The following is a 57,671-nucleotide window of genomic DNA, read 5'->3' on the forward strand; positions in this document are numbered from 1 at the left end:
GTCCGGATGCAGAAAAGCAAAAACCCGCCTTTTGGGCGGGTTCTTTAAATAGTGGTGCCCGGACTCGGACTAACGCCGCAGGCGTTGAACAGCGCGCTTGTCGCGCTGGCCCCGAAGGGGTGAGCCGCTGTGCGGCGAATAATCGAACGCAGTTCGATGAAGAGTCCGGATGCAGAAAAGCAAAAACCCGCCTTTTGGGCGGGTTCTTTAAATAGTGGTGCCCGGACTCGGAATCGAACCAAGGACACGGGGATTTTCAATCCCCTGCTCTACCGACTGAGCTATCCGGGCAACGGGGCGCATTAAACCGTAATCCGCCCACCCCGTCAACCAAATTTCTTAAATTACTTATCGATTGCTTATCTTTGCGGCAATTCTGCGTTCAAAGGCGCGTTTTGGCTTAACTTCACTGCATGCCGTTATCACCCTCGCGGGTTTTCCAGCCGCTGGTAATGGCGATTACGTGGCGCAACCCGGAGATAATATAATCGCCAATGACCTCTTCATCCTCGCGCGGGGAGCTCAGCGTAATTTCCGCATCCACGCCGTGGCGATAGGCGCCATGGTGGCTAAAAATAGTGCCGATATAGCACTTCCCGTTCAGCCAGACCGGAATATAGGCCACTGTCTCATAGATATAGTTGATGGCGACGCCGCTGTAGTAGTTATCCGCCTCGTCGGCGGAGGTGCCCGGTGGGATGGGGCAGATCGGCGCATCGTTGTCGCTGACGGGTTTGTCTTTCAGCAGGCTGCCCTGCATGACCTCCAGCGAACGCAGCAGATCCGCTTTATCGCTGTCGCTGAGGGGTGGGGTTAACGGCTGGTCTTTCTCCGGGGAGCGGATGCTGTTCAGCGTATAGCGATAGCGAACCGTCACCGCGGGCGTCTGGCTCGCAGTGCTGAACGGGCGCAGCAGGTAGAGATTATCTTCGCCAAACTGGCCGTTGTACCACAGGGCATACACCTGACCGTTGATTTTGACCCAGTGGTTCCATTGGTTAGCCCCGCGGCCATTGATAGAAAAGAGGGCGCCGGGCACCCCGGCATCGAAATCATCGCCGTTATCACTGTCGCTGCCGTCGACGGCGGCAAAGTCATTATCGCCGCGCCGGAGCACCCCGGTGTAGCTGAAGAGCCCGGTGCCGCCCACGTAGCTGTCGATGATCAGATCGCGTTTGCCGTCACCGTCGAGATCGATCAGGGTAAAGCTGACTTTACCGTTTTCTGAATCTGCGCTGATCGAGGAGCGCAGAAACGCCTGCCACTCGTCATCGCTGATATCCGGGGAAGGTTTGCTGGTCGAAACCAGGGTGTCATCGGCGTAGGTGAGCGTGAAGTCGGTAATATGGCCGGTTAACGGAAACTGCTCGGCGACCTTATTCAGCGACAATTCTGGATCGCTTTTTTGCGCTTTCAGCACTGCGTTATACAGTGTGCGCAGGGCGAGGTTATCCGCCTCTTTCTGCTGCCTGGGGATCACCTGGCTGACAAAGGTCGGCAGCATCCAGGTGCCGCCGGGGGTGATTTCCCGACACATACCGGTGCTGTACTTCAGGCTGGGGGTAAAGGTTTTACCATCCCAGATGCGGGTCTCGCCGGTTAGGCAGTCGGCCATGCCCCGTTCTTTGTGCAAAAAGACGATAGTGCCGTTGGCGTAGCTCGAGGCCTCGGTGGTCAGCAACCGTGGCCTGTTCAGCTGGGCGTTATCGACCAGCCACAGCGCATAGCCGTCGTTATAGGGCGCTCGCCAGCAGAGCGCCTGCACCAGAGAATGGGTTTTATCCAGCGCGGTCAGCGTGATCTGGCGCTCTGCCGCCGGGATGGCCGGGTTCTGCCAGTCGTCACAGCGCTGGTTCAGCAGCGGCGTCAGGGAGGGCAGCAGCTTCTGGCGCTGAAGTATGCTCAGCGCCACCGGCTGCGCGTTATGGATCACCGGGGCGGCGATAATCTCCGGGGCGGCAGTGGCTGGCAAAATGGCATCGTCGCCGGCATCGCCTTTATCCAGCAGCGCGTCGGCGGTGCCAGTGCGTCGCTGAAACGCATCCATTTTACCCAGCACCTCGCGGCTGCCGGCGCTGGAAAGCGGCAGGTGCTGGCCGTTAAGGGTGAATTCGATTTTGCGCTGATTCGTCAACGCCTGTAGCAGGGCGGCAGTCTGATCGCTGTCCAGACGGAAGTGGCTGTCGTCCTGGGCGTCCAGCGCGCCAAGATCCCGGTCGTCGATCAGCAGGCTGGCGGTGGAGTCGGCGGGGATATCGTGCTCGATTTGCGCAAAGGTGGCCGTGGCGGCGAGGCGCTGTTCGCTGCCGGCGTTGCGGGTCAACAGCACGCTGACCTCGCCCATGCGGACGCCGTAACCCGCCGCCCGGCAGGTGCCAGTGTTATCGCAGGCGAGCTCCCAGTCTTTTTGCGTAAAGGAAAAACCTTGCAGGGGAGCCGCCAGCAGAGGTGTGGAGCACAGCCCCAGCCAGGCAGCCCAGAAGAACGCGCGCATATCAATCCCTGTCAGCAATCAGTGAGGGGGAAATTATAGGCGCGACGTGGCGGTTAGGATATCAGAATCAGGTTAAGGCGCCGCCCATACGACACTGGGCGAAGCGCAGAATATCTTCTGCCAGCCGCCGGGCCGTATCCACATCCGTCTGGCTACGCTTGATCAGCAGACGGCTCAGGCAGCCCTCGACGATCAGCTCCATCTGTTTAGCGACCATTTCCGGGTCATCCACCTCCAGCTGAGTCAGCAGCTCATGAGTATAGGCCAGCGAAGCCTGCTTCTGCTGTTCCGCCAGCTGGTGAATGGGGTGCTGGGGATCGGGATAGAAGGTGCAGGCGGCGATAAACAGACAGCCGGGGTAGCGGTGGTTACTAACGCAGGTGGTGAGCGCGGCATAGCGTGCCAGCAGCTTTTGCTCTGCGCTTAAGGTGTCGTCCAGCAGCAACTGTCGGCGCCAGGCATCCACCTGCTGGCTCAGATAGCGAAGCGCGTCGTACAGCAGCGCTTCGCGATCGGGCCAGAAGCGTTTCAGGTCGCTCGTCGGACAGGACACGCGCTCAGCGACCATCTCCAGCGACGTGTTGGCGATACCTTCAATTTCAAGAATTTTAATGGCTTCTGCCAGGACGTCTTCACGTAGCACGGTGTTCTCCTCCATCTTTCCTCCTAAAGTGTCGCTCACGCTTGCCAATCGCGCAAATGGGCGCTGAATGCCGCGGCATCCATAAAGCCGGTGACTCGCCGCTCAGGCTGTTCCTGACCCTCAGCGTTGAAGAACAAGATCGTCGGCAGACCGAGCACCTGCAGGTGTTTCAGCAGCGCGACGTCTTGCGGGCTGTTCTTCGTCACATCAATCTGTAATAACACGGTGCCTTTCAGCGCCTGCTGCACGTCAGGTGAACTAAAGGTGTATTTTTCAAACTCTTTGCACGCCACGCACCAGTCGGCGTAAAGATCGAGCATCACCGGTTGGCCTTTTGCCTGCGCCAGCGCCTGGTTAAGCTCGGCCACCGAGTTGACGCGGGTGAACGTCAGATGCGCCTGCTGCTCGACTGCCGGAGCGCCAAATGCCCAGTCCTGCAGGGGCCGCGCGCTGACCAGCGCGGCAGCAAGCAGGATGATTTGTACCAGCCGCATCCACGGCCGGGTAGCGCCCAGCGAGGTGATAAACGCCCAGCTGAAGAAGGCGACGCCAAGCATTGACCACAGACGTAATCCCCACGGGTCGCCGACAATGCGCTCCAGCAGGAAAACGGGCAGAGCCAGGATCACGAACCCGAAGGCGGTCTTCACATGGCTCATCCACGGGCCGCTCTTCGGCAGCAGACGGTTGCCAAATACGGTGACGAGGATCAATGGCAGGCCCATGCCCAGCGCGTAGAGGTACAGCGTGCCGCCGCCCAGCCAGAGATTACCGCTCTGGGCGATATACAACAGGATGGCGCTCAGCGGCGCGGTGGTGCATGGGGAGCAGATCAGTCCGGCAATGGCGCCCATCGCGAAAACGCCACCGGGCGAGCCGCCCTGGCGCTTATTGCTGAGCAGCGCCAGCCGCGTCTGCAGCGAGGAGGGCAACTGGAGCGTGAACAGGCCGAACATGGAGAGCGCCAGCAGAATAAATACCACCGACAGTCCCGCCAGGACATACGGGTGCTGCAGGGCCGCCTGGAACTGCAGACCGGCGGCGGCCACTACCAGCCCCAGCGCGGTGTAGGTTAAGGCCATCCCCTGGACGTAAATAAAGGCCAGCAGCAGGGCGCGCGCGGTGGAAAGCCGCTGCTTTCCGCCCAGCACAATGCCGGAAATCAGCGGGTACATCGGCAGCACGCAGGGGGTGAAGGCGATACCAATACCTATCAGCAGCGCCCACAGCGCCGTAAAGGGCAGGCGGGCAGGCGTGTCTGCAGGCGGCACTGCGGCAGGCGCAGGTGATGTGGCGAGCTCCGGGGCCGGTCGCGGCTCAACCGGCAGCGGCGGGTTGAACGCCGGACGGCTGCTCGTCGACGGCATGGGCTCGATGGCGGTTGCCTGGCCGTCGGCAGAAGTCGCCAGCACGGCGCTCAGCGGGATCACTTTGGTTTCCGGTGGATAACAGAATCCGGCATCGGCGCAGCCCTGCCAGGTGACGGTGAGGGTGGCGTCTTTCTCCGCCTGCTTCACCGTGACCGGCACGGTCAGGCGCTGGCGGAAAATCTCGCTTTTGCCGTAAAACTCATCTTGATGCCACTCTCCTGCCGGGAGCGCCGGTTCGTCGATCGTCGCCCCGGCGGCGCGAAAGGTAAACTGTTGACGATAAAGATAGTAACCATCCTTGATTTGCCAGCTCAGGTTGACATCGTGCTGTTGCTGCTGAAAGTCAAAGGCGAAGGCCTGGTCAGCAGGCACGAAGTTCGAGCGCCCCGGCGCGTCGAATAACCCGGCGGTGGCTGACGTGCTGCACAGCAGCAGGATCAGCGTAATGATGCGGTAAGCCATGAGAGGTAATCGTTGTCTCCATGAATGACGGGTAGAACCAGCAGTTCAGGGGTTTGATACGGGTGGTGAGACTTCAGGCAATCCAGCAGCGCCTGCTGATGGGCAAGGTCGGTTTTGAGCAGCATCTGAACTTCATACTCCTGCTCGAGTTTCCCTTCCCAGTAATAGAGCGAGGTGGCGCCCGGCAGCAGCGTGGCACAGGCGGCCAGCTTGTCCGCCAGCGCTTTTGCCGCCAGATCCTGGGCGGTCGCTTCATCCGGCGCGGTACAGAGCACAACAACAGCATCAGGCGTAGTCATCATGAACCTCGTATCAGCGAAAAGAGGCACTATAGCACGCAAGATGCGGGGATATTAGCGTCACGATCGGGGGTAGGGGAGGGAAACGGGCAGCGGGCCCGCGCGGGGCCCGCTGCCAGCGGTATTTACAGCATAATCCCGCCAAAGATAAAGCCCAGGATCACGCACAGCGTGATAGCGATAACGCCGGGGATCAGGAAGGCGTGGTTAAAGACGTATTTGCCGATGCGCGTCGAGCCGGTGTCGTCCATCTCCACCGCCGCCAGCAGGGTCGGATAGGTTGGCAGGACGAACAGTGCCGAGACGGCGGCAAACGAGGCGATCGCCGTCAGCGGGCTGACGCCGAGCAGCAGCGCGGCGGGCATCAGCGCCTTGGTGGTGGCTGCCTGTGAGTAGAGCAGCGTGGCGGCGAAGAACAGCACCACCGCCAGCAGCCATGGGTAATTGTGCAGCAGGTCGCCGGCCACGGCCTGGATATCGCTGATGTGCGCTTTAACGAAGGTATCGCCCAGCCAGGCGACGCCGAGGACGCAGACGCAGGCGCTCATCCCGGATTTAAAGGTGCTGGCGTTGAGCACTTCGCCAGTGTCGATTTTGCAGGTGATGCTAATCAGGGTGGCGATGGTCAGCATAAACACCACGATCGCTTCGTTACGCGGCAGCACCGGGTTCTTAATCAGGCCGACGGTATCGCTGATGGCCGTGGCGTAGAACATCACCGCCACGATGCCGATCAAAAACAGGAGGACAGAGCGTTTGGCGTGCGGCTTCAGCTCAAACACCTGGCTGCCGCGCAGTCTAACTTCCCCCTTGGCCAGCCGCTCCTGGTAAATGGGATCGTCTTTCAGTTCGCAGCCGAGGAAGTTGCAAACAATCGCGGTGAGCATTACCGCCAGCAGGGTGACCGGAATACAGATGGCCAGCAGCGTCAGGTAGCTAACGCCCAGCGGCTCAAGGATCCCGGCAAAGAACACCACCGCCGCGGAGATAGGCGAGGCGGTGATCGCTATCTGAGAGGCCACGACCGCAATCGACAGCGGACGAGATGGGCGAATGCCTTGCTCTTTGGCCACTTCGGTGATCACCGGCAGCGTGGAGAAGGCGGTATGGCCGGTGCCGGCGAGTACGGTCATAAACCAGGTCACCAGCGGGGCAAGGAAGGTAATGTACTTCGGGTGGCGGCGCAGCATCCGTTCGGCGAGGCTGACCAGGTAATCCATCCCGCCGGCGACCTGCATGGCGGCGATAGCGGCGATGACCGCCATGATGATTTCAATAACGTCGAAGGGGATCGCACCCGGTTTGATTTGAAAAATAAGCGTCAGGACAAGGACGCCAAGGCCACCGGCAAAGCCGATACCAATGCCGCCGAGCCTGGCGCCGAGATAAATCGCCAGCAGGACAATAACCAGTTCTGCACCAAACATATATGCCTTCCTTGTTTTTTAACAAGTTGATATTGGATTGTTGTATTTTAGTAAAACTAAAAAGCAAAAAAGGCATGTCATCGCTGACATGCCTTTCAATGACTAACCGGAAAGATTACTGTTCGCTTTCATCGGTATAACGCTTCGCTTTATAAGCAGGATGCATCAGGTTTTGCGCGGAGAAAATATCATCCAGCTCCGCCGCCGTCAGCAGCCCACGCTCCAGCACCACTTCCCGCACGCTCTTGCCGGTTTCGGCGCAGATCTTGCCGACGATATCGCCATTGTGGTGGCCGATAAACGGGTTGAGGTAGGTGACGATGCCGATTGAGTTGTAGACGTAGCCTTCACATACCGCTTTATTGGCGGTGATGCCGTTAACGCATTTCTCCAGCAGGTTGTAGCAGGCGTTGGTCAGGATATGTATGGATTCGAACATCGCCTGGCCGATCACCGGCTCCATCACGTTCAGCTGCAGCTGCCCGGCTTCGGAGGCCATGGTCACCGTGGTGTCGTTGCCGATGACTTTAAAGCAGACCTGGTTGACCACCTCCGGCACTACCGGGTTAACCTTCGCCGGCATAATAGAGGAACCCGCCTGCAGCTCCGGCAGGTTGATTTCGTTGAGGCCTGCGCGTGGACCGGAAGAGAGCAGGCGCAGGTCGTTACAGATCTTGGACAGTTTCACCGCCAGGCGTTTTAGCGAGCTGTGAACCATGACGTACGCCCCGCAGTCCGAGGTGGCTTCAATCAGATCTTCCGCCGGAACGACCGGTAAGTTGCTCACTTCCGCCAGCTTCTGCACCGCCAGCTGTTGATAGCCGTCCGGGGTGTTGAGGCGTGTACCGATGGCGGTGGCGCCGAGGTTCACCTCCAGCAGCAGCTCCGCAGTGCGCAGAATACTTTTGGTCTCTTCATTAAGCAGCACATTGAAGGCATGGAACTCCTGGCCGAGGGTCATCGGCACCGCGTCCTGCAGCTGGGTGCGGCCCATTTTGAGAATGTCCTGGAACTCCACGGCTTTCGCCTGGAAGCCTTCGCCCAGCTGTTTAATCGCATCGATTAACTTCAGGATGGAGGCATACACCGCGATGCGGAATCCGGTCGGGTAGGCATCGTTGGTGGACTGGCATTTGTTGACGTGATCGTTTGGGTTCAGGTACTGGTATTCGCCTTTCTGATGGCCCATCAGCTCGAGGCCGATGTTCGCCAGGACTTCGTTGGTGTTCATGTTTACGGAGGTGCCGGCCCCGCCCTGGAAGACATCGACCGGGAACTGGTCCATGCATTTGCCGTTATTGAGGACTTCGTCACAGGCGGCGATAATCGCATTTGCCGCGCTTTTGGGAATGGTCTGCAGCTCCTTGTTCGCCAGCGCGGCGGCTTTCTTCACCATCACCATGCCGCGCACGAATTCTGGTATGTCGCTGATTTTGCTGTTGCTAATGTAGAAGTTTTCAATCGCTCGCAGAGTATGAACGCCGTAGTAAGCGTCCGCGGGAACTTCCCTGGTGCCCAACAGATCTTCTTCGATACGAATGTTGTTTAACATGTGAACCTTCTTTTCAAGCTGCCAATGAATTCACCAAATACACAGAATATCCAGGATTCAGTATATTTTCTGGCCGACGATTATTTCCTTAACCGGCCTGGTGCCCAAGATCATATGCTGATGATAGCGAATATCAGTAAGCTTGATCACTTATTACATCGCGGGTGTGAGAAGATTTATTAATCTGTGAAATGGGTCACCGCTTTCCTATTGCTGGAAAAAATAAGCATTTCCGCTGATTGAAAAGCCGCGCAGCATCCCCATCTTAGTGGGATGCGATCAGCAAATTGATGATTACGGGGGCTGAGCTCAGCGCCCGTTAGATGAAGGAGACGCCGGTGCGTTGGATTCCGTTTATTGCCTTTTTTCTTTACGTTTACATTGAGATATCGATCTTTATCCAGGTCGCGCACGTGCTGGGCGTCTTTATGACCCTAATCCTGGTGATCTTTAGCTCGGTGGTAGGGATGTCGCTGGTGCGTAACCAGGGCTTCAAAAACTTCCTGCTGATGCAGCAGAAGATGGCCGCAGGCGAGAGCCCGGCAGCGGAGATGATCAAGAGCGTTTCACTGATTATTGCCGGTCTGCTGCTGTTGCTCCCGGGGTTCTTTACCGACTTCCTTGGCCTGCTGCTGTTACTGCCGCCGGTGCAGAAGCACCTGACGATGAAGCTGATGCCGCATCTGCGCTTCAGCCGGATGCCGGGCGGCGGCTTTAGCGCCGGAACTGGCGGCGGTGAGACCTTCGAAGGGGAATTCCAGCGTAAGGATGAGCAGCGCGATCGTCTGGACCATAAGGACGATCCCCGCGATTAATACACGCCCGGCCCGGTCAGCAAATGCGACCGGGCCGGTTTCTTTCCTGGCTTACACGCTACCTGTCGCCAGCTTGCGCCTGGGTAAAAACAGCCACAGCCCCGCCAGCATCACCAGCGCGTACAGGCTTTTCCAGCCGACCATAGCCAGCAGCAGCAGACAGAGAATGCTGCCCACCACCGCCAATAGCCGATAGCGCCCGCGCAGCAAACGACAGCCGGCCAGCATGCACAGCAGGTAGATCATGATGAAAATGCCGTTGGCATAGACGATCAGCGCGTCCAGATTGATATCGAGCAAATAGATACACAGGGTGCTGACCACGCAGGAGCCCAGCACGGCGTTGAGGGCATTGCGCGGGATCTGCCGTGGCGACAGCCGTGCGAGGTAGCTTTCGGGCTTATGCTGCGCCTGCGACCAGACCAGGCGGGCGAAGCTTTGAATATAGATGTTGAGGCTGGCGAAACAGGCGAGATAGCCGATGACGCAGGCCACCCACAGCGCTTCGACACCGAACAGACGGACCACGATGTTCGGTAGCGACGCGGCCGCCGCCATCTCCTCGCCAAAGGCGTGGAAGTGCAGCACCAGCACGGTACAGGCCCAGTAGACCGAACCGGCAAGCAGCAGGCCTATCATCAGCGCCCTGGGGAAGTCACGCTCGGGATGTTTAAACTCCGAGGCCAGGTGAGCAAAAGCTTCCAGACCGACAAAGCACCAGAACATGACCGATAGCGCGGAGAAGAGCTGACCATGGTCGATCTCCGTCAGGGCGGGGAAGGGGATCTGCGCCGGGCTTATCCCGCCACGCCACCAGACGGCGACGATCAGCGCCACAATCAGCACGGCAACCAGCGTCTGCAGGTTGGCGCTGGAGCTGGCGCCACGCGAACCGATCCACCAGACGATGGCCAGGGTGCCCAGCTCCGCCAACAGTAGCTGCGCATCATGCCAGCCGAACAGCGCCTGGCCGAAGCCGGTGGCGATGTGCAGCGCGGCGGGGAGTCCGACCGGGATAACGGATAAAAACAGCCAGCCGGTGACGCTGGCCAGACGTGGGCCAAATGCCATATCGACAAAGTGGGCCACGCCGCCCGCGCTGGGAAAATGGCGGCCCAGTAGGGCAAAGACGATGGCAATCGGGAAAACAAGGAGAATGAGCAGCGGCCATGCCCACAGACTGTTATCGCCAGCGACCAGCGCCGCCAGCGCCGGGACGGCGAAGACGCCGGTACCCAGCAATGAGGTGGAAAGTAATCCGACTCCCTGTCCCAGTCCCAACTCCTGTTTTAAACCACTCATGATTCCATCCTGCGCCAGTGAAAAAAAAGAGAGTATCACAATCGCTTTTCCTTATGACGCATTGGCCGATAGCGCTGCTTTTTGCGCGCTAGCGCAAAGGTAAAAATTTTTTTTGATTTTGCCCTTGAAGCGGGAAATGGCCACCCCCATCTCTCTCTGCACTAGCCGGTAAACCGCGTTCGGCCCGGCGTCACCCATAACTGATAATGACTTTCTCGAAGGAGAGCTATCAATGAGTATTCGTCCGTTACATGATCGTGTGATCGTCAAACGTAAAGAAGTTGAAACCAAATCTGCAGGCGGCATCGTTCTGACCGGTTCTGCGGCAGCTAAATCAACTCGTGGCGAAATCATCGCTGTCGGTAAAGGCCGCATTCTGGAAAACGGAACTGTGCAGCCGCTGGACGTTAAAGTTGGTGACATCGTGATTTTCAACGATGGCTACGGCGTGAAGTCTGAGAAGATCGACAACGAAGAAGTGCTGATCATGTCCGAAAGCGACATCCTGGCAATTGTTGAAGCGTAATTCGCACGACCCTGAACGAATTTGAGGAATAAAAGAAATGGCAGCAAAAGACGTAAAATTCGGTAACGACGCTCGTGTAAAAATGCTGCGCGGCGTAAACGTACTGGCAGATGCAGTTAAAGTGACCCTGGGCCCGAAAGGCCGTAACGTGGTTCTGGACAAATCCTTCGGCGCGCCGACCATCACTAAAGATGGCGTTTCCGTTGCTCGTGAAATCGAACTGGAAGACAAGTTCGAAAACATGGGTGCGCAGATGGTGAAAGAAGTTGCCTCTAAAGCGAACGACGCGGCAGGCGACGGTACCACCACCGCAACCGTACTGGCTCAGGCTATCGTGAACGAAGGCCTGAAAGCTGTTGCAGCAGGCATGAACCCGATGGATCTGAAACGTGGTATCGACAAAGCTGTCATTGCCGCCGTTGAAGAACTGAAAGCGCTGTCCGTACCGTGCTCTGACTCTAAAGCTATCGCTCAGGTTGGTACCATCTCCGCTAACTCCGACGAAACCGTCGGTAAACTGATCGCGGAAGCGATGGATAAAGTCGGTAAAGAAGGCGTGATCACCGTCGAAGACGGTACCGGTCTGGAAGACGAACTGGACGTGGTTGAAGGTATGCAGTTCGACCGCGGCTACCTGTCCCCGTACTTCATCAACAAGCCGGACACCGGTGCCGTTGAGCTGGAAAGCCCGTTCATCCTGCTGGCTGACAAAAAAATCTCCAACATCCGCGAAATGCTGCCGGTTCTGGAAGCCGTAGCGAAAGCTGGCAAACCGCTGGTTATCATCGCTGAAGACGTTGAAGGCGAAGCGCTGGCGACCCTGGTGGTTAACACCATGCGCGGCATCGTTAAAGTGGCTGCGGTGAAAGCACCGGGCTTCGGCGACCGTCGTAAAGCCATGCTGCAGGATATCGCTACCCTGACTGGCGGTACCGTTATCTCTGAAGAGATCGGTATGGAGCTGGAAAAAGCGACTCTGGAAGATCTGGGCCAGGCGAAACGCGTGGTTATCAACAAAGACACCACCACCATCATCGATGGCGTTGGCGAAGAGTCTGCAATCCAGGGCCGTGTAGCTCAGATCCGTAAGCAGATCGAAGAAGCGACCTCCGATTACGACCGCGAAAAACTGCAGGAACGTGTCGCTAAACTGGCTGGCGGCGTGGCAGTAATCAAAGTCGGTGCGGCTACCGAAGTTGAAATGAAAGAGAAAAAAGCACGCGTCGACGACGCCCTGCACGCAACCCGTGCTGCGGTTGAAGAAGGCGTGGTGGCTGGCGGCGGCGTAGCGCTGGTTCGCGTTGCGGCGAAACTCGCTGGCCTGACCGGTCAGAACGAAGATCAGAACGTCGGTATCAAAGTTGCGCTGCGCGCAATGGAAGCACCGCTGCGTCAGATCGTGTCCAACGCCGGTGAAGAGCCGTCTGTTGTTGCTAACAACGTGAAAGCTGGCGACGGTAACTACGGTTACAACGCAGCAACTGAAGAATACGGCAACATGATCGACTTCGGTATCCTGGACCCAACCAAAGTGACCCGTTCTGCTCTGCAGTACGCGGCATCCGTGGCTGGTCTGATGATCACCACCGAGTGCATGGTGACCGACCTGCCGAAAGGCGACGCGCCTGATTTAGGTGCTGCTGGCGGTATGGGCGGCATGGGCGGTATGGGCGGCATGATGTAATCGTGCGCTCTACGGCATAAAAAAGCAGAAACCCCTGGCCAGCAATGGCTGGGGGTTTTTCTTTTGGCGCGCTTTTTAGTATAAGGCTTATACATAAAAATCATTTAAGCTGCATCAGAGCGGCAAGCACCTCCGTTTCGGGCGTGAACTGACAAGCGCGACCGGGGAGGGAATGAACGCGGCTCATGCCGACGCAGTTTGAAGGATGAAAGATTTACATCCGGGCCAGTGCGTCCAGCTCATCGATCATGGGGAATAACATGCAGGTAAAATATTTAGCAGGGATTGTCGGCGCAGCCTTACTGTTGGCAGGTTGCAGTTCCAGCAATGAATTAACCTCTGCCGGCCAGAATGTGCGCTTCGTGCAGGAGAAGCCGGGCGCAGAGTGTCAGCTGTTAGGGACCGCGACGGGTAAACAGAGCAACTGGCTCTCCGGCCAGAATGGCGATGAGGGTGGTTCCATGCGCGGTGCGGCAAACGCCCTGCGCAACCAGGCGGCAGCGATGGGCGGAAACGTGATTTACGGCGTCAGCAGCCCGACGCAGAACCTGCTGTCGAGCTTTGTACCTACCGACAGCGAAATGAACGGCCAGGTTTATAAGTGCCCGAACTGATGCGTGACGCCTCTCTCTGCGAGCGCGGAGAGAGGCGTAGTTGAAGATGCGGATCAGGCACTAAGTTCTGCTTTCTTCTCAAGGTAGAACGCGTGCAGGGGACGCAGGCACTCTTCCAGACTGAGCATTCTTCCTGGCTGGGAAGGGATAATGGTACTGAAGATCTGGCATGGCGCCAGCTCCGCGTGTATCGCCTTAAGCTTGGGGCTTTTCTCGATAAGCTGCATCACGACGTTATTTTCCAGTTCAGACAGATGCGGCGCGCTGGTTTTGATCACAGCTCCGGAGACAATTTTCTTCCCTTCGTCCGTCTCACAGCAGTACAGCACGCCCAGATAATGGGAAAACAAGTTTAGTTTCCAGTCTTCCTGTAATGACTGCTGGTAATCAACCCCTTTATCTTTGGTTAAATCAAGGGCATATAGACTTAAAAAGTTGAGATTTGAACTGAGATATTCAATTAATTTTTGGTCGCCAGCGTTATTTAAGGCCTGATGAATACCAATTAGCATTGCTTCAACTTGTTTGTCATCTATACGAAGCGATGCGATCTGCTCATTTTGTAGTACTAAGATAAGCATCGAGTATGTATCACAAGGTTTTAAAGTAATGGAAACAATCCGTCTTTCAGAGGTGGGTTCTTCGATCTCTGATTGTTCAACGACGGGAGTATTTTTAATCAACGTCTCATTAAATCCGATCAGCTCGGACTTATAATTTTCATCTTCATTCAAACGCTTGATGACCATTGCCATTCGAGTTTGAAGAATCAGTAATAGGTCAACAAGGACTGGGGCTTGTAAGTAAAAAATCCGACAGGTTTGGTTATGTTGTTTAGTTTTTAACAGTAGTGCTAAAAAACGGTCTTCGTACAGGATTCCTGCGGTATTGAAACCAATAAATGTTCCTTGCATTTTGGGCTCCTTTTCCTTGAGGCAGATGCTTATGCTGAAACTAACAAATTAGGTTGTGATAAATCTATAATACGATCCGCCGAAGCGATCGTAGAAGGCCGATGAGCAACAATAATACGAGTGATTCTCAAGGCTGATATTGATTGGTTTATAGCTGACTCATTATTAAGATCGAGATGACTGGTAGCTTCATCCATAAAAAGAATACTGGGCTTACGGTATAGAGCGCGAGCGATTAGGATGCGCTGTTTTTGCCCACCTGAAATGCCTAGACCAAGTTCCCCAATAATCGTTTCATAACCCATTGGCATCTTCAGAATTTCATCGTGGATGTTGCTACGTTTTGCACACTCGATCACAAAATCTATAACGGCATTATCTTCGAAACCGCTGATATTATCGATAAGCGATCCGGAAAAAAGACGATCTTCCTGCAATACACAAGCGGTACCTTGGCGATAATTATTCAGGCCGATTTTAGTGATATCAAGATTATCAGCTAACACATCGCCACTGGTTGGTGAAAGCAGACCACACATCACTTTTAATAGCGTGGTTTTACCAACGCCTGAAGGACCGACCAGGGCCACGGATTCCCCAGGCTCAACCGTGATATTTAAATTTGAAAAAATCGGCTGAGAAAATGGGTCATATTGATAACAGAGGTTTTTGACCTCCAGTTTGGCACCTGAATCCGGAGAAAATACTTCTCGCGCGGGGAGCTCTTTTTCCGGCTCGCTAAAGACGATCTCTGACAGACGTTCGTTATGTAAGGATAGCATTCGCAGCTGCATAGATAGATCGACGAGATTTGAAGCACGCTGTGAGAACTGGCCACGGTAGGCGTTAAATGCCATGAACATCCCGAGGGTCATATTATTATCAATAACCATGATAGCACCCAGCCATAGAACAGCGACTTGATCAATTGCTGTTATAAAGGTGTTGATCCCACTAAACATCATATCGAAGCGAGTTTGTTTGATGCCTGCATTGCAGGCATCTATATTGATATTGAGCCAGTGTTGGGAGCGACGTTCTTTCAGATTCAACGCCTTGATTGTTGAGACACCATAGAGCGATTCCATAAAATGCGAGCTTGAGCGTGCACCTTTGATCACCTGCTCTTCAGTTACACGGCGATAGAAGCGATAAGTCGCAAAGCGCATAATTGCGTAGCATAAGGTAAAACCGACCACTACCCAGGTCAGCCAGCCGCCGTATAACGTCAGCATGATCAGCAGGCCGATAGTCATGATCGAATCAATAATACCGCTGACTATACTGTTGGTAAATGTGGAACGAATAGTATCCAGGGATGAAAAACGTGACTGAATATCTCCCAGATGACGCTTCTCAAAGAATGAGAGCGGTAGGCTGGTCAGATGATCGAAAAGAGTAGTTTTCCATTGTATATTCGTTAATGTATTTAGCGTCAGTGAGGTCCAGGCACGCAGCATACTAATAAAGGTACGGAATAGGGTAAAAAATACTAAGCCGATACAAATTACCGCTAGCAGGCTTTGATCGTGTGCCATTATTACGTGGTCAGTAACCAGCTGGGTACCTATTGGCAACAATAAACCAATAGCCTCCACAACCACCGAGAATGCGAATATTTTTAATAGCACGGATTTTAACCCAATGATATTTTTCATTAGATCCAGCAGACGCAATCGAGACTTGGCCTTTTCCTGCTGAAAATTATGATCGGGCCATAGTTCTAAGGCGACGCCAGTAAAATAATTCGACATCTCCTGGATGCCGATAATTCGTTTTCCCAGCGCCGGATCGTGAACTATGAAGCTATTTTTGCGTACTTTGGTTAGGACGACAAAGTGGTTCATTCCCCAGTGTAATATGCAGGGTAACTTTAACTGCTTGACTTCATCGAGATCGAGAGACAACGCTCTGCTTTTTAGTCCAGCATGATCAGCAGTTTTGCTTAAAGATATCAGCGTTACACCCTGAGCCGGACTACCAAAACGTTGACGGAAATTGAAGAGATCAATATCCAGTCCATAGTGCCCACTAACCATTGCCAGACAGGCAATACCGCATTCTGCTGCTTCAGCTTGTAATATAATAGGCGTTTTGTGACGTATTGAAAAATTGAGTTTTGAAATAATATTCGTGAATAATTCATTAGTCATTGATCGGCCCACTTACGCTTTGAGAAATTTTATAAAAAGGTGTAAACATCCACATATAAAGAGGACGTTTCTCAAGAAACACAACTGCTTGTGCTTTCAACCCATTAGATAGTGACAATGTTTTCCCATCATAATAAAATGTTTTATCTCTAAGCCTTACAATAGTTTTATAGAGTGCAAGTTCTTGCTGATTGGAACCATTACTTACATTGGTGTATTCTGACATCTCCTGCCGTGACGCAGGAACTGATGATATAGAGATAACTTCTCCATGGAATTGCCCAAACTTATCAGAAGGGAATGCATCATAACGAATATTAATAGTATCACCAATTTTAACATAAGGAATACTGTTGTTTGGTAACCATAAAATAAGGTAATATTCTACATCTCCTGTTGGCTTAATTTGTGCCAGGCTACTGCCGTTCTCGACCATTTGTCCTTTAGTCACAGCTAACGATTCAATACGGCCTTCCGTTGTTGCTTTGATGACAACGTTTCCATTTGCACTAGATTCTACCAATTGATTCTTGAAATCGTTAATCTGATTTTGCTGACTAGATATTTGATTATCAAAGTCAGCTAGTTTTGTCACTTTATCACTTTTGAATTGAGTAACTTGAGACTCTAATTGCATTTTCTGGCTAACAAGTGATTGATAGGCACTTTGTTGCTGAAAATAAAGTGAGTGCTGATAGTTGTACTGATCTTTAGTGATTAAACCTTCGCTGAGATATTTGTCATAGCTGGAAAGGTTAATATGCATTTTTTTTAAGCCGGCTTGGGTGTTAGCCAGCATGCGATTGGTTTCTTGTAGTGATTCATTCGTTGTCAGTAGTTGCTTTTCCAGAACACTGAGCGTTTCTTTTTTGTTGCGGGAAAGTTTTTCGATAATATCTTTTGCGTTGGCTATCTTTTCATTTATGACTTTAATTTGAGCAGCACTGACGTTACCGTTGATAGTATTCTTGGATACATCAATTTCATATAGTGGTTGCCCTTTTGCAACTGAATCGCCAACTTTAACTAATTGTGAAAGAACAAACCCTTGCTGAGGGGCAAAAACATTAACCGAGTGCGGTAGCGTAATCACTTCACCATGAACATCAATGCGCTGTGTAAATGAGCATGTTATGACAGTAGTGATAAGAGTGATAAGGAAAAGAAGTGAGATCGATACAATTAGCCAGGCAGGAAGACCGGCCAGTAATAACGCCTTACCCTTCCAGTGGCTTTTCTTATATTCAATCGCTTCCTTGCGATATATATTTTTCAACATTTTCTTTGCTTGTGTTATTTGCTTTTGAAATAAAAGAGGCCCTGTATTGGGCCTCTTTATTATGTTTAAGAGCTACTTACCAATAAGCAATGGTTCCGTCAACGAAGCCTTGCGCCAGGGCAGTGCACAGCTCATAGGTTTTATCCCAGCCAACCATCACACCACCGATAGCGCATCCAATACCACCGATAATTAAACCAAGGAAGGTACCGACGCCTTGGCCGATTGAACCAATACCAAAGATACCGCCTCCATTACCACCAAGAACTCCACCCATCGCTGCGCCAGCAAGTGCACCTGCAGTTGCAGCTATGATTCCTGCTTGAACTGCTTCTACAGCATTTGCACCCAGACTAGTAATCGCACTTGAAAAAGATGAAAAATCCCAGCTATAGCCACCAGAGATTTCTTCCATCTCAAATACTGTTAATTGTTTCATATTTATTCCTTTAAATTAAATTATATTAAATATATTAAAACTCTTATTACATGTTAACCTGGTTGTCAGGTCGGCTAGAAATATATAATTGATGTCGGAATAAATCAACCTGACAGAGTGTGAATAAATCATGAATAATTGATGAATTCATTTAGAGATCAAAATACATAATGGCATGAATTTAAAAGCTTTTTAACGCTTTCTCTCATAAAGGAGCTACCATCATCTGATAATCTCTACATATTTCCCTCTCGCCGTATAGACAAAGTAATCTGGGGACCCAAAATGACTTTTTTATAACAACTTGTTATATTTGGTGGGCATTTATAAGGCCTGACGGCACCAAGACTTTTTAGATGGCCAACCAGAGCTGCTGGTGGGATGATTGCGACTTGAGAACTTGAGAACTTGAGAAACTGAGAGGCTGAATATTTTCAATAACCTAACAACTTTCTATTACACAAAGGGTAAGATGTTCTGTAAGCTCCTTACCATTTCTATTTTCATAATTCTGAATCGTTTTTTATGTGTTATTACAATACCAGCGCACATGTATTTCCCATATTATTTTTCTCTCTTAATTATGATGAATAAGCCGAGATATTTTATAGTAATTATTCTTAAATATTTTTTATTTACAGAGATTGTTATAGCCATCCAAGGGGGCAAAAGGAGAGTAACTAGACTCTCCTTTTTAAAGGGATTAATCCTCCTGAATAACAACTTCCATCATTCCTTTAACAAGACCCATTGTGACATCGGCGCTACTATCACTTTGTCGATAATAATCAGCGGTAATGTTGATGGTTTTGTTGAGATCGTTGCTGGTATTTATTTTATAATTGTAACTATCGGTATCATAGAAAACGATAGGGCTACCCGAAAGCTTGAATATGACTCCTACTTTGTTTGCTGCATCTGATCCAACAAGCATATTGTCGACTATACCATTCCCTGAGGCGCTGATTCCGCCGATCGGGTTAAACCAATAAGTGAGAGTATTACCTACAGAGTCATTGGGACAACTGATGTTCATAGCAATGGTTTTCTGCGATGGCGTTATTGCTCCGCGAGCCAGCGACATGAGCTGTCCTTTGTCGATGCGATTCAGTGTCACCTGCGACCGTGGCGTAGAAATATTACAAGATGTAGTACGATAATTGATGTTTTTAATTGAAATGGAAATTGCTTCGTATATGAGTCTGTCATTCGCGACCGGGTTGGTTTTTAGATTCCCTACCGAAAATGAAACGGAGGGGTTTGAGCTGGACTTGGTGCTGGTATCAATTACGGTTTTAGTTTTGACTAGCCATACGGTAATAAATTGATAGTTATTCTCGGTTGATTTTGTTATCGGCACCAGGGTCGAACCTGCCTCGGCAACGACCAGAGCGCCATTTTTACTGCGCAATAAATCCGAGACTTGAAACCCAATGCCATCAATCCCCGTTTCATATACGGTACCGCCCTGAATACCGGTAACGCCTGAAACAGCGGCGGCCCCGACATCAATAATATATTGGTCATCGGTGCTTTTATCACAAGTGAAACCTTTATACGATCCAGTACCAAACTTATGGGTATACAATACAGTCCCTACCGGAATGGAAGTATCCGTTGGAATTTTGACATTGTTCAGCGTTAAGCCTTGACGCTTGGTAGTGCCGCTATATGTGCACTTAGCAGCAGCCTCACTACCCAGCATCAGCAATGTTATTAGGATAAAAATTCTTTTCATCAATATATTCCCCTATGGATGACTAACGGCAAACCGCTTCGATTTGACTGATGCCAGTCGCTTTGCCTTCCCTGGCCGGTAAAGTAAATGAAGCATTGCACTGCTGCGCGGCGCTTTTGCCCCACTGAACGTTAAGGATCCCGGTCTGCTGCAAGCCGGACATATAGACCATGCCCGCGTCGCTGACGATACTTGGCTGCGATTTACTATTTCCGGCGAGCAGGACCATTGCGCCATAAGGTACGTCCTGACCATTGGCGGTTTTCAGATGCACAAAGGCCCGCTGGCCGATATTGCCGTCATAACTTGCACGTACGATGGCACCACGCGTCGGAACAACGCTCTTCGTGGTTTCTGGCAGTTCCATATCTTCACCAAGGGTGGTGCTGTCCAGTGTGATATCGGTGCGACGATAAGGCGTAACGTACGGGACGATAGCGTAACCGCGATAGTCGGTGGAGATGGTGTTATCGTTGGCCAGTCTGACGTCATCCAGCCCTGGTGCTTTAATCAGCACGGCAGCGTCGGTGATGTCCTGGCCAAGCGTGATGCCATCGGCATGGGCAAGAATGCTGCCGTTGGCGCCGTAGTCAATACGTTGGCTGTTATTGTCATAGCTGTAGCCGGCATTAACGCTGCCGCGGGCGCCGTTATAAGTCCCGCGCATATCGCCGCTGTAGTATTCCCGGTTGCTGTACCCTTGCTGCAGGCTCCACTCGAGGCTGTCGTTATCCAGCCCGACCCCCCCTATGGATACCGACTGATCGGTTGATCCCGGATTGCTGTTGGTTAACTGATAGCTGGTATAGGTACCCGGCAGCCAGTTGCTCAGCGGCAGGGTCACCGTCAGGGTGATGCGCTGATCGTCCTGGGCGTCTTTACCGGAGCTATCCCCGCTCCAGGTGTAACGGTTATAGCTATAGCCCAGATAGTAGTTCACATTGCGGAAGCCGCCGTTGTACCCCACGCTGATCGACTTGTTGGTGCGCTTATCGTCCCAGTAATCTTCAATTAATCCACTAACGGACAGGCTACCCAGGTCTTTACCCAGGCTTTGGTTAACCGTCAGGTTGGTACGGTTACGCAGCGAACGCGGGCTATAGTTGCCGTCATTAGAGTAGCTATCCAGCACCTCGGAGAGGGTATTAAACCCGCGGGTGGAATAGCGGTAGCCCGCGATGGTGACGTTAGTGCCGGTTTCGACGATGTTTTTCCCGTAACGTACGCGCCAGGACTGCCCGGAGGTCTTTTCATCGTCTTTCATTTTCGACCAGGCTTGGGTGACGTCTGCCGAGGCGGCGCCTAGCTCGCCGAGGTTATAGCCGAGACCCGTCGATAGCGCCTGGTAGCGCGAGGCCGCCTGCATGCCGCCATATACTGTCAGGCTGCTGGAGACGCCGTAGGTCGCGGTAGCCTGAGTAAATGGCGTTTCATCGACTCCACCATCGTAAGGACGATATTTACCGGAAGTAATCTCATACTCCAGTTGATTTTCACGCACCATGACCGGCAGGGTGGCGAACGGCACAACAAATTCTTGCTTGGATCCGTCGGACTCTTCCACGCTGACGTAAAGGTCGCCGCTACCGCCGCTCGGGTACATATCGGTGATTTCAAATGCCCCAGGCGCCACGTAGGTCTGGTAAACCTGGTAGCCGTTCTGTTTAATGACGACGCGGGCGTTGGTTTTGGCGATACCGCGAATAATCGGCGCATAGCCACGCATACTTTCCGGCAACATCGTGGTATCGGTGGCCAGCTGAATACCGGTAAACGGCACGCTGTCGAAGATGGTTGAGAGCGATGAACTTTCGCCCATCACCAGGTTACTGTTGATCGGGCGAATACTGCGCTGCATATAGAGATAGGCGGAATCCCAATCCCCGGCATCGCCATTGTTTTTATTCCATGTGCTGAGGTTGCGGATACGCCATGGGCCAACGTTGAGGCCAGACTGCAGGTTCAGGCTGTAGTATTCATCATTGGCCTGCATGTCGTTCGAGCCGCTGAACTGGTAGTTCACCAGCAGGGCGTTGATGCCATCATCAAACTGATCCGGTGGAATATATCCCTGCGCGGTGGTGGATAAGGCCGCCTGCGGAATAGAGATATTTAAGCGCTGGGCGGTGAAGTCAAAGTCCGCTTTGGTGTCCGGAATGACAGAAAAGTTTGCACAGCCGTTTTGATCCTCGGCTAACTCTGGAAAAGCTTTTATCCTTACGCCATATTCCGCGAGAGCTTTTAGACTCAGGCAGGGAACCAGAGCGGGTTCGCGGTTATCGCTGCTGGCGCGATTGTTGGCGACAAACTTTATCGTCCTGGTATCCAGGTAGCGGCCATTAAACATGATATCGACCCGATAATCCCCCGGCGCCTGCGCGTTCTGGGTCTGAAATACGGATAAGTCAGGGGTGGTTGATGGATCGCTACCATTCAATGAGCTAATGAATGAGGGATCGAAAAAGTCACGTGCTTGCGCTTTATTATTCAAACCAGAAAGCAATGCCGGAAGCATTGCAAGGAAGATGGTGGATAGTTTGAATAATCCATTATTCTTATTTGGCATAGACACATCCCTATAATGATAAAATAAATTCTTATTACAGCGATGAGGAGTAGAGCGACCCAGCTCCGCCATAATCATTGACAACTTTCCAGGTAATGCTGGAGGCATTAATATTTTCTTTTAACGTCACTTCTTTAGTCGTCATCGGGGCGACCGAGTTGACTTCCGGCTTCACTTCTTTGCTGCCAATCTGGATGCTATGGAAATAGAAGAAAAAGGGTGTTGGATTTTTGATCGTCAGCTTAGTGCCAGATTTTCGCCATTCGAGCTTTTTCGCTTCCGTATTAGGGGAGAGGTCGAAAAGTGCTTTAGGGCGATAGACCAGACGCATGCGGTGACGGACTGCCAGTTGAATGGTGTTGTTATTCGCTTTGGCATCATCTGCCGGAGGAATCGCCATGACGTTAAAATAGTACATGGATTCCCGGTCGGTCGGCGCATTAACGTTTCCGTTAGAAAACAGACGAACCGTATTCTGTTGTTTCCCTTCAAGGCGGAACAGCGGCGGTGTAGCCATAAAAGAGGGCGCTTTTCCTGCCGGCGCTTCAACCCAGGATTTAATCAGATAGGGAATATCATCTTTATTTTCTATTTGCGCGGTGATTTCACGTGCGCCTTCTTTATACAGATAGCGGGTGGATTCCACTACAATACCGGCATGGGCAATACTGCTGAGGAGTAATGCACAGGAAGCGGTGAAAGTTAATAAAGTCCTGAACATGTTTTTTCTCTGAATGCAAAAAAGGGCCCGCCGTGAAGCGGGGCCCTTTGGGGAAAAATTAGATGGTGTAATCGATAGTAAAGGTCGCAACACCTTTAACCGGGCCTTCGGTTACCGGAGTAGCAGAGTTCACTTTTACATAACCAGTGGTGTACTTCAGCTGAGTACCGGTAGTAGCAGAGTAGCTTTCGGTCATGGTGTCAGAACCGTCGAAGGCTACGCGATGGGAATCGCTGAGACGCTGGATACCGATACCGATACCGGTAGCGCCGCCAGCTGCGGTGTTGTCCAGGATGGTTTTATCGCTGGAGGTGATACCGGCAACGTTTACAGTCAGGCCAGTAACCGGGTTAGCGCTGCCCTGTGCGCAGTCAGTAACTTTAAAACCGAAGTCCTGAGTTTTGAACAGAGTACCTGCCGCTTCAGCATTTGCTTCCGCAGTGGTCACAGTGATCAGCTGAACGATACCGTTGTTCAGGGTACCCGTCGGAGTCACGACGCAAGAGTTAGCTGCATCAGAGACTTCACCCAGTACAGTTACCTGAGCAGTGTTAGTTGCCATTGCCTGAGCACTCAGCACTGCAGATGCAGCGACCATTACAGCTACGATTGTCTTTTTCATTTAATTAATCCATATATAGATACTTAGTCCTGTGTAGAGTCGATAACAGTTATCAAGGGAATGGAGTATGCATTCGCATTGATATTGAAAATAAGCGCCAGCATTCCTTTATATAGTGCTGAGACTAATCATCCTGTTGAACAACGCTACCATATCGCTTGCCATAGCGAACCATGGGAAAGCGGGAGTAATTTAAAAGCATGGTGCAAAAAATGCTTGTGAATTCTTTATGAAATGCCTCTGAATTTAATGCTTTTATAGTAGATTGAGATGCTGCCATTATTTGAGGTGAATTTAATCTGAAAATGCGGGGGCTAAACAAGATAACTGTCGCATATTGATTTATCTCCTGTATTCTGTGTGGCGCCGGTCAATGTGAACTAAACTCGTTCCTTTTTGAAATGATAATGTTCATAGACCATGTTGGCTGAACCAATTAGAATTTATTATGGATAATGGTTTTTCGTGGGGCAGGGATATGGATAACGCTGCGTTATTTAATGGGTGTATGATTAATCATGAAGTTATCTTCAATGCAAATATGAATGAGCTGCGGCCGCTTTCAGGTGACGGAGAGTGTGTCAGCCTCAATGCGCCCACTGCCAGATGCTTGCTGTTACTCTTGCAGAATAGCGGTAAAGTGATTTCGCGGGATGAATTTCTGGCTGCTGTTTGGGAAACCCGGGGAGTGGTGGTGTCACAAAATACGTTCTATCAAAATATCTCTTTGCTGCGAAAATCATTGCTCAAAGCGGGGCTGTCGGCGGATATCATTATCACCGTCAGGCAAAAAGGGTTTAGCGTCGCGCCAGATACCCTGATCATCCCTCTCTCTGATGAAGAGTGCGAGAATATGAATCGGGCGACATTAACGCATTATCAAAATAATAAGGTTGCCGACGTTACTGCCGAGAGAAAAGGTCATTCTGACGATCACGTAGTTATTCCATTAACAGAAAGCTTAGCGATTCAGGGCAATGAGTTGATAGAGAATAAAGTGGAGATACCAGGAAAACAATCGGAACGATTACAGGTAACTTTTAAAATGCCCACCTGGTTAATCGCGCTGATTGTAGTGATGATTGTGATTAATATCGTGGTGCTGGTGGTGCTTCACCGTTAGCTTGTCGCAATAGGGGGTTATCACGTAATGCGATAGCTGACAGCTGATAGCTGTTTACCTAATCCTCTGGCAAGAAATGGCTTCACATGGTTTGTCTGCCAGAGCGTCCTGGCAGACAAGTGAATCTGACGTTTATCGCTGCTTCAGCCCTAAATCCAGCGGCGTCTTGCTGGGTTCCCCGCCGATCTCGCGCGCCAGCTTCGGCACCATGTAGCCGGAGATGAGGGTCAATAGTTCACGCATGATTTCACGGGCTTCATCATCGCTAACCATGAAGTGCGCCGCCCCTTGCACCCGATCCAGCACGTGCAGGTAGTAGGGCATTACCCCGGCGTCAAACAGCGCATTGCTGAGGTCGGCGAGGGTTTGCGCGTTGTCGTTCACCCCGCGCAGCAGCACGCTCTGGTTGAGCAACGTGACGCCCGCCTGACGCAGCATGGCCATCGCCGCGCGGAACTCATCGTCAATTTCATTGGCGTGGTTGACGTGGTTAACCAGGATTACCTGCAGCGACGAACGCTGGAAGCGGCTGGCCAGCGTCTCGGTGATGCGCGCCGGGATCACAATTGGCAGGCGGCTGTGAATACGCAGACGCTTAACGTGCGGAATAGCTTCCAGCTGGGTCATCAGCCAGTCAAGCTCATGGTCCTTTGCCATCAGCGGGTCGCCGCCGGAGAAGATGATTTCATCAAGCTGCGGATGCGCTGCGATGTAGTCCATTGCCGTCTGCCAGTTGCGCCTGGTGCCCTGATTTTCGGCGTATGGGAAGTGGCGGCGGAAGCAGTAACGACAATTTACCGCACAACCGCCTTTCACCAGTAGCAGTGCCCGGTTGTGATATTTGTGCAACAAGCCGGGCACCACGCTGTGCTGTTCTTCCAGCGGATCGGTGGAGTATCCGGGGGCGACGATAAACTCTTCCTCGGCGGTAAGTACCTGACGAAGCAGCGGATCGTTAGGGTTGCCTTTCTCCATGCGGGCGATAAACGCGCGCGGGACGCGCAGCGGGAACAGGCGTCTGGCCTCGCGTCCGGCCAGCAGTTTTTCATCAGCGTCTACATTTAAAAGACGCAGCAGTTCATCAGGACTGGTCACAACATTGGCAAGTTGCGTTATCCAATCTTCTCTGGATGGGGTATTTAGGGTTACAATATGCGCCATTTTGTGGCTTAGCTACCAGTTAAACAATTTCAGAGGGCCTTATGGCGACTTACTATAGCAACGATTTTCGTGCTGGTCTTAAAATCATGTTAGATGGCGAACCTTATGCGGTAGAAGCCAGCGAATTCGTTAAACCAGGTAAAGGCCAGGCGTTTGCGCGCGTTAAACTGCGCCGCCTGCTGACTGGCACCCGTGTTGAGAAAACCTTCAAATCTACCGATTCGGCAGAAGGCGCGGACGTTGTCGATATGAACCTGACTTACCTGTATAACGACGGTGAGTTCTGGCACTTCATGAACAACGAAACTTTCGAACAGCTGTCTGCTGACGCGAAAGCAATCGGTGACAACGCTAAATGGCTGCTGGATCAGGCTGAGTGCATCGTGACCCTGTGGAACGGCCAGCCGATCGCGGTCACCCCGCCGAACTTCGTTGAGCTGGAAATCATTGAAACCGATCCAGGTCTGAAAGGCGACACCGCGGGTACTGGCGGTAAACCAGCGACCCTGTCTACTGGCGCCGTGGTTAAAGTTCCGCTGTTCGTCCAGATTGGCGAAGTGATCAAAGTGGATACTCGCTCTGGCGAATACGTATCCCGCGTGAAATAATTTCGCGTCATGATGACTGGCGCAGCCTCCGTGCTGCGCCGCTCTTTACGCACAGGTATGACGAACACGAGACATGAAGCGCAGCGTAAAACTTCTGGTGTTACTGTTTCTGAGCAGCGCGTTACTGGCTGGCTGCAACACCGCCCGCGGAGTGGGTGAAGATATTCAGGGCCTGGGCCACGCCATCTCTCACGCCGTGAGCTAAATTTCCTTCCGTTTTGCTAGTGGCGGTTGCCTCCTGGCGCGCCAGCTTCCTCCACGAATATTCCTTTTCTCTTAAAAATCGCAAAGATCCCTTCATCTGTGGACGGTTTGTCTATGCTTATAGGGCATGAAAACAAAACTGACACTAAGGATGACATTATGGTGAAAAAAACGATTGCAGCGTTCTTTACGGTTTTGGTCCTCTCTTCAGCACTGACTGCTTGTAACACTACGCGCGGAGTGGGTCAGGATATTTCAGAAGGCGGCAGCGCAATCTCTGGCGCGGCAACCAAAGCTCAGCAATAAACGCCGTCGACGGTACGGTTTTACGCCGTACCGTTCTTCACTTCCCCCATCCTGTTGGATATACTCACTGCGACTTTTCATCCACCTTACGGGACGACCCGTAAGCGTTTCTCATCCGGGGACGGCCCCAGCAAAGGAGCCTTATGTCCTGGATAGTCTTATTTATCGCTGGTCTGCTGGAAGTGGTATGGGCCGTCGGCCTGAAATATACCCATGGCTTTAGCCGGCTAGTTCCCAGCGTCATCACCATCGTGGCGATGGTCGTCAGCATGGCGCTGCTTTCGTGGGCGATGAAAACCCTGCCGGTGGGAACTGCTTACGCCGTCTGGACCGGAATCGGCGCTGTGGGCGCCGCCGTGACCGGTATTGTATTGTTAGGTGAATCCGCCAGCGCTATGCGTATCGCCAGTCTCGCCTGCATCGTGGTCGGCATCATTGGCCTGAAGATTAGCGCGCACTAGTTGTAGCGCTGATTGACCCAGATCAGTTTGCTGACATCAAAGCCCTGCCGGGTAGCAATATCCAGCATCTGCTGCCTGACCTCCGGAGCGATGGTGGGTGCCCGCGCCAGTAACCAGAGATAGTCGCGATCGGGTCCGCAGACCAGCGCGTAACGATACTCCTTATCCAGGGCAATGACGTTATAGCTGCCGTAGAAAGGGCCGAAGAAGGAGATCTTCAGCGCGGCGCGGCTGGGCTCGCCGGTAAAGTACGCCACTCCGTCCGTTTTCTGCCACATACCGCGGTCGGGGTTATAGCCTTTATTGACCACGTCCAGGCCGCCGTCATCGCGTGGGTGCCAGGCGATCGTGACCTTTTCCAGACCGCTTTCAAAAGGGTGGTCAAAGCGGGCGATTTCATACCAGGTACCCAGATAGCGCTGAACGTCGAAGGGACTGACCACGGTGATGCCCGGCGGCGGGGTGGGCGTGCTGCAGGCGACAGACAGGAACGAGACGGCAATCGCGGTGATTATCGGCAGGATACGCATGGCATGCTCCTTGCTGGCTTTTAAGCTAAGTGTAGAGTCCAGCAGGGAAAAGGCGGCAAGATTTTTACATGAAGCGAGCCCGGTAGCAGAAATGCGACCGGGCTCTTGCAGGATCAGATAAACAGTACGCCAACGAGGGTGATGACGCTGAGGATTGCCGCCAGGCCGTAGAAGACCCACTTACCGTTGGGTACATGGATTTTCAGGTCGTGCATGGCGTGGTGAATACGGTGTAGACCGCACCACAGCGGCAGAACAATCATCAGAAAGATGAATGCGCGGCCGATAAAGCTTTGGGCAAAAGCCAGCACGCGCTCATAGCTGAAGGCGTCTGCCGGGGCGAGCCCCAGCGGCAGCAAGATGCCGACCAGCAGCACCATCACCGGCGCGACGATCGCGCCCCACATGCCGCCTGCGCCAAACAGCCCCCAGAATACGGGTTCATCGGAACGTTTCGGATTGGGATTAATCATCTCAGCCTCCTTACCAGAACAGGGCCACAAACAGGATCACCACAGTGACCACCGCCGTTACCACCCAGAGCCCTTTAATGACCGGCTCTGGCCCCATTTTTTCGCCTTTGATGATGACGTTGGCGGCTTTCGGCGCCAGCTCAAACCAGGTTTTGGTGTGCAGCAGCGCCGCCGCCAGGGTAATCAGATTGAGGATCACCACCACCGGGTTTTGCAGGAATCCGATATATCCCGCCCAGCTTTCGGCGCCGTGCTTGAGGGCAAACAGCCCGTAAATCAGCACAATGCTAAACCATACCGTCGGTACCGCTGTCCCTTCCCGCACCATGTAGAAGCGATAAAACGGCAGCTTTTTCCACCAGGTGGAGGTCATTGGCCGCACGTAGGGTTTGCGTTTCGTCGTCATAATGCACTCCTTAGCGTGGTTTCAGGGTGGCGATAAGAAAGTCTTTCGAGCTTTCCACCTTGCCCTGCTGGATCGCGGCCGCCGGGTCGACGTGCTTCGGACACACTTCCGAGCAGTAGCCCACGAAAGTACAGGTCCAGACGCCGTTCTGGCCGTTAAGCTGCGCCATACGTTCCTTTTTGCCGTGGTCGCGGCTGTCTTCGTTGTAGCGGTGGGCGAGGGTGATCGCCGCCGGGCCGATAAATTCCGGATTCAGGCCGAACTGCGGGCAGGCGGCATAGCACAGCCCGCAGTTGATGCAGCCGGAGAACTGATGGTATTTGGCCATCTGGGCTGGCGTCTGCTTGTTTGGCCCCTGGTCCGGCGTGCGGTTATTGCCGATGATATACGGCTTAATGGCCTCCAGACTTTCGATAAAGTGGGTCATATCCACCACCAGATCGCGTTCGATCGGGAAGTTGGCCAGCGCCTCAACTTTGATGCCTTTGGTGTAATCGCGCAGGAAGGTTTTGCAGGCCAGCTTCGGCACCTTGTTGACCATCATGCCGCAGGAGCCGCAGATCGCCATCCGGCAGGACCAGCGGTAGCTCAGGTCTGGCGCCAGGTTGTCTTTGATGTAGCCCAGGGCGTCCAGCAGCGAGGTCTGCTCATCATAGGGCACGTCATAGAATGCGCTATGCGGTGCGGTGTCGACCTCCGGGTTGTAGCGCACCACTTCGACTTTCAGGTTTTTCATCTCAGCCATGGGTGGTCTCCTTCTTCTCAGCCGCTTCCGCTTCGGCGCCATAGACACGTTTTGCCGGTGGCAGCGTGGTGATCTTCACGTCGCCATATTCCAGACGGGTGGTGCCATCGGCCTCGCGGAAGGCGAGGGTGTGCTTGAGGAAGTTGACGTCGTCGCGCTCGGTACAGCCCTCATCCAGACGCTGGTGCGCACCGCGCGATTCTTTTCGGGCGATGGCCGAGTGCGCCATACATTCGGCAACGTTCAGGCCGTGTCCCAGTTCAATGGTGTACAGCAGGTCGGTGTTGAACACGCTGGAGTTGTCGGTAATGCGCACGCGCTTGAAGCGCTCCTGCAGCTCAGCCAGCTTATCGATAGTTTTCTGCATCAGCTCCGGCGTACGGTAGATGCCGCAGCCTTCCTCCATCGACAGCCCCATTTCGTCGCGGATTTTCGCCCAGTTTTCGTTACCTTGCTGGTTAACGAGATTTTTCAGCCGTTGCTCTACATCGGCGGCCTGTGCATCCAGTGCGGCACTATTTGCCTCAGTCGTCTGTGCGGCGCGCTGCATAGCCTGTTCCCCGGCCAGGCGGCCGAAGACCACCAGCTCGGCCAGCGAGTTGGAACCCAGACGGTTGGCGCCGTGCAGACCGACGGACGAGCATTCGCCCACGGCAAACAGCCCGTTGATCCGGGTTTCGCACTGCTGATCGGTTTCGATACCGCCCATGGTGTAGTGCGCGGTCGGGCGCACCGGGATCGGCTCTTTCACCGGGTCGACGCCGACGTAGGCTTTCGCCAGTTCACAGATAAACGGCAGACGCTCCAGCAGTTTTTTCTCGCCGAGGTGGCGGAGATCGAGATAGACCACGTCGCCGCGCGGCGTCGGGATGGTGTTCCCTTTCCGCCATTCGTGCCAGAAGGCCTGGGACACTTTGTCGCGTGGACCCAGCTCCATATATTTGTTCTTCGGTTCGCCGAGCGGGGTCTCCGGGCCCATGCCGTAATCCTGCAGGTAGCGATAGCCGTTTTTGTTGACCAGAATCCCGCCTTCACCGCGGCAGCCTTCGGTCATCAGGATCCCGGAGCCCGGCAGGCCGGTCGGGTGATACTGAACAAATTCCATATCGCGCAGCGGCACGCCATGGCCCAGCGCCATACCCATACCATCACCAGTAACGATGCCGCCGTTGGTGTTGTAACGATAGACGCGCCCGGCGCCGCCGGTAGCCAGCACGACCGCGTTAGCGCGGATCTGCACCAGGGTGCCTTCCATCATATTCATCGCTACCAGGCCGCGGGCCTGCCCGTCATCGACCAGCAGGTCAAGGACGAAATGTTCATCAAAGCGCTGAATTTGGGGAAACTGAAGGGAGGTCTGGAAGAGAGTATGCAGCATGTGGAAGCCGGTTTTATCGGCGGCAAACCAGGTGCGTTCGATTTTCATCCCACCGAAGCGCCGGACGTTGACGCTGCCGTCGGGGCGGCGGCTCCACGGGCATCCCCACTGTTCCAGCTGGGTCATTTCCGTTGGGCAGTGATGAACGAAATAGTCGACGACATCCTGCTCGCACAGCCAGTCGCCTCCGGCGACGGTGTCGTGAAAATGATACTCAAAGCTATCGTGATCCTGGGCAACGGCTGCGGACCCCCCTTCTGCAGCGACCGTATGGCTGCGCATCGGATAGACTTTAGAAATCAGGGCGATTTTGGCATTGGGGTTGGCCTGGGCGGCGGCGATAGCGGCGCGTAGGCCTGCTCCGCCAGCACCAATTACGGCGAGATCGGCTTGAAAAGTTTGCACGACATTCCTCCAGTTTTAGTGTATTTCGCCGCCGGGCTGGCGAAAAAGTATCACTGCTCCTTTATAGGTACAGGAGTATAGCCGTAGGGTCAGTAAGGAAAATTGACGTGTTCGATTTTTTTATCGATATGTGCGGTTATTTATCAGTGATATTTATGCATTCAGGTTAACGATAGATTAATGGCATGTAATCTGCCGGGGATTGCACAAAATTTGTTTCACTCGCCGGTTGCGAGTAGACTTCGTGCCCTTAATTTGCAATCGGAGAAAGTACCATGAGCGAGACGGCAACCTGGCAGCCGAGCGCACCCATTCCCAATCTGTTGAAACGCGCGGCGGTGATGGCGGAAATCCGCCGTTTCTTTACCGATCGCGGCGTGCTGGAGGTGGAGACGCCTTGCATGAGTCAGGCGACGGTAACGGATATTCATTTGTTCCCGTTCGAAACCCGTTTCGTCGGCCCGGGCCATTCACAGGGACTCAATCTGTACCTGATGACCAGTCCGGAATACCATATGAAGCGCCTGCTGGCGGCGGGCTGCGGTCCGGTTTTCCAGTTGTGTCGCAGCTTTCGTAATGAAGAGATGGGCCGGCATCACAACCCGGAATTCACCATGCTGGAGTGGTATCGTCCGTGCTATGACATGTATCGCCTGATCAACGAGGTGGACGACCTGCTGCAGCAGGTTCTGGAGTGTCAGCCAGCGGAAAGCCTCTCCTATCAGCAGGCGTTCCAGCGTCATCTGGATATTGATCCGCTCTCTGCTGATAAAACGCAGTTGCGTGAAGTCGCGGCGAAGCTGGATTTAAGCAATATCGCCGATACTGAAGAAGATCGCGACACGCTGCTGCAACTGTTGTTCACCATGGGCGTGGAGCCGCACATCGGTAAAGATCGGCCGACGTTTATCTATCATTTCCCGGCCACCCAGGCCTCGTTAGCGCAGATCAGCCCGGAAGATCATCGGGTCGCTGAGCGCTTCGAGGTTTACTACAAAGGTATTGAGCTGGCGAATGGTTTCCACGAGCTGACCGATGCCCGCGAACAGCGTCTGCGATTCGAGCAGGACAACCGCAAACGCGCCGCGCGCGGCCTTCCGCAGCAGCCTATCGATAACAACCTGCTGGCGGCGCTGGAGGCGGGCCTGCCGGACTGCTCCGGCGTGGCGCTGGGCGTTGACCGTGTGGTGATGCTGGCGCTGGGTGCCGAAAGCATCGGCGAGGTGATCGCCTTTACGGTCGACCGCGCCTGATGGCGCTGTCACCTCCTGCCGCCTTAGAGCGGGGGAGGTGACAGACCCGCCCTGACCGATCCTCCCTCACGCGATCCCGGTTTTCGCCCGAATACCCACAATCTCCTTCCGTGCTTTTGCTACTATCCGCGCTCATTTTTTGAGGCCAGGCGTTGCCTGTTGGGTGATGCCCACGTTTGGATAGATTTATGCATCAACAATTCAAGAAGATGAGCCTGATTGGGCTGATTCTGATGATCTTCACTTCGGTGTTTGGCTTTGCCAACAGCCCGTCGGCGTTTTATCTGATGGGCTACAGTGCGATGCCGTTTTATCTTTTTTCCGCCCTCTTTTTCTTTATTCCGTTCGCGCTGATGATGGCGGAGATGGGCTCGGCTTATCGTCGCGAAGAGGGCGGGATCTATTCCTGGATGAACCACAGCGTCGGGCCGCGCTTTGCTTTCATCGGCACCTTTATGTGGTTTGCGTCGTACGTGGTGTGGATGGTGAGTACGGCGGCTAAAATTTGGGTGCCGTTATCCACCTTTTTGTTTGGCGCGGACAAAACCCAGACCTGGGCGCTGGCTAGCCTGACCCCGACGCAGACGGTGGGCATTCTGGCAGCCTGCTGGATGGGTGTCGTGACCTTTATTGCCGTCAAAGGGATCAATAAAATCGCCAAAATCACCGCCGTCGGCGGTATCGCGGTGATGGGGCTTAACCTGGTGCTACTGCTGGTGAGTGGGGCGATCCTCCTGCTCAACGGCGGCCATTTCGCCCAACCGTTAAACTTCACCCTTTCACCTAATCCCGGGTATCAGTCGGGCATGGCGATGCTGTCGTTTGTGGTATTTGCCATCTTTGCCTATGGCGGAATTGAGGCGGTCGGCGGCTTAGTGGATAAGACTGATAAGCCGGAAAAGAACTTTGCCAAAGGTATTATCATCGCGGCGATCGTTATCTCGGTCGGTTACTCGCTGGCGATTGTGCTGTGGGGCGTGAGCGCCAACTGGCAGCAGGTGCTTGGCGCGCGTTCGACCAACCTCGGCAACATCACCTATGTGCTGATGACCAGCCTTGGGACGACGCTCGGCCAGGCTCTGCACCTGACGCCAGAGTCGGCGGCCCTGACCGGAGTCTGGTTCGCCCGTATTACCGGCCTGTCGATGTTTCTCGCTTACACCGGCGCGTTCTTCACCCTCAGCTATTCTCCCCTGAAAGCGATTATCCAGGGCACGCCAAAAGCGCTCTGGCCGTCGGTGATGACCCGTCTCAACGTCAACGGCATGCCCGCCGCGGCGATGTGGCTGCAGTGTCTGCTGGTCGGGGTGTTTATCGTACTGGTATCGTTCGGTGGGGATAGCGCTTCCGCGTTTTATAACAAGCTGACGCTGATGGCCAATGTCTCCATGACCTTGCCCTATCTATTCCTGACCATCGCCTTCCCGTTCTTCAAGGCGAAAACGCATCTTGACCGACCGTTCGTGATTTTCAAAAACCGTTCGTCGACGCTGCTGGCGACCGGCGTGGTGTTGCTGGTGGTGACTTTCGCCAATATCTTCACCATTATCCAACCCGTCATCGACAGCGGGGACTGGAACAGTACCCTGTGGATGGTCGGTGGACCGATCTTCTTCTCACTGCTGGCGCTGGGGATCTACGAAAGCTACCGTCGGCGCATGGCGTCCGGCGCGCTGGTGATGGAGAGTTAAAGAACCTGCCCGGCGGTGCAGCCGGGCAGGGGATGGTTTACAGGCTACCAGCCGTACGGCGGCTGGTTTTTCCGGCCGAGGTCATGGTTTTACTGCTTTGCCTGCCGTCGATACTTTCCAAACGCATCTGGAACGGAGGGAACGGCATATCAATGCCATGTTCGCGGAAGCCCGCCAGGATCAGCTGATGCATCTCATGGCGCAGCGGCATGCGATGCCCCATCTCCGCGGCAAAAATACGCAGCTCGAAAATCTGGATCCCCTGCTGCAGGTCGACGAGAAACGCTTCCGGCGCCGGGGTATCGATGACCAGCGAGCAGCGATGCGCCGCGGCAATGAGAATTTTCGTGACCTCGTCGGTATCGGCATCCACGGGTGCCGGCACCGTCAGCACCACGCGGGTGACTGAGTCTGACAGCGACCAGTTGATAAACTGTTCGGTGATGAACGCCTTGTTCGGCACGATAATCTCTTTCCGGTCCCAGTCACTGATGGTGGTCGCACGGGTATTAATGCGGGTGACGCTGCCCGTCAGGTCGCGAATGGTGACTGTATCGCCGATGCGGATCGGCTTCTCAAACAGGATAATCAGGCCGGAGATAAAGTTGGCGAAGATCTCCTGCAGGCCAAACCCGAGACCCACACCCAGCGCGGCGACCAGCCACTGCAGCTTCGACCACTCAATACCGATCATCGAGAAGCCCACCAGCCCGCCGACGAGCATCAGCAGATATTTGGTGATGGTGGTGATGGCGTAGCCGGTGCCGGGCGTTAAATCGAGATGCTGGAGGATCGCCAGCTCCAGCAGCGCGGGCAGGTTGCGCACCAGCTGAGTGGTGATGATCAGCACCAGAATGGCAATCAACACCGCGCCAAGCGTGATCGGCTCAAGGCTTTCCACCCCTTGTACCGTCGAGGTCACGTCCCACAGCGAGATATTCTCAAGGAAGCCAAACGCCGAGTGAATTTCCGACCACAGCACGATGACCGACAGCAGCGCGATCAGCATCAGCAGGGAACGCACAAGCCGCAGCGACTGGGTACTGATGGCATCGAGATCGACCTCGCTGACCTCCGTCTCCACCGACCCCTCCGGACTGCTGACGTGAACGGGCTCATCTTCGCCGCGGGCGCGCTGGGCGAGAATTTCCGCGCGACGGTGGCGGGCCCGGTCGAAGGCCAGCCGGCGGCGCTGGATCAGCATCCAGCGGCGGATGATGTGATAGACCACCAGCAGCAGGAACCAGATGGCGACCGAGGTTTCCAGACGCGCAAGCAGCGCCTGGGCGGTGGCGAGGTAGCCGACGGCGGCCGCCAGCATGGCCACCAGCGGGGCGCCAAGCATCAGGTTCCACAGCAGGCGGTTCACCATATTGTCGCCATTCCCCTCTTTATCCAGATAGAGCGGAATACCGGCGTGCTTAAGGCTCAGGGTAACCACCGCCAGCGCGCCGCAGATCAACAGGAAGCACAGGCGGCCCAGCGAAGCGGAGAACTCGCGGTCGTTAAGATTATCAAACATGATCAGCGCCATAATCAGCGGCACAATCAGCCCGATGCTCATCAGGTAGTAGCGCATCGCTTTCGCCACGCGGTTACGCGGCCAGCCGAAGTGGGCGATAAACAGCCCGTTTGGCCGGGCGAAGGTGGCGCAGATCATCACCACCCACAGCAAAGGCACGGTCGCCGTGACCCCATCGCCTATCGCCACCGCCAGCGGGAAGGGCCAGGCGGACTGCAGGCCATAGCCGAGCGTCATCCACAGCACCGGCAGCGGCGAGGCCACCAGTATCGACCAGAAGACCGTGCGCAGCGTCAGCCAGAAGTGATCCTGGGTGACTTTCCCCACCCGGGCGCTGGAGCGCTCAAGGAAGCGGGTGAAATGGCGTCGGGAGCTGATGCTAAAGCCAACCAGCAGCAGGGCGGCAAACAGCGGCAGCAAGGTCTCTTTGCTGGTGAGCATCATCGCGCTGGCTTTGCCCAGCTCGCTGATGGTATCCAGGGAGATCAGACGCCGTAGATCCTGGACAATCTCCAGCGGCCAGGAGAAGCCGATGGGGCTGACGTCCGAAGTCCAGAACAGATAGCGGTGGGTCGCTTCGTTGATCTCTTTCAGCGCGTCTTCCAGCTGGCCGTTGGCGACCTTCAGCTTAGTGAGCTCCAGCATCAGAGTATCGCCGCCGCGCAGCAGCGAGTTCAGCAGCTCGTTCTGCGTGCGCAGCTGCGCCTGCAGGATCTTGTTCTGCTCGCTGGTCAGCGGTTGGCCGTCGGCCTGACGGATCTGCCGCAGCTGTGGTTGCTTACTGAGTAAATCTTCAAAGCGCAGACGCTGCACGCGCAACTGTGCCATTTCCGTATCCAGCTGCTGTGGGCGAGGGCGTTCCGGCAGTCGCGCCACCTGGGCGCGTAAGGCTTCACCCAGCAGGTTGGAAGAGCCCAGCCACTGCGATTGCTCGCGCAGGGTGTTTAACGCCTGGCGCACCTGCAGCGTTTGATTCGTCGCCTGCCGCTGCTGGGAGGCCACCAGATCCATGCGCTGCGCCTGCTGGTTCAGCGCCTGGGAGAGCTCCCGGTTGACCTTGAACTGGGCGGTGATGTCCGGCGGCAGGTTTTCACTGTTCTCCGCCAGCAGTTCGGTGCTCTCCAGCGCCTTTTCCGCCTCCCGCTGGCGCTGGCTGTTCTGTAAATTGCGCAGCGCCTGCAGATAGGCATCCAGTTGTTCGCTCTGCTTTTGCGCCAGCTCGGAACGGGCGCGCGACAGCTCCTGGCGGTTATTGGCGGAAAGCTGGGCGAGGTCGAGTTCATCCACCAGCGCCTTCAGGCGCGCCGATTCCGCCTGCAGGGCAAGATTTTGCGCCTGGGCGAGAGCATTGTTGCCGGTTTGCGTGCCGATGCGGCGCTCAACCTCATTGAGCTGACGACGGGCATCGGTTTGCTGTTGCGGCAGCTGGTTCAGGGAGTCGGCGATTTCACGCGCGCGATCCTGCTCCTGCTGCGCCTGGCGGCTCGATTCCAGCAGCTGGCTGCTGACCTGCAGGATCTCCTGGTTCAGCGCATCGGCGGTCAGGCCGGTTGGCACCTGGCGCGGTTCTTCGCTCAGATTGTTGAGCTGGGAGCGCAGGCTTTGAAACAGTTTGGGGAAATTATCGATAACGTCCTGATACTGACGGGCGCGCTCGAGGGACGATTTTTGCTCCTCAAGCGCGTTCAGCGCGGACTGCAGAACTTCAACGGTTTCAGGCTGGGCGGGCTTTGCCGCCTTCGCCTGTTCCAGTTCCTGGGTTATCTGTTTAGCATCCGGGGCTGTCGCAGCGTACGCCCCGAAACTGAGGCTCAAGGCCAACAGGAAAGTGTATATCAGGCGCACGGCATAACCCTTTTTGCTGAAGAATTAACCTTGGTCTTGTGTATCGTCAACCAGCGGGCTGGCGCGGTGTTCGGCGCGGATCTCTTCTTCCGGTAACGGCGCGGGTTCAGCAGCGGTGCTGGCTTCCACGGCGGTCGCCAGCGGTTGGCCGATTTTAGTCACGGACAGGCTTTGCAGCGAGTCGACCAGCTTCACCTGGCCCGGGGCAAACAGGTTGATCACGGTGGAACCCAGTTTGAAGCGGCCCATCTCCTGGCCTTTCAGCAGGGCGACGGAGCCTTCGCTGTCACCCGCGGGCCAGGTCCAGCGTTTAATAATGCCTTCGCGCGGCGGGGTCACGGTGCCGGACCACACGGTCTCGATGCTGCCGACGATAGTCGCGCCCACCAGAATTTGCGCCATTGGGCCAAACTCAGTATCAAACAGGCAGATGACGCGCTCGTTACGGGCGAACAGGTTAGGCACATTCTGCGCCGTCAGATGGTTAACCGAGAACAGGTCGCCAGGAACGTAGATCATTTCGCGCAGGATGCCGTTGCACGGCATGTGCACGCGGTGATAGTCGCGCGGCGACAGATAGGTGGTGGCGAAGCTGCCGTTACGGAACAGGCCGGCCATTTGATAGTTGCCGGCCAGCAGGGCTTCCAGGCTGTAGTCATGACCTTTGGCCTGCAGGATTTTATTGTCTTCAATGGCGCCAAGCTGGCTGATCACGCCATCGGCCGGCATCACCAGCACGTTGGGATCGGTATTCAGCGGGCGAACGTCGTCGCGCAGCGGGCGCACAAAGAAATCGTTGAAGGTGCGATAAGCCGCGGTATCCGGCTTCTGCGCCTCTTTCATATCGACCTTGTAGTATTTCACGAACAGATCGATGACTAGCTTCGTCAGCCAACCTGCGCGTTTGCTCGCACCCCAGCCTGCGAGGCGGGTGAGCCACAGTTTAGGCAGAATGTATTGCAGTGAAAGTTTAAGATCGTTTAACAAAGTAGCCTCCAGGCCATGATATGTCGTTCCTGACCCCGCCCGCGGGCGGGGTCCTGAAAAAAGGGGACGATTCTATACGTAAACCTCGCCAAATGGCATCCGCGTTAGTCGCACTTTGACCACGTCCTGGCAGAGCCTGACGTGATGCTCAGCTTAATGATCAGTCATCGGACGAGGAAAAGTTTTTACGCGTTTTTACCTGTACCTGCTCCATGCTTTCGAGGATGCGGTGGTAGTTCTCAAAACGGCTTTCGGCGATCTTGCCGTTCTCTACCGCTTCGCGAAGCGCACAGCCAGGATCGTTATCGTGTTTACAGTCGCGGTATTTGCAATGGCCTAAATAATCATGGAATTCGACAAAGCCATGGGTGATTTGTTCCGCTTCCAGATGCCAGAGGCCAAATTCACGAACGCCCGGCGAATCAATCACATCGCCGCCGTGCGGGAAGTGGTAGAGGCGCGCCGCGGTGGTGGTGTGCTGGCCTAAGCCGGAAACGTCCGAGACATCATTGGTGAGGATCTGATCCTCATTCAGCCCCAGCAGGGCGTTCAGCAGACTCGATTTACCGACCCCGGACTGCCCGGCGAAAATGCTGATGCGGTCGGTCAGGGCCGCTTCCAGCGGCTTGAGACCGTCCTGAGTCCGGCTGGAGACCATGAGCACGCGGTAGCCGATATTGCGGTAGATGTCCATTTGCTCATTGACGAAGCGCAGGCCATCGTCATCCAGCAGATCGATTTTATTCAGGACGATCAACGGCTCGATATCCTGCGCCTCGCAGGCCACCAGATAGCGATCGATAATATTCAGCGACAGTTCAGGCAGGATCGCGGAAACCACCACGATCTGATCGATATTGGCGGCGATAGGCTTCACGCCGTCGTAAAAATCCGGACGCGTCAGGACGGAGGCGCGCTCGTGCACCGCTTCGACGATCCCTTTGACGTTTACGCCGTCGGCGGCGTCTTTACCCGGCCGCCAGACCACGCGGTCGCCGGTGACCAGCGAACGGATTGTCCGGCGAATGTTGCAGCGATGGACGCTACCGTCAGCGGATTCGACGTCGGCATGCATACCAAAGCGACTGATGACAATGCCTTCCGACGTTTCGCCAAACAGGTTGTCATCGTAGTCGGCCTTCTCCGCAGTGGTTTTCAGGCGGCGCTGGTGGTTGGCGTTGACGCGGCGCTGCTGGCCTTTGGAGAGTTTATTTTTACTCAATCGAACTGGCTCCTGGTCGCCCTGATGGGGCAAAACCTCTATGATACACGCTATTTTAGATGAATATAGTCACGCAAGAAGGGTGGAAAATAGCATGAGTGCAAATGAAAACAACCTCATTTGGATCGATCTTGAGATGACAGGGCTGGATCCGGAGCGCGATCGCATTATCGAAATCGCCACCCTGGTGACCGATGCCAACCTGAACATTTTGGCTGAAGGGCCGACCATCGCCGTGCATCAGTCGGATGCTCAGCTGGCATTAATGGACGAGTGGAATGTGCGGACGCATACCGGCAGCGGACTGGTGGATCGCGTGAAGGCCAGCGCCGTCAGCGAGCACGATGCCGAACTGGCGACCATTGAGTTTCTTAAGCAGTGGGTGCCGGCGGGCAAGTCGCCGATCTGCGGCAACAGCATCGGCCAGGATCGTCGCTTCCTGTTTAAGTACATGCCGCAACTGGAAGCCTATTTCCACTACCGCTATCTGGACGTCAGCACGCTGAAAGAGCTGGCTCGCCGCTGGAAGCCGGAAATTCTCGACGGCTTTAAAAAGCAGGGCACCCATCAGGCGATGGACGATATCCGCGAGTCGGTTGCCGAGCTGGCCTACTATCGCGAGCATTTCATTAAGCTGTAAACCAATACCGGGCCTGGTGCGGCCCGGTACATCTTTCTGATTATTTAAACCACTTTTGCTGCATCTGCTGGAAGTCAGGCGTCGCCATGACCGCGGTCAGGGCATCGTTGATGGCATTCAGCAACTCCGGATCGTCTTTGCGCACCGCAATCGCATACTGCTTACCGTAATAAGCCGGGTCGGTGGCCCGCTCATCCATGATGGCGTAGTCAGGGTTCTCTTGTTGCCAGGCGTCAAGGGTGGCGAAGTCGCTCATGACGCCGGTTATTTCGCCGGCTTTCAGCGCGGCTAAAGCGCTGGCGACGTCGTCGTAAGGGATCGCCTGCACGGCCTTCTGCTTATCGCGCAGATAGTGCTGGTGCAGCGTGCCTTTCACCACGCCGATTTTTTTGGCTTTCAGATCGGCAAAGGTATGGGCGACATCTTTATTGACGATCACCACCCCGGAGAGGGCCTGGCGATAGGGGCGGCTAAAGGCGACCTGCTTCTCGCGCATTGGGATCACTTCCATACCGGCTATCACCGCATCAAACTTCTTAAAGCGCAATGCCGGGATCAGGGTATCGAAACGCTGCGCCGTAAACTGGCACTGCGCCTGCATCTGCTGGCACAGGGCGTGAGCGAGATCGATATCGAAGCCGACGGGCTGATTTTTGCCGTTGGCGGTGACAAACGGCGGATTGGCCGTGGTAGTGCCAAAATGGAGCGTCTCGGCTGACGCGGTTCCGATGGCCAGCGTGCTCAGCAGCAGGACGGTGAGGACTTTTCTCATGCTAATTCCCTGTTTGGCGTCGTGGTGGCCACGTTATACGTCGCGCCACCGCACTATGATGCGAGCGATTTTGCGTCATTCAGCCGGGCGGAAAAAGCAATTTTGCCCGTTATGACGCTTATTTATACAATTCAGCGGCGTAGGTGGCGAGAAAATGTCCATTTAAACAAAAAACGCAAAAAAGTGATCGTCAGGGGGTTGCAGGGGCATCGAATTCTCGTATAATGCGCCTCCCGTAACGACGCAGAAATGCAAATTACGACGCCATCAAAATATGGCAAAAAAAGCAGTAACGCGGGAATAGCTCAGTTGGTAGAGCACGACCTTGCCAAGGTCGGGGTCGCGAGTTCGAGTCTCGTTTCCCGCTCCAAAATTTGAAAGACATACCACACCAGTCGCAGTATTCAGGTTGCTACACGGTAGCTTGAATGACGATGATTAAGCGGGAATAGCTCAGTTGGTAGAGCACGACCTTGCCAAGGTCGGGGTCGCGAGTTCGAGTCTCGTTTCCCGCTCCAAATTTTCTTCCATCTCTTATTTATCCACAGTGCAATCCAGCGCCGAGGATGATTTTCATTTGATATCCAGAAATACTGTGAACAGAGTTATCCACAGGTTGTCGTTCCGTCTTTGACGGCGTAAATGCTTCGCTTTGTAAATAGTATCTTTATATATCATTGAAATTTAACAATTAAATTTCATTTCGAAATGTTAATCCGATCACTTGACCTCGGTCTGCGCCTTGAAACGCAATGTGTTTTAGATTTTATTCACAGCCTGTGAATGAATCAGGCGTCGCGCGGCAAGCCTTTCTCTACTACCCTGACCAGACGTAATTTTTTCGGCAGTTGTACTTCGACGGCGTCGGCGTTCCGCTTGTTTATTTGCTCAGCGATAGCCCATTCGATGTGCTCGTCGAGAAGCGGGTGCTCACCCCGGCGACTCTCCAGCGCGCGAAGATGGGCTTCATCCCAGGGCGCATTGCCCAGCGCGACGGCGATATTGCGCAGCCAGCGCAGGTGGCCAATGCGACGAATCGCCGACCCTTCGGTTACCTTCAGAAACCACGCTTCGCTCCAGGCGAACAGCTCCACCAGCGGTGGCGCATGCAACGCTTTGCGTGGACTGAAATCCTCTTCATCGGTGAGCTGTGAGAAACGGTTCCACGGACAGATCAACTGACAATCATCACAACCGTAAATACGGTTGCCGATAAGCGGACGGAACTCCTCCGGGATAGCGCCTTCCAGCTCGATGGTGAGATAGGAGATGCAGCGCCGGGCGTCGACGGTGTAGGGCTCAACGATGGCGCCGGTGGGGCAGATGGTCATGCAGGCGACGCAGCGTCCGCACTCCTCCGCAACCGGGCTGTCGACCGGTAGAGGCAGATCGATCAGCAGTTCGCCGAGGAAAAAGAATGATCCCGCGTCGCGGCTTAAGATAAGTGAGTGCTTACCTGTCCAGCCAAGGCCCGCTTTTTCTGCGATTGGCCGCTCCAGGATAGGCGCGGAATCGACAAAAGGTCTAAAATTGAGCGAAGCACACTGTTCCTGAATCTTCTCCCCCAGTTTTTTCAGGCGATTACGTAGCAGCTTATGATAATCACGCCCGAGGGCATAACGGCTGACGTAACCCAGTGCGGGATCTTTCAGGGTGCGGGCAAAGGCGGCGTTGGCGGGCAGATAGTTCATCCGCACGCTGATAACGCGTAACGTACCGGGCAGCAGTTCGTGGGGACGGGCGCGCATCATACCGTGACGGGCCATCCACTCCATTTCGCCGTGGTATTGTTTATCCAGCCATGCCTGCAGTTTGGGTTCACTGGCGCTGAGGTCGGTATCGGCGATACCCACCTGCTGGAACCCGAGCTCTGTGCCCCACTGTTTGATTTGTTGCGCTAACTGAACGAGATCGAGGGGCTGTGACATGATGGACCATACAATGACGAAAAACCCTGACAGTATACCATACAACATTTGGCCTGCGGAGGCGCTGCGCCTGGCCGAACGAGAGGCGGCGGACAGCCTGGGGCTGACGCTGTTCGAACTGATGCAGCGCGCGGGCGAGGCGGCCTTTCAGCTGGCCAGCCGCGCTTATCCCGCCAGCGCGCACTGGCTGATCCTCTGCGGACATGGCAACAACGGCGGCGACGGATATGTTGTCGCGCGTCTGGCACAGGCCGCGGGGCGGCGGGTGACGCTGCTGGCGGTAGAGAGTGACAGCCCGCTGCCGGAAGAGGCGCAGGCGGCGCGGGAGGCGTGGCTTAACGCCGGCGGCGTGATCCATGCGGCGACTATCCCGTGGCCCGACGATATCTCACTGATTATTGATGGCCTGCTCGGCACCGGTCTGCACAGTGCGCCGCGCGATCCCGTCGCGGCGCTCATCCACCAGGCGAACCACCACCCGGCGCCGGTGGTGGCGCTGGATATCCCTTCCGGCCTGAATGCGCAGACCGGCGCGACGCCAGGTGCAGTGGTTCAGGCCGACCACACCCTGACCTTTATCGCCCTCAAACCCGGGCTGCTGACCGGCAAGGCGCGGGATGTCGTCGGGCATCTCCATCATCATGCCCTTGGGCTCGAGCGCTGGCTCGCCGGGCAAAGTACTCCCCTGACGCGGTTTTGCGCCGCCCACCTCGCCGACTGGCTGCCGCCGCGGCGGGCCACCTCCCATAAGGGCGATCACGGCAAGCTGGTGATTGTCGGCGGCGATCGCGGCACGGCAGGCGCTATCCGTATGTGCGGTGAAGCGGCCCTACGCAGCGGTGCAGGGCTGGTGCGAGTGCTTACTCACCCGGAGAACGTGGCGCCCATTGTCACCGTGCGGCCGGAATTAATGGTAGATGAACTGACGCCCCAGACCCTGAAAGCCGCGCTGGAATGGGCTGATGTGGTGGCGATTGGCCCGGGTCTGGGGCAGCGCGAATGGGGGCGCAGCGCCCTGCGCACGGTGGAAAGTTTTAACAAACCGATGGTCTGGGACGCCGACGCGCTGAACCTGCTGGCATTCAATCCCGATAAACGTCACAATCGCGTGTTAACGCCGCACCCCGGCGAAGCGGCCCGTCTGCTGAACGTTAGCGTGGCAGAAATTGAAAGCGATCGCTTACTTTCTGCGCAGCGTCTGGTAAAACGGTATGGTGGCGTGGTTGTGCTGAAAGGCGCAGGCACGGTGGTGGCCAGTGAAAGCGGGGCGATGGGCATTATCGATGCCGGCAATGCCGGGATGGCCAGCGGCGGGATGGGCGATGTGCTTACCGGCATTATTGCCGCATTGTTAGGACAGCACCTGACGCCGTATGATGCAGCCTGTGCCGGGGGCGTCGCTCATGGCGATGCCGCCGACCGGGTGGCCGCTCGCGAGGGCACCCGCGGTATGCTGGCGACCGATCTCTTTTCCACGCTCAGGCGTGTTGTTAACCCGGATGTGATTGACGTAGACCATGATTAACCGAGTGATTCCTTTACCCGATGAGCAGGCCACGCTGGCCCTTGGCGACCGCATCGCGCAGGCCTGTACCGGCGCCACCGTGATTTATCTGTATGGTGATTTAGGCGCGGGGAAAACGACCTTCAGCCGCGGCTTTTTGCAGGCGCTCGGTCACCGCGGCAATGTCAAAAGCCCAACCTATACCCTGGTGGAGCCGTATACCCTCGAGAATCTGATGGTATATCACTTCGATCTCTACCGACTGGCGGATCCTGAGGAACTCGAATTTATGGGGATCCGTGATTATTTTGCCGACGATGCCATCTGCCTGGTGGAATGGCCGCAGCAAGGCGCAGGTGTCCTGCCTGACCCGGATGTTGAAATTCACCTTGATTACCAGGCACAAGGGCGTGAGGCGCGTATTACCGCGATCTCCTCACGGGGTGAGTCTTTACTGGCGCGTTTAGCCATTTAGCCTGAAGGATGACGGGATGAAGTATCGCATAACCACCTGGCTTGCCGCTGCGCTAATGCTGTCGAGTCTTCACGCCACTGCGGCGAGTTTATCCGATATCCAGGTCTCTAACGGAGACCAGCAGGCCCGTATTACCCTAAGCTTTGTCGGTGAGCCGGAGTACTCCTTTACCCCACAGGGTAAACGTCTGGTCGCGCTGGATATCAAGCAGACCGGCGTATTGCAGGGACTACCGCTGCAGTTTAGCGGCAGCAACCTGGTGAAGAGTATTCGCGCCGGTACGCCGCAGGATACGCAGACGCTGCGTCTGCTGGTGGATCTGACGGAAGATGGTAAAACGCGAGCGGTGAAGCAGCAGAACGGGGCGAATTACACGGTGGTCTTTACCATCAACGCCGACGCACCGCCGCCACCGCCACCGCCGCCTGTGGTGGTGAAACGGGCTGACCCGCCGCCGGTGATGCCTTCCCGGACGGCGACGTCAGGGCGTAACCCGTTCAGCTCGTCGGGTCATGAACGGCAGACGGCGATGACCTCCTCCCAGCCGGCGATGACCAACAATCAGACCGTGACTCGCCCGGCGGCCCGTACGGTGTCGGCGGATGATAAGGTGATTATCGCCATCGATGCCGGACACGGCGGTCAGGATCCTGGCGCGATTGGTCCGAATGGCACCAAAGAGAAGAACGTCACTATCGCTATCGCGCGCAAGCTGCGGGCGTTACTGAACGCCGATCCGCAGTTTAAGCCGGTGCTGACCCGCGACGGAGATTACTTTATTTCGGTGATGGGCCGCTCTGACGTGGCGCGTAAGCAAAACGCCAACTTCCTCGTCTCTATCCATGCTGATGCCGCGCCAAACCGCGATGCGACCGGCGCCTCGGTGTGGGTGCTCTCGAACCGTCGCGCCAACAGCGAAATGGCCGGTTGGCTCGAGCAGCATGAGAAGCAGTCTGAACTGCTCGGCGGGGCAGGCGACGTGCTGGCGAACAGCCAGGCCGACCCCTACCTGAGCCAGGCGGTGCTGGATCTGCAGTTCGGTCATTCCCAGCGCGTCGGCTACGATGTGGCGACCAACGTGCTGAGCCAGCTGCAGCGCATTGGCAACCTGCACAAACGCCGCCCGGAGCATGCCAGCCTCGGTGTATTGCGCTCGCCGGATATCCCGTCGATCCTTGTGGAAACGGGCTTTATCAGTAACAACGGTGAAGAGCGGCTGCTGGGGAGCGATGATTACCAGGAGCAGATTGCGGAGGCGATTTATAACGGCCTGCGCAACTACTTTATGCAGCATCCGCTGCAGTCGGCGCCTCGCGGCGAGGCGGCGCAGACCGCCAGCGCCGCAGCGCCAGGCGGGATGTTGATTAACTAAGGAGCAGGGGATGCCGATTCAGGTTCTGCCGCCGCAGCTCGCCAACCAGATTGCCGCCGGCGAAGTGGTGGAGCGGCCCGCGTCGGTGGTGAAAGAGCTGGTTGAGAACAGTCTTGATGCTGGCGCTACGCGGATTGACATTGATATAGAACGCGGCGGCGCGAAGCTCATTCGCATCCGCGATAACGGCAGCGGCATCAAAAAAGACGAGCTGGCGTTGGCCCTGGCTCGTCATGCGACCAGTAAGATCGCCTCGCTTGACGATCTGGAGGCGATTATCAGCCTCGGCTTTCGCGGCGAAGCGCTGGCCAGTATCAGTTCGGTGGCGCGCTTAACGCTGACTTCGCGCACGGCGGAGCAGCAGGAAGCCTGGCAGGCTTATGCCGAAGGCCGCGATCAGGCGGTAACGGTGAAGCCGGCGGCGCACCCGGTTGGCACCACCCTGGAAGTCCTCGATCTGTTCTACAACACGCCGGCGCGGCGCAAATTTATGCGCACCGAAAAAACCGAGTTCGGCCACATTGACGAGGTGGTGCGCCGCATTGCGCTGGCGCGCTTCGACGTCACCATTAACCTCAACCATAACGGTAAGGTGATACGACAGTATCGGGCAGTGGCGCAGGATGGCCAGCGGGAGCGGCGGCTGGGAACCATTTGCGGCGCCGCTTTTCTCGAACATGCGCTGGCGATCGAGTGGCAGCATGGCGATCTGACCCTGCGCGGCTGGGTTGCCGATCCGCTCCATACCACCCCGGCGCTGGCGGAAATTCAGTACTGTTACGTCAACGGCCGGATGATGCGCGACCGGCTGATCAATCATGCTATCCGCCAGGCCTGTGAAGACAAGCTGGGCGCCGATCAGCAGCCGGCGTTTGTGCTGTATCTGGAGATCGATCCCCATCAGGTGGATGTGAACGTCCATCCGGCCAAGCATGAGGTGCGTTTCCATCAGTCTCGCCTGGTGCATGACTTTATCTACCAGGGCGTACTGAGCGTGCTGCAGCAGCAGCTTGATGCGCCGCTGGCGGAAAAAGACGACCCGCCGACGCCGCGCCAGATGCCGGAGAACCGCATCGCCGCAGGCGGCAACCAGTTTGCTCGGCCGTCGGAAGCGCGTGAACCGGCAACCCGATTCAGCATCACATCGTCGCGTGAGCCGGCTGCCTCCGGCGGCAGTTCTGGCGGCGCGAGCTGGCCGCATGCGCAGCCCGGTTACCAGAAGCAGCAGGGCGCGCTTTATCGTCAGTTGCTCGACACGCCCGCCGCTCCGCGACCCGCGCAGCCGTCCGCCGCCCCGGCGGAACTGGCTGGTCACAGTCAGAGTTTTGGCAGAGTGCTGACGATTGTCGGCGGCGATTGCGCGCTGCTGGAGCGCGAGGGCAGTCTGGCGCTGCTGTCGTTGACCGTTGCCGAGCGCTGGCTGCGCCAGGCGCAGTTGACGCCGGGTACGGAAGCGGTATGTGCCCAGCCGCTGCTGATCCCGTTGCGGTTAAAAGTCACGGAAGGGGAGAAGCGGGCGCTGGCCGCTGCGCAGTCGGCGCTGGCGCAGTTGGGGATCGAGCTTCATACCGATGCCCTGCACGTGACGGTGCGCGCGGTCCCTTTACCCTTAAGACAACAAAATTTACAAATCTTGATTCCTGAACTGATAGGCTACCTGGCGCAGCAAAACGCATTCGACGTCGGCAACATCGCCCAATGGATGGCGCGTAATCTGACGAGCGAACAGGCGTCATGGAATATGGCGCAGGCGATTGCGCTGCTGGCGGACGTCGAACGTCTTTGCCCGCAGCTGGTGAAAACGCCGCCGGGTGGCCTGTTACAACCTGTAGATCTCCATTCGGCGATGAATGCCCTGAAAGATGAATGATGTAACCGAGGCGAGCCTGCCCAAGGCAATTTTTTTAATGGGCCCGACGGCCTCAGGTAAAACCGCGCTGGCGATAGCCTTACGTAAAGTTTTGCCAGTAGAGTTGATTAGTGTTGATTCCGCCCTCATTTATCGGGGAATGGATATTGGCACTGCCAAACCGGATGCCGCGGAGCTTAGCGCTGCGCCGCACCGGCTGCTGGATATTTTGGATCCCGCAGAAGCCTATTCCGCGGCTGATTTTCGCCGCGACGCGCTGGCGGCGATGGCCGATATTGTCGCCGCCGGGCGTATTCCGCTGTTAGTCGGCGGAACGATGTTGTATTTCAAAGCGTTGCTGGAAGGATTGTCGCCCTTACCGTCGGCTGACCCAGAGGTCAGAGCGCGGATTGAGCAGCAGGCCGCAGAGCAGGGGTGGAACGCGTTACATCAGCAATTACAGGAAATTGATCCCGTGGCTGCTGCGCGTATTCATCCAAATGATCCGCAAAGGCTTTCCCGGGCACTGGAAGTTTTTTTCATTTCGGGTAAAACTTTAACGGAACTGACGCAAACGTCAGGAGACGCTCTGCCATATCAGGTGCATCAGTTCGCCATCGCCCCGGCGAGCCGTGAACTGCTCCATCAACGCATAGAACAGCGTTTTCATCAGATGTTAGCTTCAGGTTTTGAAGCAGAAGTACGGGCGCTTTTTGCCCGCGGAGATTTGCATACGGACATGCCTTCCATCCGTTGTGTTGGATACCGCCAGATGTGGTCATACCTCAATGGCGAGATCCCTTATGATGAGATGGTTTATCGAGGTGTTTGCGCCACGAGACAGTTAGCCAAACGTCAGGTCACCTGGCTGCGCGGTTGGGAAGGTGTGCACTGGTTAGACAGTGAACAACCTGAACAAGCGCTCAACAAAGTATTACAGGTTGTTGGTGCGAGCCAGAACTGAACGTGTACAATTGAACGGTATCGTGCGTAATTTTTTTTAAGAATCGTAAGGTTCTGAGTACAAAACAAGCATACATATAAGGAAAAGAGAGAATGGCTAAGGGGCAATCTTTACAAGATCCGTTCCTGAACGCTTTGCGTCGGGAACGCGTTCCGGTTTCTATTTATTTGGTGAATGGTATCAAGCTGCAAGGGCAAATTGAGTCTTTCGATCAGTTCGTGATCCTGTTGAAGAACACGGTCAGCCAGATGGTCTATAAGCACGCAATTTCTACTGTTGTCCCGTCTCGCCCGGTGTCTCACCACAGCAATAATGCTGGCGGCGGTTCCAGTAACTATCACCACGGTGGTAGCGCGCAGGGCTCTTCTGCGCCGCAACAAGACAGCGACGACGCCGAATAAGGCCAGTGCTGTTTTTCCACGCCGGGGAGCCAGGTTTTCTGTGTTCCCCGCTGGTATTTTATAAGGGGTTTACGCTTGTTTGACCGTTATGACGCCGGTGAGCAGGCGGTACTGGTACACATCTATTTTTCGCAAGACAAAGATATGGAAGATCTCCAGGAGTTTGAAACTCTGGCCTCTTCCGCCGGTGTCGAAGCAATGCAGGTGATTACCGGTAGCCGTAAAGCACCGCACCCGAAGTATTTTGTTGGTGAAGGTAAGGCAGTCGAAATTGCGGAAGCCGTTAAAGCGACCGGCGCGTCGGTCGTGCTCTTCGATCATGCCCTGAGTCCGGCGCAAGAACGCAACCTGGAACGTCTGTGCGAATGCCGGGTTATCGATCGCACCGGTCTTATTTTAGATATTTTCGCCCAGCGCGCGCGCACCCATGAAGGGAAACTGCAGGTTGAGCTGGCGCAGTTGCGCCATATGGCAACCCGCCTCGTCCGCGGCTGGACCCACCTTGAAAGACAGAAAGGCGGGATTGGTTTGCGTGGCCCGGGTGAAACCCAGCTCGAAACCGACCGTCGTTTATTGCGTAACCGCATCATGCAGATCCTGTCGCGACTGGAAAAAGTTGAGAAACAGCGTGAGCAGGGGCGGCGGTCGCGCGCGAAAGCCGATATTCCAACCGTGTCGCTGGTGGGCTACACCAACGCCGGAAAATCAACGCTCTTTAACCAGATCACCGCTGCCGAGGTCTATGCCGCGAACCAGCTGTTCGCCACCCTGGACCCGACGCTGCGCCGCATTGACGTCCCTGACGTCGGCGAAACGGTACTGGCCGATACCGTCGGCTTTATTCGCCATCTGCCGCACGATCTGGTAGCCGCGTTTAAAGCGACGTTGCAGGAGACGCGTCAGGCGACGCTGCTGCTGCATGTGATTGACGCGGCGGATGTCCGTGTGCAGGAAAACATTGATGCGGTAAATACGGTTCTCGCTGAGATTGAAGCCGATGAGATCCCAGCGCTGATGGTGATGAACAAAATCGACATGCTTGACGATTTTGAACCGCGCATCGATCGCGACGATGAAAATAAACCGATTCGGGTCTGGCTTTCAGCCCAGACCGGGGTTGGCGTACCACTGCTTTTTCAGGCATTAACGGAACGTCTTTCCGGTGAAGTGGCCCAGCATACGCTGCGCTTACCGCCGAAAGAAGGGCGACTGAGAAGCCGTTTCTATCAGCTTCAGGCGATAGAAAAAGAGTGGATGGAGGATGACGGCAGCGTGAGTCTGCAGGTGCGCATGCCGATCGTTGACTGGCGGCGCCTCTGTAAGCAAGAGCCAACGCTTGTTGACTATGTGGTTTAACCTTGCAGCTTGCCTGAAGATATTGACCCCTGTGGGGATATCAAAAACAAATATGGAGCATATACATGGCGTGGAATCAGCCCGGTAATAACGGACAGGACCGCGACCCGTGGGGGAGCAGCAAACCTGGCGGCAACTCTGAGGGAAATGGCAACAAAGGTGGTCGCGAGCAGGGGCCGCCGGATCTGGATGATATCTTCCGCAAGTTAAGTAAAAAACTTGGCGGGCTCGGCGGCGGCAAGGGCGGACTGGGCGGTGGTAATAACGCGCAGACCCCTCGCGGACCGATGGGCGGGCGTATTGTCGGCATCGTTGCCGCGGCGGCAGTGATTATCTGGGCGGCCAGCGGTTTTTATACCATTAAAGAAGCCGAACGCGGCGTCGTGACCCGTTTTGGTAAGTTCAGCCATCTGGTTGAGCCAGGCCTGAACTGGAAACCGACCTTTATCGATAACGTTCAGGCGGTGAACGTGGAGTCGGTACGTGAACTGGCCGCTTCCGGCGTCATGCTGACCTCTGACGAAAACGTCGTGCGCGTTGAGATGAACGTGCAGTACCGCGTCACCGATCCGGAACGCTATCTGTTTAGCGTTACCAGCGCGGATGACAGTCTGCGTCAGGCGACTGACAGCGCGCTGCGCGGCGTGATCGGCAAATACACTATGGATCGCATTCTGACCGAAGGTCGTACTGTGATCCGTAGCGATACCCAGCGCGAGCTGGAAGAGACTATCCGCCCGTACAACATGGGGATCACCCTGCTGGACGTCAACTTCCAGACGGCACGTCCGCCGGAAGAGGTGAAGGCGGCGTTTGACGATGCCATTGCCGCGCGTGAGAACGAGCAGCAGTATATCCGTGAAGCGGAAGCTTATACCAACGAAGTACAGCCGCGGGCGAATGGCCAGGCGCAGCGTATCCTTGAAGAGGCGCGTGCCTACAAGACCCAGACCGTCCTGGAAGCCCAGGGTGAAGTGGCTCGCTTTGCTAAGCTCCTGCCGGAATACAAAGCCGCGCCGGAAATTACCCGCGAGCGTCTGTATATCGAAACCATGGAAAAAGTGCTGAGCCACACCCGTAAAGTGCTGGTCAATGACAGCAAAAACGGCAATCTGATGGTTCTGCCGCTTGACCAGATGCTGAAAGGCGCCGCCGCGCCGGCAGCAAAGAGCGATAGCAGTGACGCCAGCGATCTGCTGCGTCTGCCACCTGCATCCAGCACAGGCAGCGCCAGCACCTCATCAACCTCGAGCTCAACCGGGGGTAGCATTATGGACCAACGCCGCGCTAACGCGCAGCGTAACGACTACCAGCGTCAGGGGGAATAACGATGCGTAAATCTGTTATCGCGATCATTGTCATCGTGCTGGTAGTGCTCTACATGTCAGTCTTTGTCGTAAAGGAAGGCGAGCGCGGGATTACGCTGCGTTTCGGTAAAGTTCTGCGCGACGACGAAAACAAGCCGCTGGTGTATGCGCCGGGCCTGCACTTCAAGATCCCGTTTATCGAATCGGTGAAGATGCTGGATGCGCGTATCCAGACCATGGACAACCAGGCTGACCGTTTTGTGACCAAAGAGAAAAAAGACCTGATCGTCGACTCCTATATCAAGTGGCGCATCAGTGACTTCAGCCGTTACTACCTGGCAACCGGCGGCGGCGACGTCTCCCAGGCCGAGGTGCTGCTGAAGCGTAAATTCTCTGACCGTCTGCGTTCTGAAATTGGTCGTCTGGATGTGAAAGACATCGTCACCGACTCCCGTGGCCGCCTGACGCTGGAAGTGCGCGATGCGCTGAACTCGGGTTCTGCTGGCACGGAAGACGAGGTCAGCACCCCGGCGGCTGATGACGCTATCGCCAAAGCCGCTGAGCGGGTGGAAGCGGAAACCAACGGCAAAGTGCAGGTGATCAACCCGAACAGTATGGCGGCGCTGGGTATCGAAGTTGTCGACGTGCGTATCAAACAGATCAACCTGCCGGCAGAAGTGTCGGAAGCGATTTATAACCGTATGCGCGCGGAGCGTGAAGCGGTTGCTCGTCGCCACCGTTCACAGGGTCAGGAAGAAGCTGAGAAACTGCGCGCGACCGCAGACTACGAAGTCACCAAGACGCTGGCGGAAGCCGAGCGCCAGGGTCGTATCCTGCGTGGTGAAGGCGATGCGGAATCGGCAAAACTGTTTGCCGACGCGTTCAGCCAGGATCCAGGCTTCTACTCCTTTATCCGTAGCCTGCGTGCCTATGAGAAGAGCTTCCAGAGCAACCAGGATGTGATGGTCCTGAGCCCGGACAGTGATTTCTTCCGCTATATGCGTTCACCGGATTCGGCGCGTAAATAAGCCGCAGAGGGTGTAAGCCTGAAGTGCTAACGCGAAAAGGCGCCTGTTTCAGGCGCCTTTTTTCATACTGCGGGGGCGTGAATTAGTTGCCGAGCAGTTTGTTCAGCAGGCCACCGATCACCGGCAGGCTAGCCAGCGCACTTTCGATGGTGCCACCGATAGTCGACCCAACGCTTTCGCCCAGGGTTTTGCCCAGGTCTGGCGCCAGGTCGGCCAGATTGAGGGTGCCAATCAGCGGCAGGTTGATGCTCAGGGCATCGGTACCCATCGTCCATGCGGCGGCGCCGACCTTGCTGCCTAAGGAAGCCAGGCCATCCTGTAACCAGCCTGCGCCGCTCACATTTTCGATTTCAAACGCGGTTAATTCTCTCATGATAATCTTCCTGATTATGTAGACGTACCGGGTTGTAGTACGCGACGGCATAGTTACAATTTAAAAAATATGCAGCAATACAATTAGTTGTGAATTTTGTTTCACCTTGCCAGTTCATAATGAAGATGAAATACGGGACAATATGAAATGAGTGAATGAATTCACCATGCTGGCCGATGACGCCCGCGAGGGCGACGATAATACTTTTCAATTAGGGTTGATAATGAACTCCACCATTTGGCTGGCGCTGGCGCTGGTTTTAGTACTCGAAGGGCTCGGCCCGCTGCTCTATCCTCGCGCCTGGCGCAAAATGGTCGCCAGCCTGAGCCAGTTACCGGATAATTTATTGCGCCGCTTTGGCGGCGGACTTGTGGTTGCAGGGATTGTGATCTACTACATGTTGAGGAAATCGATTGGCTGATCAAAAAGTGGTCGGATTTGCCTTATTTTGGATGCAAAAAGTGCTGTAACTCTGAAAAAGCGATGGTAGAATCCATTTTTAAGCAAACGGTGATTTTGAAAAATGGGTAACAACGTCGTCGTACTGGGCACCCAATGGGGTGACGAAGGTAAAGGGAAGATCGTCGATCTCCTGACAGAACGGGCTAAATATGTTGTGCGCTACCAGGGTGGCCATAACGCAGGCCATACTCTCGTAATCAACGGTGAAAAAACCGTCCTCCATCTTATTCCATCAGGTATTCTCCGTGAGAATGTAACCAGCATCATCGGTAACGGTGTTGTGCTGTCTCCGGCTGCGCTGATGAAAGAGATGAAAGGTCTGGAAGACCGTGGTATCCCTGTTCGTGAGCGTCTGCTGCTGTCCGAAGCCTGCCCGCTTATCCTCGACTATCACGTGGCGCTGGACGTCGCACGTGAGAAAGCACGCGGTGCGAAAGCTATCGGTACGACCGGTCGCGGTATCGGCCCGGCTTACGAAGATAAAGTTGCTCGTCGCGGTCTGCGCGTTGGCGACCTGTTTGATAAAGCCACCTTCGCTGACAAACTGAAAGAAGTGATGGAATATCACAACTTCCAGTTGGTGAACTTCTACAAAGCAGAAGCGGTTGACTACCAGAAAGTGCTGGACGATGTCATGGCGATTGCCGACATCCTCACCGGCATGGTCGTTGATGTTTCCGATCTGCTGGATCAGGCGCGTAAGCGCGGCGACTTCGTGATGTTCGAAGGCGCGCAGGGTACCCTGCTGGATATCGACCACGGTACCTATCCGTACGTAACTTCCTCCAACACCACCGCGGGTGGCGTGGCGACCGGTTCTGGCCTGGGTCCGCGTTATGTGGATTACGTACTGGGTATCATCAAAGCTTACTCGACTCGCGTAGGCGCGGGTCCGTTCCCGACCGAGCTGTTTGATGAAACTGGCGAGTTCCTCTGCAAGCAGGGTAACGAATTCGGCGCCACCACCGGTCGTCGTCGTCGTACCGGCTGGCTGGACGCGGTTGCAGTACGCCGCGCGGTGCAGATTAACTCCCTGTCTGGCTTCTGCCTGACTAAACTGGACGTCCTCGACGGCCTGAAAGAAGTGAAAATCTGCGTCGGCTACCGTATGCCGGACGGCCGTGAAGTGACCACCACTCCGCTGGCTGCCGACAACTGGGAAGGTATCGAGCCTATCTACGAAACCATGCCGGGCTGGTCCGAAACCACCTTTGGCGTGAAAGAGCGCAGCGGTCTGCCGCAGGCAGCGCTGAACTACATCGCTCGTATTGAAGAGCTGACCGGCGTGCCGGTGGATATCATCTCTACTGGTCCAGACCGTACCGAGACCATGATTCTGCGCGACCCGTTCGACGCGTAATCACTCTCAAGGGGCGCCGTTCGGGCGCCCTTGTTTTTGCTGTTCGCCCGCCCCATTTCAAATAAATTAGCGGCCTGAGCGCTGGCTGGTTTATCATCAATAATAATGATGTCGCTCGACATACCCTGTTTTCTTTTCCCTGAGGTTTATGTGCAGTTAACGAGTTTCACCGATTACGGATTACGCGCGCTGATTTATATGGCGTCGCTGCCGGAAGGACGCATGACCAGCATCTCGGAAGTGACCGAGGTCTATGGCGTCTCCCGTAATCATATGGTTAAAATAATCAATCAGTTAAGCCGCATGGGCTACGTGACTGCCGTGCGGGGGAAGAATGGGGGCATTCGCCTCGGTAAACCAGCAGGGCAGATCCGCGTGGGCGACGTGGTGCGCGACCTTGAACCCTTATCGCTGGTCAACTGCAGCAGCGAATTTTGCCACATTACACCAGCCTGTCGTCTGAAACAGGCGCTAGCTGAAGCCGCGCAGAGTTTTCTCAAGGAGCTGGATAACTATACGCTGGCTGATTTGGTTGAGAAGAATCAACCGCTTTATAAATTATTACTGGTGGAGTGACGCCACTCTGCCGGAGATGACAACGGAGGAACCGATATGTCACAAGATCCATTCCAGGAACGCGAAGCTGAGAAGTACGCGAATCCCATCCCGAGCCGGGAATTTATCCTCGAACATTTAACCAAACGGGAAAAGCCTGCCAGCCGCGATGAGCTGGCCATCGAGTTGAATATTGAGGGCGAAGAACAAATAGAAGCGCTGCGCCGCCGCCTGCGCGCGATGGAGCGCGACGGTCAGCTGGTCTTCACACGCCGCCAGTGCTATGCGCTGCCGGAGCGTCTTGATCTCCTCAAAGGTACCGTTATTGGCCACCGTGATGGCTATGGATTCCTGCGCGTTGAAGGGCGCAAGGACGATCTGTATCTGTCGTCAGAGCAGATGAAAACCTGTATTCACGGTGACCAGGTGCTGGCCCAGCCGCTGGGTGCGGACCGTAAGGGCCGCCGCGAGGCGCGCATCGTTCGTGTGCTGGTACCGAAAACCAGCCAGATTGTTGGCCGCTACTTCACCGACGCTGGTGTCGGCTTCGTCGTCCCGGACGACAGTCGCCTGAGCTTCGATATCCTGATCCCGCCTGAAGATATTATGGGCGCGCGGATGGGCTACGTGGTGGTGGTCGAACTGACCCAGCGCCCAACCCGCCGCACCAAAGCGGTCGGGAAAATCGTCGAAGTGCTGGGCGACAACATGGGCACCGGCATGGCCGTCGATATGGCGCTGCGTACCCATGAAATTCCTTACGTCTGGCCGCCGGCGGTGGAAAAACAAGTTTCCGGCCTCAAAGAGCAGGTGCCGGAAGAGGCGAAAGCCGGACGCGTCGATCTGCGCTCTCTGCCGCTGGTCACTATTGATGGCGAAGATGCCCGCGACTTCGATGACGCGGTGTACTGCGAGAAGAAACGCGGCGGCGGCTGGCGTCTGTGGGTGGCTATCGCCGACGTGAGCTACTATGTGCGCCCTGGTACGCCGCTGGACGGCGAAGCGCGTAGCCGCGGGACGTCGGTCTACTTCCCGTCGCAGGTGGTACCGATGCTGCCGGAAGTGCTGTCGAACGGCCTGTGCTCGCTGAACCCGCAGGTCGATCGCCTGTGTATGGTGTGCGAGATGACGATTTCGTCAAAAGGCCGCCTGACCGGCTTTAAGTTCTATGAAGCGGTGATGAGTTCACATGCTCGCCTGACCTACACCAAAGTGTGGCATATGCTGCAGGGCGATCAGGAGCTGCGCGAACACTACGCGCCGCTGGTGAAGCATATTGAAGAGCTGCATAACCTCTACAAAGTGCTGGAGAGCGCCCGCGAAGAGCGCGGCGGTATCTCATTTGAAAGTGAAGAAGCTAAATTCATCTTCAATGCCGAACGCCG

Annotated in this window: 53 protein-coding genes and 3 tRNA genes (1 of these 56 running past the window's edge); 28 read left to right on the plus strand and 28 right to left on the minus strand. The window is 55.2% G+C overall.

Translation table 11 applies throughout. The features are described 5' to 3' along the window. Nucleotides 1-215, plus strand: a 215-nt coding sequence (locus N438_RS28630; protein ID WP_207786597.1) for a hypothetical protein, incomplete at its 5' end; no start/stop codon positions are given. Here the strand turns inward: N438_RS28630 and N438_RS22560 are convergent. From N438_RS22560 to aspA, 7 genes are all read right to left on the minus strand, one after another. Then, a tRNA-Phe gene (locus N438_RS22560) sits at nucleotides 216-291 on the minus strand. Between the two features lie 115 nt (nucleotides 292-406). Then, nucleotides 407-2,494 carry a DUF1176 domain-containing protein gene (locus N438_RS22565; RefSeq protein ID WP_116696527.1) on the minus strand — a complete coding sequence of 696 codons (2,088 nt, stop codon included), beginning with the start codon at nucleotides 2,492-2,494 and terminating at the stop codon, nucleotides 407-409. Nucleotides 2,495-2,561: 67 nt separating this feature from the next. Beyond that, complete coding sequence (locus N438_RS22570) at nucleotides 2,562-3,152, minus strand: transcriptional regulator (protein ID WP_008807224.1); 591 nt, start codon at nucleotides 3,150-3,152, stop codon at nucleotides 2,562-2,564. 20 nt (nucleotides 3,153-3,172) lie between these two features. Next, nucleotides 3,173-4,969 carry a protein-disulfide reductase DsbD gene (locus N438_RS22575; RefSeq protein WP_008807223.1) on the minus strand — a complete coding sequence of 599 codons (1,797 nt, stop codon included), beginning with the start codon at nucleotides 4,967-4,969 and terminating at the stop codon, nucleotides 3,173-3,175. Further along, nucleotides 4,945-5,268: a divalent cation tolerance protein CutA gene (gene cutA, locus N438_RS22580; RefSeq protein ID WP_008807222.1), complete on the minus strand. Its 324-nt coding sequence runs from the start codon at nucleotides 5,266-5,268 to the stop codon at nucleotides 4,945-4,947. Before cutA ends, N438_RS22575 begins: the two co-directional genes overlap by 25 nt. A 125-nt stretch (nucleotides 5,269-5,393) precedes the next feature. Beyond that, a complete protein-coding gene (locus N438_RS22585; protein WP_008807221.1) occupies nucleotides 5,394-6,695 on the minus strand; it encodes an anaerobic C4-dicarboxylate transporter in 1,302 nt (433 codons plus the stop codon). Nucleotides 6,696-6,810: 115 nt separating this feature from the next. Continuing rightward, a complete protein-coding gene (aspA, locus tag N438_RS22590) occupies nucleotides 6,811-8,247 on the minus strand; it encodes an aspartate ammonia-lyase (protein ID WP_002885424.1) in 1,437 nt (478 codons plus the stop codon). Between the two features lie 338 nt (nucleotides 8,248-8,585). Here aspA and N438_RS22600 point away from each other — a divergent pair, with 338 nt between their 5' ends. Then, nucleotides 8,586-9,062, plus strand: a complete 477-nt coding sequence (locus N438_RS22600) for an FxsA family protein (RefSeq protein WP_012543133.1) — start codon at nucleotides 8,586-8,588, stop codon at nucleotides 9,060-9,062. A gap of 51 nt (nucleotides 9,063-9,113) precedes the next feature. On the opposite strand, the gene yjeH is transcribed toward N438_RS22600, so the two are convergent. Continuing rightward, entirely contained in the window at nucleotides 9,114-10,364 is a 1,251-nt protein-coding gene (gene yjeH, locus N438_RS22605) for an L-methionine/branched-chain amino acid transporter (RefSeq protein ID WP_012543132.1), read from the minus strand. 232 nt (nucleotides 10,365-10,596) lie between these two features. Here yjeH and N438_RS22610 point away from each other — a divergent pair, with 232 nt between their 5' ends. The 3 genes from N438_RS22610 to N438_RS22620 all read left to right on the plus strand — a co-directional run bounded on the left by N438_RS22610 (nucleotide 10,597) and on the right by N438_RS22620 (nucleotide 13,188). Then, nucleotides 10,597-10,890: a co-chaperone GroES gene (locus tag N438_RS22610; protein WP_003855929.1), complete on the plus strand. Its 294-nt coding sequence runs from the start codon at nucleotides 10,597-10,599 to the stop codon at nucleotides 10,888-10,890. A 37-nt stretch (nucleotides 10,891-10,927) separates the two neighbouring features. Next, the gene (groL, locus tag N438_RS22615; RefSeq protein ID WP_008807218.1) at nucleotides 10,928-12,574 is read left to right on the plus strand and encodes a chaperonin GroEL; all 1,647 of its coding nucleotides are present in this window, start codon (nucleotides 10,928-10,930) and stop codon (nucleotides 12,572-12,574) included. Nucleotides 12,575-12,834: 260 nt separating this feature from the next. Beyond that, a complete protein-coding gene (locus tag N438_RS22620; protein WP_004152419.1) occupies nucleotides 12,835-13,188 on the plus strand; it encodes a DUF4156 domain-containing protein in 354 nt (117 codons plus the stop codon). A 53-nt stretch (nucleotides 13,189-13,241) separates the two neighbouring features. Here N438_RS22620 and yjeJ read toward each other — a convergent pair whose 3' ends face one another. The 8 genes from yjeJ to N438_RS22660 all read right to left on the minus strand — a co-directional run bounded on the left by yjeJ (nucleotide 13,242) and on the right by N438_RS22660 (nucleotide 23,620). Then, on the minus strand, nucleotides 13,242-14,102 hold the full coding sequence (gene yjeJ, locus N438_RS22625) for a YjeJ family protein (protein WP_023339432.1): 861 nt from the start codon (nucleotides 14,100-14,102) through the stop codon (nucleotides 13,242-13,244). 29 nt (nucleotides 14,103-14,131) lie between these two features. Beyond that, nucleotides 14,132-16,255: a peptidase domain-containing ABC transporter gene (locus N438_RS22630; protein ID WP_116696528.1), complete on the minus strand. Its 2,124-nt coding sequence runs from the start codon at nucleotides 16,253-16,255 to the stop codon at nucleotides 14,132-14,134. Beyond that, complete coding sequence (locus tag N438_RS22635; protein WP_023339434.1) at nucleotides 16,248-17,534, minus strand: HlyD family secretion protein; 1,287 nt, start codon at nucleotides 17,532-17,534, stop codon at nucleotides 16,248-16,250. The genes N438_RS22630 and N438_RS22635 overlap by 8 nt, the downstream gene beginning before the upstream one ends. Before the next feature lie 76 nt (nucleotides 17,535-17,610). Then, nucleotides 17,611-17,973, minus strand: coding sequence for a hypothetical protein (locus tag N438_RS22640; RefSeq protein WP_023339435.1), 363 nt, complete (start codon nucleotides 17,971-17,973; stop codon nucleotides 17,611-17,613). 703 nt (nucleotides 17,974-18,676) lie between these two features. Continuing rightward, nucleotides 18,677-19,711, minus strand: coding sequence for a fimbrial protein (locus N438_RS22645; RefSeq protein ID WP_100751369.1), 1,035 nt, complete (start codon nucleotides 19,709-19,711; stop codon nucleotides 18,677-18,679). A 22-nt stretch (nucleotides 19,712-19,733) separates the two neighbouring features. Next, a complete protein-coding gene (locus tag N438_RS22650; protein ID WP_023339438.1) occupies nucleotides 19,734-22,277 on the minus strand; it encodes a fimbria/pilus outer membrane usher protein in 2,544 nt (847 codons plus the stop codon). Between the two features lie 34 nt (nucleotides 22,278-22,311). Continuing rightward, nucleotides 22,312-22,998: a molecular chaperone gene (locus N438_RS22655; protein WP_016160140.1), complete on the minus strand. Its 687-nt coding sequence runs from the start codon at nucleotides 22,996-22,998 to the stop codon at nucleotides 22,312-22,314. A gap of 58 nt (nucleotides 22,999-23,056) precedes the next feature. Next, nucleotides 23,057-23,620 carry a fimbrial protein gene (locus N438_RS22660; protein WP_016160141.1) on the minus strand — a complete coding sequence of 188 codons (564 nt, stop codon included), beginning with the start codon at nucleotides 23,618-23,620 and terminating at the stop codon, nucleotides 23,057-23,059. 478 nt (nucleotides 23,621-24,098) lie between these two features. Here N438_RS22660 and N438_RS22665 point away from each other — a divergent pair, with 478 nt between their 5' ends. Continuing rightward, nucleotides 24,099-24,743, plus strand: a complete 645-nt coding sequence (locus tag N438_RS22665; protein WP_023296918.1) for a winged helix-turn-helix domain-containing protein — start codon at nucleotides 24,099-24,101, stop codon at nucleotides 24,741-24,743. Nucleotides 24,744-24,875: 132 nt separating this feature from the next. Here N438_RS22665 and epmB read toward each other — a convergent pair whose 3' ends face one another. Further along, nucleotides 24,876-25,904: an EF-P beta-lysylation protein EpmB gene (epmB, locus tag N438_RS22670; RefSeq protein WP_008807210.1), complete on the minus strand. Its 1,029-nt coding sequence runs from the start codon at nucleotides 25,902-25,904 to the stop codon at nucleotides 24,876-24,878. Nucleotides 25,905-25,945: 41 nt separating this feature from the next. Here epmB and efp point away from each other — a divergent pair, with 41 nt between their 5' ends. From efp to sugE, 4 genes are all read left to right on the plus strand, one after another. Further along, nucleotides 25,946-26,512, plus strand: a complete 567-nt coding sequence (gene efp / locus N438_RS22675) for an elongation factor P (protein WP_002885506.1) — start codon at nucleotides 25,946-25,948, stop codon at nucleotides 26,510-26,512. Between the two features lie 73 nt (nucleotides 26,513-26,585). Beyond that, on the plus strand, nucleotides 26,586-26,717 hold the full coding sequence (locus N438_RS22680) for an entericidin A/B family lipoprotein (RefSeq protein ID WP_002885511.1): 132 nt from the start codon (nucleotides 26,586-26,588) through the stop codon (nucleotides 26,715-26,717). 158 nt (nucleotides 26,718-26,875) lie between these two features. After that, entirely contained in the window at nucleotides 26,876-27,022 is a 147-nt protein-coding gene (gene ecnB, locus N438_RS22685; RefSeq protein ID WP_004206423.1) for a lipoprotein toxin entericidin B, read from the plus strand. 143 nt (nucleotides 27,023-27,165) lie between these two features. Next, complete coding sequence (gene sugE, locus N438_RS22690) at nucleotides 27,166-27,483, plus strand: quaternary ammonium compound efflux SMR transporter SugE (protein ID WP_008807209.1); 318 nt, start codon at nucleotides 27,166-27,168, stop codon at nucleotides 27,481-27,483. On the opposite strand, the gene N438_RS22695 is transcribed toward sugE, so the two are convergent. The 5 genes from N438_RS22695 to frdA form a co-directional block, all read right to left on the minus strand. After that, nucleotides 27,480-28,013, minus strand: a complete 534-nt coding sequence (locus N438_RS22695) for a lipocalin family protein (RefSeq protein ID WP_012969121.1) — start codon at nucleotides 28,011-28,013, stop codon at nucleotides 27,480-27,482. The two genes, sugE and N438_RS22695, sit on opposite strands and share 4 nt — an antisense overlap. A gap of 113 nt (nucleotides 28,014-28,126) precedes the next feature. Continuing rightward, on the minus strand, nucleotides 28,127-28,486 hold the full coding sequence (frdD, locus tag N438_RS22700; protein ID WP_002885526.1) for a fumarate reductase subunit FrdD: 360 nt from the start codon (nucleotides 28,484-28,486) through the stop codon (nucleotides 28,127-28,129). Between the two features lie 10 nt (nucleotides 28,487-28,496). Next, nucleotides 28,497-28,892, minus strand: a complete 396-nt coding sequence (frdC, locus tag N438_RS22705; RefSeq protein ID WP_002885530.1) for a fumarate reductase subunit FrdC — start codon at nucleotides 28,890-28,892, stop codon at nucleotides 28,497-28,499. A 10-nt stretch (nucleotides 28,893-28,902) separates the two neighbouring features. After that, on the minus strand, nucleotides 28,903-29,637 hold the full coding sequence (gene frdB, locus N438_RS22710; RefSeq protein WP_004177729.1) for a fumarate reductase iron-sulfur protein: 735 nt from the start codon (nucleotides 29,635-29,637) through the stop codon (nucleotides 28,903-28,905). Beyond that, the gene (gene frdA, locus N438_RS22715; protein ID WP_110243036.1) at nucleotides 29,630-31,420 is read right to left on the minus strand and encodes a fumarate reductase (quinol) flavoprotein subunit; all 1,791 of its coding nucleotides are present in this window, start codon (nucleotides 31,418-31,420) and stop codon (nucleotides 29,630-29,632) included. The genes frdB and frdA overlap by 8 nt, the downstream gene beginning before the upstream one ends. 275 nt (nucleotides 31,421-31,695) lie before the next feature. On the opposite strand from frdA, the gene epmA reads away from it, so the two are divergent. Together epmA and yjeM are read left to right on the plus strand one after the other, a co-directional pair. Then, nucleotides 31,696-32,673, plus strand: coding sequence for an elongation factor P--(R)-beta-lysine ligase (gene epmA, locus N438_RS22720; protein ID WP_008807206.1), 978 nt, complete (start codon nucleotides 31,696-31,698; stop codon nucleotides 32,671-32,673). A gap of 188 nt (nucleotides 32,674-32,861) precedes the next feature. Continuing rightward, entirely contained in the window at nucleotides 32,862-34,364 is a 1,503-nt protein-coding gene (yjeM, locus tag N438_RS22725) for a glutamate/gamma-aminobutyrate family transporter YjeM (RefSeq protein WP_012543119.1), read from the plus strand. A 37-nt stretch (nucleotides 34,365-34,401) separates the two neighbouring features. Here the strand turns inward: yjeM and mscM are convergent, their stop codons facing one another. From mscM to rsgA, 3 genes are all read right to left on the minus strand, one after another. Beyond that, nucleotides 34,402-37,731 carry a miniconductance mechanosensitive channel MscM gene (gene mscM / locus N438_RS22730; protein ID WP_022064597.1) on the minus strand — a complete coding sequence of 1,110 codons (3,330 nt, stop codon included), beginning with the start codon at nucleotides 37,729-37,731 and terminating at the stop codon, nucleotides 34,402-34,404. Between the two features lie 24 nt (nucleotides 37,732-37,755). Beyond that, nucleotides 37,756-38,718 carry an archaetidylserine decarboxylase gene (gene asd / locus N438_RS22735; RefSeq protein WP_110243038.1) on the minus strand — a complete coding sequence of 321 codons (963 nt, stop codon included), beginning with the start codon at nucleotides 38,716-38,718 and terminating at the stop codon, nucleotides 37,756-37,758. Nucleotides 38,719-38,878: 160 nt separating this feature from the next. Then, complete coding sequence (rsgA, locus tag N438_RS22740) at nucleotides 38,879-39,940, minus strand: small ribosomal subunit biogenesis GTPase RsgA (protein ID WP_008807202.1); 1,062 nt, start codon at nucleotides 39,938-39,940, stop codon at nucleotides 38,879-38,881. 94 nt (nucleotides 39,941-40,034) lie between these two features. Here rsgA and orn point away from each other — a divergent pair, with 94 nt between their 5' ends. Then, a complete protein-coding gene (gene orn / locus N438_RS22750; RefSeq protein ID WP_004206435.1) occupies nucleotides 40,035-40,580 on the plus strand; it encodes an oligoribonuclease in 546 nt (181 codons plus the stop codon). Nucleotides 40,581-40,620: 40 nt separating this feature from the next. Here orn and N438_RS22755 read toward each other — a convergent pair whose 3' ends face one another. Further along, the gene (locus N438_RS22755) at nucleotides 40,621-41,352 is read right to left on the minus strand and encodes a transporter substrate-binding domain-containing protein (protein WP_016160145.1); all 732 of its coding nucleotides are present in this window, start codon (nucleotides 41,350-41,352) and stop codon (nucleotides 40,621-40,623) included. Between the two features lie 294 nt (nucleotides 41,353-41,646). On the opposite strand from N438_RS22755, the gene N438_RS22765 reads away from it, so the two are divergent. After that, a tRNA-Gly gene (locus N438_RS22765) sits at nucleotides 41,647-41,722 on the plus strand. 72 nt (nucleotides 41,723-41,794) lie between these two features. Further along, nucleotides 41,795-41,870: transfer RNA gene (locus tag N438_RS22770), tRNA-Gly, on the plus strand. Between the two features lie 270 nt (nucleotides 41,871-42,140). Here N438_RS22770 and queG read toward each other — a convergent pair. Then, nucleotides 42,141-43,280 carry a tRNA epoxyqueuosine(34) reductase QueG gene (gene queG, locus N438_RS22775; protein ID WP_012543115.1) on the minus strand — a complete coding sequence of 380 codons (1,140 nt, stop codon included), beginning with the start codon at nucleotides 43,278-43,280 and terminating at the stop codon, nucleotides 42,141-42,143. A gap of 13 nt (nucleotides 43,281-43,293) precedes the next feature. Between queG and nnr the strand changes: the two genes are divergently transcribed. The 9 genes from nnr (at nucleotide 43,294) to hflC (ending at nucleotide 53,536) form a co-directional block, all read left to right on the plus strand. Next, nucleotides 43,294-44,805, plus strand: a complete 1,512-nt coding sequence (nnr, locus tag N438_RS22780) for a bifunctional ADP-dependent NAD(P)H-hydrate dehydratase/NAD(P)H-hydrate epimerase (RefSeq protein WP_165587090.1) — start codon at nucleotides 43,294-43,296, stop codon at nucleotides 44,803-44,805. Further along, a complete protein-coding gene (gene tsaE, locus N438_RS22785) occupies nucleotides 44,798-45,259 on the plus strand; it encodes a tRNA (adenosine(37)-N6)-threonylcarbamoyltransferase complex ATPase subunit type 1 TsaE (protein ID WP_012543113.1) in 462 nt (153 codons plus the stop codon). The genes nnr and tsaE overlap by 8 nt, the downstream gene beginning before the upstream one ends. A gap of 16 nt (nucleotides 45,260-45,275) precedes the next feature. After that, nucleotides 45,276-46,631, plus strand: coding sequence for an N-acetylmuramoyl-L-alanine amidase AmiB (gene amiB, locus N438_RS22790; protein ID WP_008807196.1), 1,356 nt, complete (start codon nucleotides 45,276-45,278; stop codon nucleotides 46,629-46,631). A 10-nt stretch (nucleotides 46,632-46,641) separates the two neighbouring features. Further along, nucleotides 46,642-48,501: a DNA mismatch repair endonuclease MutL gene (gene mutL, locus N438_RS22795; RefSeq protein WP_022064853.1), complete on the plus strand. Its 1,860-nt coding sequence runs from the start codon at nucleotides 46,642-46,644 to the stop codon at nucleotides 48,499-48,501. After that, nucleotides 48,494-49,444 carry a tRNA (adenosine(37)-N6)-dimethylallyltransferase MiaA gene (gene miaA / locus N438_RS22800; RefSeq protein ID WP_002885652.1) on the plus strand — a complete coding sequence of 317 codons (951 nt, stop codon included), beginning with the start codon at nucleotides 48,494-48,496 and terminating at the stop codon, nucleotides 49,442-49,444. Before mutL ends, miaA begins: the two co-directional genes overlap by 8 nt. A gap of 92 nt (nucleotides 49,445-49,536) precedes the next feature. Then, a complete protein-coding gene (hfq, locus tag N438_RS22805) occupies nucleotides 49,537-49,845 on the plus strand; it encodes an RNA chaperone Hfq (protein WP_002885659.1) in 309 nt (102 codons plus the stop codon). A 75-nt stretch (nucleotides 49,846-49,920) separates the two neighbouring features. Further along, nucleotides 49,921-51,201 (plus strand): ribosome rescue GTPase HflX, encoded by a 1,281-nt coding sequence (gene hflX / locus N438_RS22810; RefSeq protein WP_008807194.1) that lies wholly within the window; start codon nucleotides 49,921-49,923, stop codon nucleotides 51,199-51,201. Between the two features lie 65 nt (nucleotides 51,202-51,266). Then, a complete protein-coding gene (gene hflK / locus N438_RS22815) occupies nucleotides 51,267-52,529 on the plus strand; it encodes an FtsH protease activity modulator HflK (RefSeq protein ID WP_012543112.1) in 1,263 nt (420 codons plus the stop codon). A gap of 2 nt (nucleotides 52,530-52,531) precedes the next feature. After that, complete coding sequence (hflC, locus tag N438_RS22820; RefSeq protein ID WP_002885662.1) at nucleotides 52,532-53,536, plus strand: protease modulator HflC; 1,005 nt, start codon at nucleotides 52,532-52,534, stop codon at nucleotides 53,534-53,536. An 82-nt stretch (nucleotides 53,537-53,618) separates the two neighbouring features. On the opposite strand, the gene N438_RS22825 is transcribed toward hflC, so the two are convergent. Next, complete coding sequence (locus N438_RS22825) at nucleotides 53,619-53,909, minus strand: hypothetical protein (RefSeq protein WP_008807192.1); 291 nt, start codon at nucleotides 53,907-53,909, stop codon at nucleotides 53,619-53,621. A 223-nt stretch (nucleotides 53,910-54,132) separates the two neighbouring features. Between N438_RS22825 and N438_RS22835 the strand changes: the two genes are divergently transcribed. The 4 genes from N438_RS22835 to rnr all read left to right on the plus strand — a co-directional run. After that, complete coding sequence (locus N438_RS22835; protein ID WP_002885664.1) at nucleotides 54,133-54,330, plus strand: DUF2065 domain-containing protein; 198 nt, start codon at nucleotides 54,133-54,135, stop codon at nucleotides 54,328-54,330. 102 nt (nucleotides 54,331-54,432) lie between these two features. Next, nucleotides 54,433-55,731 (plus strand): adenylosuccinate synthase, encoded by a 1,299-nt coding sequence (locus N438_RS22840; protein ID WP_032734063.1) that lies wholly within the window; start codon nucleotides 54,433-54,435, stop codon nucleotides 55,729-55,731. Nucleotides 55,732-55,881: 150 nt separating this feature from the next. Further along, nucleotides 55,882-56,307 (plus strand): nitric oxide-sensing transcriptional repressor NsrR, encoded by a 426-nt coding sequence (nsrR, locus tag N438_RS22845; protein ID WP_002885667.1) that lies wholly within the window; start codon nucleotides 55,882-55,884, stop codon nucleotides 56,305-56,307. Nucleotides 56,308-56,343: 36 nt separating this feature from the next. Beyond that, a protein-coding gene (gene rnr, locus N438_RS22850) for a ribonuclease R (protein ID WP_008807189.1) crosses the window boundary here: on the plus strand, nucleotides 56,344-57,671 show its 5' portion. The gene runs 1,111 nt beyond the window's last position; 1,328 of the gene's 2,439 nt are visible here — the first part of the coding sequence; it begins with the start codon at nucleotides 56,344-56,346; its stop codon lies off the right edge, out of view.

The sequence above is a fragment of the Klebsiella sp. GL120222-02 genome, from assembly GCF_003097195.1.
Classification (GTDB): Bacteria; Pseudomonadota; Gammaproteobacteria; order Enterobacterales; family Enterobacteriaceae; genus Klebsiella; species Klebsiella variicola.

Coding starts and splice junctions, on each gene's coding strand:
- N438_RS22565 (WP_116696527.1), bottom strand. CDS start 2,494: ATGCGCGCGTTCTTCTGGGCTGCCTGGCTGGGGCTGTGCTCCACACCT.
- N438_RS22570 (WP_008807224.1), bottom strand. CDS start 3,152: ATGGAGGAGAACACCGTGCTACGTGAAGACGTCCTGGCAGAAGCCATT.
- N438_RS22575 (WP_008807223.1), bottom strand. CDS start 4,969: ATGGCTTACCGCATCATTACGCTGATCCTGCTGCTGTGCAGCACGTCA.
- cutA (WP_008807222.1), bottom strand. CDS start 5,268: ATGACTACGCCTGATGCTGTTGTTGTGCTCTGTACCGCGCCGGATGAA.
- N438_RS22585 (WP_008807221.1), bottom strand. CDS start 6,695: ATGTTTGGTGCAGAACTGGTTATTGTCCTGCTGGCGATTTATCTCGGC.
- aspA (WP_002885424.1), bottom strand. CDS start 8,247: ATGTTAAACAACATTCGTATCGAAGAAGATCTGTTGGGCACCAGGGAA.
- yjeH (WP_012543132.1), bottom strand. CDS start 10,364: ATGAGTGGTTTAAAACAGGAGTTGGGACTGGGACAGGGAGTCGGATTA.
- N438_RS22610 (WP_003855929.1), top strand. CDS start 10,597: ATGAGTATTCGTCCGTTACATGATCGTGTGATCGTCAAACGTAAAGAA.
- groL (WP_008807218.1), top strand. CDS start 10,928: ATGGCAGCAAAAGACGTAAAATTCGGTAACGACGCTCGTGTAAAAATG.
- N438_RS22620 (WP_004152419.1), top strand. CDS start 12,835: ATGCAGGTAAAATATTTAGCAGGGATTGTCGGCGCAGCCTTACTGTTG.
- yjeJ (WP_023339432.1), bottom strand. CDS start 14,102: ATGCAAGGAACATTTATTGGTTTCAATACCGCAGGAATCCTGTACGAA.
- N438_RS22630 (WP_116696528.1), bottom strand. CDS start 16,255: ATGACTAATGAATTATTCACGAATATTATTTCAAAACTCAATTTTTCA.
- N438_RS22635 (WP_023339434.1), bottom strand. CDS start 17,534: ATGTTGAAAAATATATATCGCAAGGAAGCGATTGAATATAAGAAAAGC.
- N438_RS22640 (WP_023339435.1), bottom strand. CDS start 17,973: ATGAAACAATTAACAGTATTTGAGATGGAAGAAATCTCTGGTGGCTAT.
- N438_RS22645 (WP_100751369.1), bottom strand. CDS start 19,711: ATGAAAAGAATTTTTATCCTAATAACATTGCTGATGCTGGGTAGTGAG.
- N438_RS22650 (WP_023339438.1), bottom strand. CDS start 22,277: ATGCCAAATAAGAATAATGGATTATTCAAACTATCCACCATCTTCCTT.
- N438_RS22655 (WP_016160140.1), bottom strand. CDS start 22,998: ATGTTCAGGACTTTATTAACTTTCACCGCTTCCTGTGCATTACTCCTC.
- N438_RS22660 (WP_016160141.1), bottom strand. CDS start 23,620: ATGAAAAAGACAATCGTAGCTGTAATGGTCGCTGCATCTGCAGTGCTG.
- N438_RS22665 (WP_023296918.1), top strand. CDS start 24,099: ATGGATAACGCTGCGTTATTTAATGGGTGTATGATTAATCATGAAGTT.
- epmB (WP_008807210.1), bottom strand. CDS start 25,904: ATGGCGCATATTGTAACCCTAAATACCCCATCCAGAGAAGATTGGATA.
- efp (WP_002885506.1), top strand. CDS start 25,946: ATGGCGACTTACTATAGCAACGATTTTCGTGCTGGTCTTAAAATCATG.
- N438_RS22680 (WP_002885511.1), top strand. CDS start 26,586: ATGAAGCGCAGCGTAAAACTTCTGGTGTTACTGTTTCTGAGCAGCGCG.
- ecnB (WP_004206423.1), top strand. CDS start 26,876: ATGGTGAAAAAAACGATTGCAGCGTTCTTTACGGTTTTGGTCCTCTCT.
- sugE (WP_008807209.1), top strand. CDS start 27,166: ATGTCCTGGATAGTCTTATTTATCGCTGGTCTGCTGGAAGTGGTATGG.
- N438_RS22695 (WP_012969121.1), bottom strand. CDS start 28,013: ATGCGTATCCTGCCGATAATCACCGCGATTGCCGTCTCGTTCCTGTCT.
- frdD (WP_002885526.1), bottom strand. CDS start 28,486: ATGATTAATCCCAATCCGAAACGTTCCGATGAACCCGTATTCTGGGGG.
- frdC (WP_002885530.1), bottom strand. CDS start 28,892: ATGACGACGAAACGCAAACCCTACGTGCGGCCAATGACCTCCACCTGG.
- frdB (WP_004177729.1), bottom strand. CDS start 29,637: ATGGCTGAGATGAAAAACCTGAAAGTCGAAGTGGTGCGCTACAACCCG.
- epmA (WP_008807206.1), top strand. CDS start 31,696: ATGAGCGAGACGGCAACCTGGCAGCCGAGCGCACCCATTCCCAATCTG.
- yjeM (WP_012543119.1), top strand. CDS start 32,862: ATGCATCAACAATTCAAGAAGATGAGCCTGATTGGGCTGATTCTGATG.
- orn (WP_004206435.1), top strand. CDS start 40,035: ATGAGTGCAAATGAAAACAACCTCATTTGGATCGATCTTGAGATGACA.
- N438_RS22755 (WP_016160145.1), bottom strand. CDS start 41,352: ATGAGAAAAGTCCTCACCGTCCTGCTGCTGAGCACGCTGGCCATCGGA.
- queG (WP_012543115.1), bottom strand. CDS start 43,280: ATGTCACAGCCCCTCGATCTCGTTCAGTTAGCGCAACAAATCAAACAG.
- nnr (WP_165587090.1), top strand. CDS start 43,294: ATGACGAAAAACCCTGACAGTATACCATACAACATTTGGCCTGCGGAG.
- tsaE (WP_012543113.1), top strand. CDS start 44,798: ATGATTAACCGAGTGATTCCTTTACCCGATGAGCAGGCCACGCTGGCC.
- amiB (WP_008807196.1), top strand. CDS start 45,276: ATGAAGTATCGCATAACCACCTGGCTTGCCGCTGCGCTAATGCTGTCG.
- mutL (WP_022064853.1), top strand. CDS start 46,642: ATGCCGATTCAGGTTCTGCCGCCGCAGCTCGCCAACCAGATTGCCGCC.
- miaA (WP_002885652.1), top strand. CDS start 48,494: ATGAATGATGTAACCGAGGCGAGCCTGCCCAAGGCAATTTTTTTAATG.
- hfq (WP_002885659.1), top strand. CDS start 49,537: ATGGCTAAGGGGCAATCTTTACAAGATCCGTTCCTGAACGCTTTGCGT.
- hflK (WP_012543112.1), top strand. CDS start 51,267: ATGGCGTGGAATCAGCCCGGTAATAACGGACAGGACCGCGACCCGTGG.
- hflC (WP_002885662.1), top strand. CDS start 52,532: ATGCGTAAATCTGTTATCGCGATCATTGTCATCGTGCTGGTAGTGCTC.
- N438_RS22825 (WP_008807192.1), bottom strand. CDS start 53,909: ATGAGAGAATTAACCGCGTTTGAAATCGAAAATGTGAGCGGCGCAGGC.
- N438_RS22835 (WP_002885664.1), top strand. CDS start 54,133: ATGAACTCCACCATTTGGCTGGCGCTGGCGCTGGTTTTAGTACTCGAA.
- N438_RS22840 (WP_032734063.1), top strand. CDS start 54,433: ATGGGTAACAACGTCGTCGTACTGGGCACCCAATGGGGTGACGAAGGT.